The organism is Legionella sp. 227 (genome assembly GCF_043161935.1).
Lineage (GTDB): Bacteria > Pseudomonadota > Gammaproteobacteria > Legionellales > Legionellaceae > Legionella > Legionella sheltonii.
In genome coordinates this window covers 2,907,399-2,965,069 of record NZ_CP171154.1, presented here as the reverse complement: position 1 = coordinate 2,965,069, position 57,671 = coordinate 2,907,399, and the positions used below count along the sequence as shown (strand labels likewise).

The window sequence follows — 57,671 nt, the reverse complement described above, 5'->3', positions numbered from 1 at the left end:
GGCATTACGTTGTAACTTACCACTCGTCGTCTTGAGGGTTGCGCGAGCAGGTAATAAAACAATGGAATAAGGGGTTATGGCAAAAGTTTGAGTGATTACTTTTTTTACCGCCAAACAAATGTCTTCGTATTCTTTTTTAGGGATACCGGATTTTATCTCAACCAAAATAATTAATTTTTCTTCCTTGTCTTTAGAAATAGAAAATGCAGTACAACAACCCGGTTTAATCGAGCCATGCGCCGAACTTGCTTTGAACTCGATATCATGAGGATAGAAATTTTTACCGTGGATCACAATAAGTTGTTTCATTCGTCCGGTAACATATAACTCACCTTGATGAAGAAAACCTAAATCCCCCGTTCTAAGAAAGGTTCTCTGATCTTCAGTTTGATAAAAAATGGTTTTATTTAATTCCTCATGATGCCAATACCCCGAAGAAACACTAGGACCAGCAACCAATATCTCACCTACTTCATTTTCATCGCCAAATTGACTCGTACTCAGATTAAGAATTTTTACGTCTAAGCTAGGGGTCCCATGGCTAAGTAAAATTTTACTGTCTGTGTCCCTTTTTTTAGTGAGGGTTACTTTGTTTAAACTTAAATCTGACTGGGAAACAATTAACTTGTGCAGATGTCCTTGGGGTTGTTGCACAGAGACCATTACGGTCGATTCTGCTAAGCCATAGGAAGGTGAAAAACTGCTTTTTTTAAATCCACAGGATTTAAAAGCCTGATAAAAACGTTCAAGAGTCTCATAATGGATTGGCTCTGCTCCGTTCACAGCCACCCGCCAACAACTTAGGTCTAAAGCTTTCTTTTGACGATCAGTAATTTTTCTTAGGCAGTACTCATAGGCAAAATTAGGTCCTCCACTCACATCAGCACGAAATGTATTGATCTCTTGCAACCAAGAATAAGGATTTTTAAGAAATTTCAGAGGCGACATCAACAGACAAGGGACACCATAAATAATTGGTAAAATAATATGCCCAATCAAGCCCATATCATGATAAGGAGGTAACCAAGACACACCTCGACTATCCTGATGAACGCCATAGCCTTTAATGATTAATTGTATATTATGTAATAAATTCTGATGGGTATTTATCACCCCTTTCGGCGAACCTGTGGACCCAGAAGTATACTGTAAAAAAACAATGGAATCTGGATCCGTTGTATTGAACTCCATCCGACCGAATGAGTTCATGTGATAAGAGGAGCAATTAATCAGCTTAAGTTTTTCTACATCCCAATTTAATTGCTCGGACTGTCTTCCTAAAATATAAATTAATAATTTTTTAATCGGCAAAAATTGCATGACTTTTTTAAGAATCTTCAAATTATATAGTTTTTTATAAAGCTCTTGCGTGGTTAGCAGAATACTCGGCTGTGCATCAACGATAATACCTTGTAATTTTTCGATTAATCCTTGATTCAATGGTGGATAGCTCGGAACGCTAATTACCCCAGCATAAGCACAGGCGAAAAATGCGATAACAAACTCCAAACCGGGTGGATAAATCAACAAAGCGCGATCCCCCTTTTGGGTATTGTTCATAATTAGCCGAGCCAAGGATCGAGACTCAGATTGCAACTTACTATAACTTAACTCCTCTTTAACCCCATCTTCATTGAGGTAATATAAAGCAACTGAGTTTGGTGTTCTTTGGGCATGCAAATCTAAAGCGTCAGTTAGAAGCTTTAATTGACTTAACTCTAATTCTGATAACGACATAGGGCAACCCGAAAATAGAAATATTATTTGACATATTTTTAATAATTTTAGACTATTTTTAACCATATTGTGGTGATGGCTAGTATTTAATTCATTATCCATTAACTGCATCGTCTGCTGTTTGAGTGGGATTGCTTAAATAATTGGAACAACAGGCAAACGCGAATCATTTAAAACCTGCTTTTGCGTGGCCTTAAACTTTTATGCAAATCTTTCGGACATATTGTCCAGTAGAGTATTTCATTATATAGAAGTGTTCTATAATGCTCTGCGCTGAAATAGAACCGATTCAATACTTAGCGTTGAGCTGGTGATTCTTGTCATGAAATTGTTTTATCTAGGGAGTAACCATGAAGCACAAACTTATAATAGTCCCTGGCTGGGGGGGCACAGAGAAATTGTGGGAATATCAATGCCAACATCTTGCCGATATTGCTGATAGCTCGGTTAAATATTTTTTTGATATAGAAACAATAGAAAAAATGGCAGAACAATTACTTGCTGAGGCACCAGAGCAATTTATTATTTGCGGGCACTCTTTAGGGGGATGGGTAGCACAACTCGTCGCCATAAAAGCTCCTCATAGAGTATCCCATCTGGTTATCATGGGAAGTTGGACAGGTGATTTGGATCATGGAAAACGCCAATATTTTGAACGTTGGCAACATGAAATTGAAAACAACAATCTTGAAAATTTACTCCATGAGGTGAATTCAACCAGTGTTCACCCTTCTCGCAGCAATGATAAAATTTTGATGAATACTCTTTTCGAAGGACAAGCAAAATTTCCCAAGCAAGGTTTCTTGAATCAAACTAGAGCAATGCTCAATAGCCAATCAACTACTGCACAGCTGCATCAAATTGTTTGTCCAACATTAATTATGTACGGCAGACAAGATAGTGCATTTACCTTAGAGTCACAACAATCAATGACAGAGGCGATTCCTTCGGCAAAATTAGCAATTATTGAAGATTGTGGTCATATGCTCCATGTTGAGCAGCCTGAAGTAGTAACTTCATTGTTGAAGTTTTGGCTAGAGGACCAAGTCAAGTAATGTTGGGTAAATTTTGTGAGATTGAGTCATGATCCATATCATTTTCTTTGTTTCATAAATAACACTCTGGAAAATGATGTATCAGCCATTAATTTTCTAAATTCTACATAGAGTTTGACAGACTATAAACAGACTTATCCACAGAAAATGTGAATAACTCACAAAGGAATATGGTCCTTCAAAAAAGAAATAAACGAGATGGAGTATGGTTTGAGGATAGACCTTGAGTAGCGATTGTGTTGTAGGTGAGAGTAGATATCCACACACGGATGTTTGAAAAGAATATAGACGTAGTTATCTTAACAAATAAAAAATAAAAAAACAGTCTTGACTCGAACAATTTTTAACTTTTATTTTGATTGGCCTGCTTCGACAGTTTGTACACGATTAAAAATCCAATAAAAATCGGCTTATATATAAATTATTCAAAAGAATACTCGAAAAGAACCAGCAAAATGGTGTAAAATTGAGCAATTATTAATATGTACGTAGGATATTTCTTTGAAATCAGTTGATATTGAAAAAAGCTTACAGGCCCTGGACACCCGCGTATCTACAGTTGAAAAAATTATTGGCACTGTATCGCCAATCTCGCCAGTAAAGCAATCTAAGTTAATTAAAAATAAAAAAAGTGTAGACCGCTCAAAATCAACGCCGAAACCGATGTCAGGGAATTGGCTGGGATTAGTCGCCTCAGTATGTTTTATTTTAGCTGCTTGTTTCATAGTTAAATTATCCATTGAATCAGGATGGCTAACTCATGAAAAGCAGCTTGGCGTAGCTACTCTGTTTGGAATGGCATTATTTACAGGAGGTATTGTTATTTCCACTGCAGATAGAATATACGCATGTTTTTTACCAGCTGCAGGCGCCACCGTACTTTATTTTACTGGTTTTGCTGCATATCAGTATTATCTATTTATTTCATTTCAAACAGTTATTGCCATCACCACTATCGTCTCTGGAATTTCAATTTTGTTTTATCTACGGTTTAGGCATGATATTTATGCCATTATAGCTGCCTTAGGTGCTTATATTGTTCCCATTGTTTCAGGCGTTGAAAATAATACTTTGTTTTCTTTGTATTATTTCACAATTTGTTCGTTAAACTTCGCAACTCTTGCTATTTGGGTGGAGTCACGCACATTAACGATGATTTCAGCGTATTTAGCAATATCAATCACTGCGGTGATTGGGCTAAAACTGCATCAAGATGTATTAATTGCGGCAGTACTTGCTATTAATTTTTTTATCTACTCAATAGGCACCCTCTTTTATACTCAATTGACCAAGAAACAACTTACTGAGACAGAATCTTGGAGTCTTTTCCCTGTATTACTTATTTTCTATGCAATGGAATATTATTATCTCAGCCGTATTGATCAAACTATAGCCTCTTGCGGCTCTCTAGCTGCAGCAGCCCTTTTAATTGGACTTTATTATTCAGCTAAAAGATGGCTTCCTGAACGTCGCTTCAATAGCCGTAACGTATTATTGACCTTTGTAACACTTGTTTGTTTCCATTCGATTTACCTTGGACTTTTACCATTAAATCTCAAACCTTGGCTTTTCCCTTTGATTGTTTTTGGATATGCCTTTGGGCATACAAAAATAAGCTCGATAAAATGGAGCATTCCTCATTTAATTCCTTTCGTAGCACTTTCTGCAATTCTGGGTATTGAATATTTAAATATATTAGGCCATTTGCTTAGTAGTAGAGGATTATCCTGGTCGGTTGTAGCATGGGCTTCTTTTGTTAGTATTTGGTTCCTATTGATACGAAATCGTAAGGAGTTAGGTCACAAAGAAGAATATTGTTATGTTTTACTGGCAGCGGCACATCTTTTTGCAATTATGAGCCTCTACCAGCTTACCACTGACTATGGAACCTTAGCGGTATCTGCCTCTTGGCTTGCATACGTACTTATCATCTTACAGGTTTCAACATTGAGAAACGATGTCCTCATTGCAAAATCGGTACTCATCGTTTTGTTTTTTGCTGCAGGTAAGGCCCTACTTTATGATGCATCATCAACACCAACAATTATTCGAACACTATCACTAATTCTCACTGGTGTGGTGTTATATGCTTCAGGTTTGGTTATTAGGAAAAAAACGAATTGGCAAAGTAGATTCGCTAAGAATTGCGCTCCTGAACATACTGAAACGGATTAATTATCAAAGAATTATAAAATTCAATGAGAATTAAGCGGTAATTTATGAGTAACGAGTCAAACAAAGTTACTGCGTGTGTGAGTATGTTCAGCTCAAAAATGGAAGAAATTTGCGCATTTTGTATGTTAATAATATAATCATATTGATGCGTTTTGCATCTAAATATAAGATAAGGAGTTCTAAATGAAGATCAAATCGTCAACAGCTGCATTAATTGCTATCAGTATGATTGCAGCCTTTGGAACAGCCCAAGCAGGATGTTATAAACATCAGCCCGGATGGCACATGGTATCAAAAAAATGCAACATCCAACCTGCTGAAACCTGGCAACAATATGAGAGTGGGGTCTACACTCAACCCCTTGGAAAAAGCTTATTCTCAATGGGTAGATAGTATTATTATTAATTAATGGGTTTTGACTCAGTTAAAACCCATTTTTAGAATAATATTTCCTACAGATACCTTCTCCCCGAGGAGAGAAGGTACGTTTCTAGTTCTAGCCTCGAAATTGCGTGAATAATTTCAAAGTTTTTTCTTTGGATAGCTGTCCAACAGAGCTTAAGTGTGTCAGAGCGTGTCCTCGCGTATCATAAAATAGCATGGTGGGTATACCATAAATATGGAACGCTTGACGAATCATTGCGACTGCCTCTGTTTTTTCACTAATATCAACGCGAAGATTTACTGAATCTTGCATGGCATCGATGACTTCGGGTTGATTAAAAACATACTTATCCATAGCCTGGCAATCACTGCACCACCCCGCAAAAAACTCTATAAAAACGCGCTGATTTTTTGCCTTGGCTTCAGCTAACTTTGCATTAACTTCCTCAAGCGTATGTACCATAACAAATGGAGCATGCATTACTGGCTTCTGGATGGAAGTGGGGGTAAACGCCTGATAAGCCAAAGCCCCTGCTCCCATCATGGATAATAAAGCCAATCCTTGCAACAGTCGTCCACCTAAATGATGCTCTTGACGAAAAGCACCAAAAATCCATGAACTCACAAGCAGGAGGGTAACCCAAAGTAAATTAATCCAAAACGATGGCGCAACACGACTCAATAGCCATACAGCCATAGCAAACATCATTATGGCAAATATTTGTTTGATGCGAACCATCCATGGGCCAGAGCCAGGTAATAAACGACCGTACCCTGCCCCTACAATCAATAAAGGCATTCCCATTCCCAAAGCCAAAACAAAGAGTAATAAACCACCTTGAGCAACATGATGGCTCTGCGAAATATAGGTGAGGATGCCAATTAAGGGGGCGGTGACACACGGAGATACAACCAATGTCGATAATGCTCCCATCAACGTAGCAGAGATAATTCCGTGTTGGCGTGATTTGTTTGACGCAACCTGATTAAAAATTGGAATGCGCAATTCAAAAACACCCAACAGCCATAAGCCCATGAGAGTAAATAAAATACTAAAACTTCCAATAATCATCGGCTGCTGCATTAAAGTTTGAACGGTAGAGCCAAACCACGCGGCCAACATTCCCGCTATGGCATAAGTTATCGCCATCCCCATAACATAGCCCAAAGATAATTTAAAAGCATGCCTTCCTGTACTTGCACCTTGGCCTGTAATGATACTGGATAGAATCGGCACCATAGGCAGAACACAAGGTGTAAATGCCAGCAGGACACCAAGGAAAAAGAATGCCGTCAGATAAAAAAGCGGACTGTGATTTTGAATGAAAAACAGCGCATCTGCAGGATTGGCACTGCCGATTCCTGATGCAAAAACTGAAAAGGAACTACATGCCATAAATAATGACAAAATAAATTTTCTCATTTTTGATTCCTCAATAATTGATTTTTTGAATTTAAAAATTAAAAAGCAACCAAAATGGGAGGGCGATAAATTTCGTCTAATGGTGAGTTATATTTAGAACAAATAAGAAGAAAGCTTAATAGACCAACGAGGCTGCGAATTATCCACGATGAAGCCAAATGAAATTCATCCTTAAGCCAATAAGTAGAAGAAAAACAACTACTGCTCATCGATTGCTGCAGGGAACAAGGCGTTACTGAAAAAGAAAAAGCTATAGGCGCCTGTATTTTTTGTTTCGGACAGGTTGGCATTTTGAGTGGTGCAAGAAAGACAGCACTCATTAGCAGCAATAGGATTAGCGGGCGGCATTTGTTTCTCATTAGGCCACCATAGCATAATGAATATAAAAAAATCAATGTCCCCTTCTTCAAAAGAAGGGTGGATAAAAGTAGTAAATATGAGCCATTAGTATATTAGCGCAGCGTACTATTGGAATTCATTTGTTTGATTAGGTGATAGAGAAGTAAAATCCGTCAAAAGCTAATTAATGAATAGTTTAGGAATTCGATTGCATTTATCTTTATAAAGGACTGAACCTTGGATTTTTATTCCATATTAGGATGTGTTCTAAGGGAGATATGTTTACACCGGTTCTTGCGATCAATATTGATGTTACATATTAAGTTTTTGAGATTGCTTCTCATCAAGAAATTCTAAAAAATCGCTCACATTCTCTTCGTTCTGAGGATCAAGGGTCGCAAGTCTTTGATAAAACTCCTCTACCTTAGAATCTCTGCCACGGAGTTCATGAAATGCTTTCATAACTCCAGAATCTGACTTCTTACTCTGGGCTAACTCGATTAGTTTTGTTAACGTTTCATTTGCACTTACAGAGCCACTTTCAAAGCCCGTTATTATGCCGTTCATTTGTTGTAAGCCATCAACATCAGGATAATTTTTTTGAAATTCTCTTATTTTTGTAAAAATGTCTTCATTGATTTTATAGTCCAAATCCTTCCTAAATTTTTCAACTTGCTCTATATCATCAGGATCAAGGGCTGCAAGTTTTTGATAAAAGGTCTCTACCTTAGGATCTCTGCCACGGAATTCATGAAATCCTTTCATAACTCCAGAATCTGACTTCTTCCACTGAGCTACCTCGATTAGTTTTGCTAACGTTTTATTTGCATCTTCCGAGTTCCACGCCATGCCTGTAATTATGACATTCATTTGTTGTAAGCCATCTACCTTAGGATATTTGTTACAAAATCTTGCTATTTCAATACACGGGTTTTCACACAAGTCTTTTTTAATTTTATCTTGCTTTAGAGCATTTAAACATTCTTTATGTTGAGTGACTGGACAATTTTTATCCAAAGAAGTACCGTCGCCCTTTTTCTGAGGTACTACTTTATCGGATTTCGAAGTAAATTGTTGAGCATTTTTTGCAACTAATGCTTTATCTATTTGTGCACTTACGTCTTCAAGATCTTTTCCACCCATAAAATATGCATCGATATTAACTTTACCTTGAACTCCTCCAAATTCTCGCCTTCGAGTTTGTTCCTACCAGATAAATGGTTCCACATTAATTCCATAATTTCTAATAGAACATTTAAAGTTATATATACCGCTTTCTTCTCTATCTGATCTAAGATATTTATCTTCAGTTATCTCTTGCTGATGCGTGCAAGAAACTTGAAACGCGTCAGCATGCCAAATGATTTGCTCCTCTTTCATCAATTCATTTAATTTTGCGGCAATTTTTGTATTTTCCTCTTTCACCATCTTGATATATTCGTTATCTGTCCTGGTAGCTGCTCCATATAAAATATTAAGCCTATTAGGATCATTAATGGTCTCAGTTTTACTGGTAACTCCATTGCTATTAGCAGTCCATTCTGGTCCTAAATGCTGAGCAATTTTTTGATGAAATTGTTCTCTACGCGATATTTCACTATTGATTTTTTCTTGGCTCATACAATGCTCTTAGACAATACAGCTTCTGTTTTAAATATAGTTCATATTTTTATCAGCAGAATGGAAAATTATTTGAGGGCAGTTATTTTTATCTTCGCACTACCTTAGTCTTATAGCCGTATTAGCGCAGCGTAATATGAGAAACTAAAATGAAGGGGGTAGAGCCTTATCATCAAAAGATGATACAAATAAATATAATATTTTTGGTTATTGAAAATTTGATTTTTATCCCCGTATTACGCTGCGTTAATACGGGCTACGATTATTGGCTTATATAGAACAAACGGCTTGTAATTCCTCTGAGCCTAAATTGATAAGATTGATTTGGGTACCCGATTCCGCACTCACCGAAACACTGCTGTGATTCTTTACCCTAACTAATGTCCCCTGTCCTGTGGACAATTTTTTCCCATTGATCGTACCACTATTTTTGATCACGTTAATTTTAATTTTACTGTTATTTGGATGGCTACATTGAACAACACAAGTCGCATTGAGTGTCCAAAGCGTATTATTAGCAAGTAGCTTCGTTTCATTGGGACTCAATTTAAATGTTTTTTGCGACGCATTGGATTGTGAACAAAACAATCCTATGATAATGAAAAGAGAGAGGGTCATAATTTTATTCACATTGCATCCTTAATGACGTTAACGCTCGAGTTGATTAACTACTGAATATTGAGTTCATATTTTATACAAACAACCTTAAGGTTTTATTAAGACCTACTAAGTTGCCATGTTACAAAATATTCCTCACTATAGAATTTTGCATTAGATATGAGTCCTGATCTACCTTGATAAACTTATCGCCGCATCATCTTGCTTATCACCACTTAATCTCATTTCCCCCTGTGATTCTTTAGATGAAGGAGTCGCTAATGGAAATGTGAGGTGGTAGGTAAGCGTATCGATTAATTTAGCTTTTAAATCCATAGGTAATACCTTAGCAGGTATTGAATGAATTCCCTTACTTAATCCATCGATTTGTTCTCTTAATACTGAAATACTGGGTTCTTTATCTGCATTTAGGATCCCCAACACCTTCTGTACCATTTCATTTAATTCCCTGGGAATGGGAATAGATTTATCCCCTACTTTCAAAATAATTGCATTGGTATAATCTCCAAAAAGCCCATATTTCTTTGTGAGTTTCCATTTTTTATAGTCTATTAATTGTTCAAGCGCCTCGGAACATTGACTTTTCATGCTTTTAACCTGTGTATCATAAGAGACAAAGAGTTCCTTTAATGCCCCACGTCTTTGTCCCTCTTGCATTAATGTACAACCGAGTCTCTTGATGAACGGATTTGCATTATGAGCCAGTAAAAATTGGCAGCGAGCTCTATTTTCCTGGTGAATTGCAACCCACAGAGGATATTGTGCTGTTCCGTTAATGGTATCAATTTCGGCTCCTACAAATTGAGGAAATTTTTGTAAGATTGCTCCTGCCACCTCATAGTTATTCTCATGGAGTGATTTGATAAATGTCTTTTTACACCATTCTTCATTCACTCTTTTTATTAAAAATAACTCCTTAAATAAGGCGTTATTTGCTCTTTGATAACATAAATCAAGATCATCTGTACGTTCGAGGAAGCCAGAATCTCCTTTTAATTTATTGATGCATTTTTGATAAATATCGTGCTTATTATGCAGTAATGCTAATGTATACGCTTGATGTAACGCTGCGGGCTTCAAACCATCCAAACTTAAAGCGCTTATGAGTTGATTATAAGCCGCTTCATCTTGTTTAAAGTAGATGAAGGGATCAGTATGGCTGGGAGGACTTTTGAGTAAAAGATCACTTTTATCAATAATACGGCCAGCAATGGCTTTACACAGATCGCTATTTTTATGATGTAAAGCAAGCAAAAAGTATTCGACTAACTGTTCTTGATCTAACTTTTTGATATCTACTTTTTTTGCAACAAGCTCAAATAGTTCTGGCTTTTGAGACAATACATTCCAAGGACTCAAAGAAACGATAGAACTTGCTTTAAAGAGTACATTAGGGTCGAGAGCCGCAACTTGAAGTACCGACTTTATTAGGTCTGTATGATTCTGTTTCAAGGCAAGCAAATAAATATTATGCAGCGTGTCTTGAGTTTGTTCCGCATAATTGATGCCCTCTAGTACCTGCATTAAAGGAAGCCCTCGCTCACCATCCACTGTGTCTACTTCACAAAGCGAAACGAATCGATTGTTTTTAGTGTTGCTCTCCTGTTTGAGCATGTCGGCAAAAGTCATATGTTCGCGACACTGATTGATTATCCGTTGGTGGTTATTCTTTAATGCTAAAATATAGGCTTCGTACCATTGTCCCTCCTTGATGAGTAAAGGATAAATTTTTTCACTTAACGCACCTCCCCCTTGATACAAGCGATGAATAGGACGCTCGCCGTTTTTATCCTGTGCAAGAAGTAAGGCAGGATTACGAGACGCAATCGCAACAAAAAGTTCGGGTTGATGAAGAGAAAGATAATGCAAGCCATTCCGACCTAAATCATCGGTTAATGATAAATTCGCATTTCGTGCGAGTAACATGCGAATCACTTCGACACTATTGTTTTGCGCTGCGATATTTAATAATGGGACAGAGATTTTATGCAACGTACCGGAATAGATTAATTCGGTGGGATTCGTTAAATCAGGCTGCTCTTTGTGATATTTATTATAGTATTCTAAAAGAAAATTAAACGTATAGCCTTGGTCTAAACGAGTCGCGTCCGCAAGGGCATAGTTAAATGCAGCTTTTCCCAAGCGGTGGCCTTTTTCAAGAAGACAATCGATTATTTGTTTATCGCCACTGGAGAATGCATGAATCAGTACTTTTTGATCAACGTACTCTTTTTTATAGTAACGTAGTACATATTCATGCTGTCCTGAGGAGACAGCCGTTTTAAATGCCTGCCCTTTGCTCGCTTCAAGTTTGACCGCTCCCAGAGTTCTCTCGAGATATGCCACTAATTCTCTATCCCCGTTTTGTACCGCATAAGCTAGTGCATCTAGCTTTGTGGCTTTATCTTGCTGCTCAAGAGTATCTTTTCTTTTTTCATAAATTGAAGTGATTGTTTCTGTTTTAGAAGGATAGATAGTTGGTACTACCTCAGGATTTGGGTCATGTAATCGAGAATACACATGCATGCGAATGCCATGATAAGTGCCCTGAAATTTTGCTTCATCAAAGTGCAAAGCACCATGAATTACTTCGTCAAACATTTTATTTATTGCTGACGAAAGTGCTGCTGCATTCGCGTCAGGAGTTTCTTTTTGAGGTATTTCAATGCTCCATAGTTCCCCATAAGCAGGGTCGATCACTTCAATTCGGTTTCCAACTCGGGTGATTGATATGGAGTGTTTGTGGCAACTCAAAGTAAATCCTACGCCCTGTTGTTGGCTTGGGTCGATTTTTAAATAAGTTGCAAGCGTTGCTTTGAGTTCTTCAACGGTGATAATGCCTGCAAATTGTTGATGATAAGTTAAAGGGAAAGGTTCTCCTTTTCGTTTAAATAAAGCCTCTAAAACGCCTTCCATTCGATCTTGTACTGTGCCTGTTTCAACTGCTAACAAGCGATGCAGCCACAGAGTATTTTGAATAAACGTGTCATAAGCCTGATGAAGTTCAGGACTAATATATTCTGCAAGTGGATCCGAATCATAAATAAGTTTTAAGAGCTTTTCATATTCCTGATATTTTCCAGTTAGGGTGCAATACAAACGCCAAACACTTAACCCCAAACAAACGCCTTCGTTGGATATTTCTTTATTAAAACTGGCCGTATCACCTCTAAAACGGCTTTGCCATTTACTCGCTTTTTCTATTAAAACCTCTTGTGGCAAGGGGGACATGTTTATTAATCAACATAAAATGAGCTTATTGTTAATTTATAGCACATACCAAGGTTTATTTTCTAAATTGAAAGGCATCGAAAGCAGGAGCTATGCAGGTGGAAAAATGCTGGAATTTTTACATTATTTCAGAAATAAGTTTTTAAATTTTCACTATTTCCCTTACATTAATCCATGCTTTTCTCATCAACGGCAATTATTTTGCATTCGCTTAGGCTAAATTGGCTACATATCTTTAAGGCTTTTTGTTCCGCTATCTCTTTGGTGGGCTGACCTGATCGCCAGCCGTAAGACCTGCTTTCCGAAACAGCAAACGCTTTATGAGGTGGAGCAATTTTATAGGTTAAAAAAGCTTTTTTTGCACTATTTGATAATAAATTTGGTGTTTTTAAAGAAGAAACCGGTACTACAAGTGGTGTATTAACTAGGATTAATTGATTACGTTTTAAAAAGTGATCTACCATAGGTGCCCATTGTGGAATTCCAGCTTTTGAAAATAAAAAGTGCCCTTCCTTGCCAAATGAATTTGCTTGAATAAAGACCGCATTTCCACCAGCCCCAGTAAATGCAGTAAATAGCTTTTTCGCCAGCAGCGGATTAAAAAAATGATCGTTTTTCGCATAGATCCATAATGTAGGAACTTTTGATGTTTTGCCAAATTGGACAAATGTTGAAATAAGGGCATTCTCATTGCATACCTTATTATCAGATGATGAACCACGTCCACCTGCAAAATTGATGACTGCTTTTAATCCTGGTGGAGGATTCACTGCGCTGAGTGCAATGGAAGCAAAACCTCCAGCTGAAACGCCTACAGCAATGAATTTGCTGGTATCAAATTGTTTTAGTGTGCCTAAATAATCTACCGATGCATGCAAGTCTTCTACTGCTGATTGGGCTGCTTTCATATAATTAGGATTTTTACATGAACCTAAACCTTCAGCCCACCCGCCTCCCGAGCTACCATAACCCCTTCGTAAAACCACGGCAACAGAATAACCACGACGTGCAAACTCGTAAGCTATGGGTAAATAAGAGAGTGCCGTCATATTAGGGCGATCCTGCGGATTTCGGGGTGAGCCATGGCTAATAAGGGCTAATGGATGTTTGAGCTTATCATCTGAAAAGACCAGCAAGGCTTCAAGTTTTACTGGGCCATTCGCAGTATTCATTGGAAGATAGGTTTCTTTCCAAATCAATTTTGAATAAGCCAAATTTGGCATGAATAGGGTCGCAACCAAAATTATAAAAAAACCCCGATTATTCATATACTCTCCTTGTAAACCATGATGTATGGGTTTGATTTTATCATCGAATTAGCCGCTAATTCTTTCAATGCCTAAGCTTTATGTATTCCAATAGCTAATAAAAACCAACCAAAAATAAAGAACAGACCACCAATCGGAGTGACAAGGCCAACGGCTCTTACTGTCAACAAACTCATTACATATAAGCTTCCTGAAAAGAAAAAAATGCCTGCGAGAAATAGCCATCCTGAAATTTGTATCAATCGGTTAGTAAATTGCATAAGAAGCATCCCATCAAATAATAAAGCCAAACTATGTATCATCTGATAGAAAACTCCTGTTTTAAAAACATCCATCTGCACATCACTAAGCTGTGTCTTCAAACCATGTGCAGCAAATGCGCCGAGAATGGTAGCAATCATTGCTAATAAAGCTCCGAATGTAATAAAACGTTTCGAAGTAAGCACTGTAGAATTAATTTTCATCCGCCCTTCTCATTAAATACATTAACTAATCAGGACACTAGCATAACATCTTAATGCATCAGTATATGTATTTTTAAGTGAAGAAAGAATGAAATGGTCGAATAGAGGTTAAAGATAAAAGCCCGTATTAGACGGGCTATTCTTTTTAAGCTTGTTGGCCTTGACTCACAGCGACAGACGTAACCATTTCAGCATCTGCTGTGGTAAATTGAGTTTCCTTACATAATCTGACGTATTCTTTGTGGGTAATTAATAAATAAAATAGAGCAGATATCAGAAGGATATAATAAGGATTTTGGTAAAAATAAATTAACCACAAATAGGTCAGAAAAGGTGTTGTTAATACAAGTAAGGTGCTTGCCTTCATACGCCGTGTAACCTGAATTCCGCCATAAATTACCATTAAAATTAAAATCGATAAATTCATCTTTAGAAAATCATTTGCTGGCAAAGTACTCATCATGACGCCAAGAATGCAAAAAACGATTAAGCCAAATATCCTGGTGTTGGGTTTGATAGCTCCCATGCTAATCGGTGCAGCCATATACCCAATTAAATGATAACCAGTAACAATCACCATGAGTGAGGCCCAACTATCTGAGTTCCAGAGAAAAATTGCAGTTAAGGTAAAATTAATGAGCAAGGAACGACGGCACAGATTGTATTTAGGGTGTAATTTAGTAATCGAACGGCTAGGCATTTGTCCCTCTTTAGCCATGGCATAAAACATCCGGGATGCACCACCTAGATAAGAGTATCCAGTGCCTGATGGACTCACAATACTATCAGCAATGAGGAGCATCGCTAAAAAGTGCACGCCCATCAACATGGCTAAATTAATTAAAGGTGAATGAAAATTCAGACTACTCCAACCTCCGGCTAACATGTCATGAGGAACTGCCCCCATAAAGGATAATTGAAGCAACATATAAACAAACATAACGATGACAATTGAGAGAACGATTGATAAAGGAATGTTCCTCTTGGGGTTCTCCATCTCACTTGCAAAAGCTACGGCCAATTGGAATCCGTTGTACGAATAGATGAGTCCAGCTGAAATAATTGCAGTAATTGCTGAACCAATGCCATATTGTGTGTTGGTATCTAAGCTAAAGTTGCTCGTGTCAAAACGCATGATCAAAAAGATCATAATTGTAAAAATCGGGCTGAGAATTTTTACTACCGTAATTGTATTATTAATCTTGGTTAATAATTTAATACCAAAGTAATTAATGAATAAATAAATAACTAAGATCCCGAGCGCAAATAATTTGCCATAAATCGTCAGGCTATTTGCCACCATCAAGGTATCGCTTTTAATAGTGGCAGCCAAATATTGTGTGGTTGCCTGAGCTTCTGTACCAATCGTTACCATGAGTCCAAACCAGTTGGCAAATGCAAAAGGCATACCAAAAATACTATTATGTGATAAGGCACTCGACCGTGCTGTTGCACCACGGACCGGGAAAATTGAGGCAACTTGTGCCAGGCATAGTCCCACTGCCATCACCAATAATGCCGCTAAAATCCATGCAAGAAATGAATAATTCCCCGCAATCTTAGCGTTTAATTGAGCGCTAAAAAGCCATCCTGATCCAACCATGGCCGTAGCAGAAAGCGCTGTTGCACTAAACAATGAAATTTTGGCATGTTTACAACTTGAACTCATAATAAATTACCTTAGATGCTACATCAGAATAAGTGCAGATAAAATATCTATTTTGCATATTTTTAGGTCAGCGTCAATAGATCTAATACAAAATGTATCGAAAAAGATGGTGGGAAAAATTGAACTCCTAAACAACTTATTGTTTTTATTAGATATAGAAAATAGCCTTCTAAAGCAGTTCTGAAATCGAAAATCTTTCCATGAGTTAGCCTAGTAAAGAGTACTGTTCTACAATTTAATTTATAGATATCTTAGGACGATAAGAATTAATTCTTTTTTTTTTGGAAATACGATTGGTCGAACTAATCAATTAGGAAGAAAGGATGAGAACAACACGATTAGAAGCATTTAGTGATGGTATGCTGGCGATCTTTATCACTATTATGGTATTAGAAATTAAAATCCCACATGGTGATAATTTTACTAGCCTTCGACCGCTCATTCCAATTTTCTCCAGTTACATACTGAGTTTTATTTATATTGGTATTTACTGGAATAACCACCACCATTTATTTACCGCTGCCAAAAGTATTTCAGGAAAAGTTCTTTGGGCAAACTTGAATCTTTTATTTTGGATTTCCTTATTTCCTTTTGCCACAGGATGGATGGGAGAAAACCATTTTACCGCCACACCAACATCGTTTTATGGCATTGTCCTGTTAATGGCTGCTATTTCTTACTCCATCCTGGTTCATACCCTGATCTCGCATGAAGGTAAGGAATCACTGGTGGCTCGAGCAATTGGGAATGACTTAAAAGGAAATATTTCCATCGTACTCTATGTACTTGCAATTCCTCTTGCTTATGTATATGCGTGGATTGCCCAAATGCTTTATGTAATCGTTGCAATGCTTTGGTTCATTCCAGACAGACGAATTGAAAATAAACTAAAATAACTTGCTGCCTTACACTCTCAAGCTCCCTTGAGATCCCTCACCACCTACGTGCCTCGGCTTGTCCGAGGCATCCAGGATTCAATCAACTGATGTAAAAACAAAAAAAGAGTTGAATTATAGAGCATTCCCTGACCTAGTTAAGCTCATTATAAATAAATAAACTATTTAATTAAGTGAATCGTTTTGATTGCATATTTAACACTATCAAGATAAGCACGCATCAATAGAGTCTTATCAACCGAAGCAGACTCTAATTGTTTAAAATGGGCAATTTCATAATCCATTACAATTCTTAAAATATTCCCTAACTCACCCTCGAAATAAAGGATTGCATTATTGAGTTGGGTGCTGAGTTGGATCTTTGCTAATAAAGACTCCATGGGTTCATGAAGAATTGCATCCAAAGTGGATAAAATACCAACAGTATAGGCTAAATGCGAATCTGATTTGCATTGAATGTTAGCAAGATTTTCACACATTTTAGCTCGGATTAAAGTGCGCTCAAGTAAATCCAGTTCCACATCATTAATACTTGATAGCATCAAAAGTCCCATCCAGTTTCGGATACAAACAATTCCCAGTAGTTTAATTGCATCTAATATGGATTCAATCTTTTTTCCATGATACAAAGCAACGGAATTGACTAACCGTAAAATACGATAACTGAGTTTTGGAATTTGCAAGATAAGGTTTTCAATATGTTCAATAGCCACTGCAGGATCGTTCAATTCTCCAAATAATCTTATTAAATGTGCTCTATTTTCAGTAATGGCTTGCCCTCTTAATGGATCAGGTTTACTCAGGAAAAAACCTTGAAAATAATCAAATCCGAGTTCCATACAATCATTAAATTGATTTCTATTCTCTATTTTTTCAGCAAGAAGTCTACCCTTGAAATTTTGCAAAAGGCTGAGTTGTTTTCGGATTTGATGTTTATTTTGATGCAATACCTCGATTTTAATAATATCTGCAACTTGAATTAGCGGGACAATTTGTTCTGTATAAATAAAGTCATCCAAAGCAATTTTATACCCTGCCTTGCTCAAATCAATCAGACTACGGATTAAATGATCATCGATTTGGATGTTTTCAATTACTTCAATAATAATTCGATTTTTAGGGAGCAGTTTAGGAACTTGATTGACTAAATGATTATAAGTGAAATTTATAAATGCAAGTTTATTACCAATCACATCTTCCATATTTAAATTAGTAAATAATTGGGTAATCACTGAGGAGGTAGCTCCATCCCCTGCCTTCAGGTCCAGATTGTCTACATGAGCAACGGTGGAGTGACCATCTCTGTAAAGTAATTCATATGCTTTGACTAGCCGATCCCTATCATAGATACTTTGACGTGCTAGAAGAGTGTTCATTAATGCATCGTTCAATTTAATTCTATTATTATTGGTTAGTATAATTAAATAATAGATTATTATTTGAACCTATTCTCAAATTATTATTCAAATTTTTATGGTGTCATAGCAAATATTTATCATAAAAGTCCGATTTTAGAACTATTTACATCATATCTGCCCATCTTCTTCTTAAAAAGATTATTATTGGTTATACTCCCCGCCATTAAAAGCCCAAGGATAATTATGAGTATTTTCAATCCCTTTAAAAATCTTATTGAAACGAAACAATACCCCCATGCCAGAGCCTACAGAACAACATTTTGGGGAAAGATGGCGGATACCTTTATCGTGTTTTCCGGGCATTTATTCCCTAATTATAAAGATAAAGATCAAGATCCTTTTAAAAAAAGGCATTTTGGGATTTTCGATTATTTAACCTTAGGCATTCACTTCGGCATTTCTTCTTTACTCATCCGCTCTCTCAAGGGCGCCGAAAAACCGGTGTTGATCCCTGTAGGCATATTCACGCTTCTATTTAACTTACCTCGCCTTCTCTTCGCTGCAGCGATGACGCTCATCTGTTCGCCTTTTGTAGCAATAGCGTGGGCTACCACAAAAGAAAAAGGGAACAAGATAAAAAAAGACATTCTAACCTACGAGGTTCAAAGGAATCAGTCGCGATTATATTTTGCCCCTTCTGCGCTCCCCTCTGATCTTGAACATTATAAAGACTGCTTTTTTTTCATTGAAGGGACTAACCACCTGTATTACATTGATTTTTCAAGTAAACCTCATGAAATAAAGATTAATGACATAGAGGGTTTCCGCCAAGAGATGGGGGTAAATCGACATAGAACAGCCATAAGAATCGGTATAGGATACTCTTCTTTATTTGTTAACCGCGATGATTTAAAAAAGTATTTTGCTGCAGAAAAATCTCCTTTGGATAGTTATCGCTCCCTAGGCGATCTTTTAAAAGCTAGAAATATAGATTTGGAAGATATAGAAAAATCAAGTATTGAGCGAGATCAGGATGATATAAAAATATCCTTTACTGATGAAGAAAAGCGACCGATGGCAAAGTTTTCCTTATCAACAAAAAAATCAACAGACTTATTATTATTTAATAACCTAAGACGTTTAAATATCGGCGGTATTGAAGAACTTGTAGAAGAAAAAGAAGAGTTCTCACAGTTTGTTTCCCCATAATGTTAAGAGTTTTACCGTATTATTGCTGCACCAGTATAAGCACTTAAAAAGTTCCTGGGTGCAGCGCCTATCCGCGAGTCTAAGCGAGCTTTACCTTGCCCAGACGCGATCCTTGCGGGCTGGGGGAACTTTTTAGCGCTGTCTCAAAAGCCGTGTTAGCCTTCATTTAAGGCTTTGAGAAGCATAAATGCCTCCTCAGCCTGAACAGTTTAAAATGATTTTTCGAAAGCTACATTTCTCAATTGTTTCATTCACTTCTATAATTGAAAGAAATAGGTGGAACAGGGAGGTCTTTTATGAAATTTTTTCAAGGATTACTTCTATTCTCGATACTCATTTATCAAAATATTTATGCGGAAACGGCGTTATCCCAGCCTAGTGGACAATCCCCTCAATGCGGACAAGCTTATGAGAGCGCCGGGCAGATCAAGACCATAAATAACGTTTTTAGTAGTTTATCCAGCGCATGTCATGATGCTGGTGGTATGAAGTTAACCCATCAGATATTATTATCCGAAGATTCGAATAAACCTACAGGTGTTTTGTTTACTTGCACAGGAAGCGATCCCAATTTTGTTGTTCTTTCTTGCCTCTTCCCAGCAAATTTTGAAGATTTATAGATCAAATCGCTTAAACTATTAAGTAACACACATCAATAATTGGCGAACTAGTTTCACGAATTATATAAGGGGTTTCAAATCGACAGATGGACTACATTATGATAAAATTATATACAATTTTTCATTGATCTTAGGAAGCTGTATTCCTTATGCCTTCACTAACGTTAACCAGCATTTATATTTATTGCGTATTTTTTTTAATAAGTGCGGCTGTTGAATCCCTGTCTTTTAATGCACTCAATCGAGAAGAACAAGAAATTGTATTTAATCGAAAAAAACTCCCTTTTATGACTGACTTTACCAGCATCATTAAAGTCTTTTTCTTTTCATTCGTTATCCTCTATATCACTCCATGGCAAATGCGCTATAAAACATACTTATACCATAACACTCAAGAACTGGTCTTTCTTTACCATGTTTTAATGGTCTTCTTTGTGGTAGCATTTATACCTATAATCAAATACTTACAAGATGATATTAGAAATGCAGGCTTACCTGGATGGTATCTCAAGAATGTATTAGTGGGCGATTATGTTCATCTGTGGGGGATCTTAATTGCGTGTTATATCTCCATTCCTAATTTTTAGTCTGGCAATTTTTAACCCTGGTATTCCTCTTTGGGAACAAAGAATTCACATGAAAATCTGTTGTAGCCTGAGTGAAGCAAAACAATAATTTCGGATGACAAATTATGCACCAGAACCTTGGCTTTTGCCGTGTTTCACTCAGGCTAAGATTTTTAAATTTAAATTAAAATGTTCCATCCAAAGTTTTATTTTTATCTTTTAAATACGCTGCATCCAAAGCAGGTGAATCGAATTTCTCCTGAAGCAAAGCGATAATTTCGCTCGGATTCAGTTTGTTTGAACTCAATTCTGTTCGACTCGAATCGCCATACATGATGAACACATCTGGATGTAATGATTTGAATTCCTCAGAATCGACAAACTCATTATAAGCTGGAGCTGAATTGGTCCAAAAATAGGAGCCAGTTTTTCCAATTGCCCCCATGAAGGATTGACCAAAGGTAAAAATTACCACTTCTTTGCCAGTAGAATAAGTATTCTTGGATTTTCCAATTTCAACGTGTTCTAAATTAATTTTCTTTCTCATAAGAAAACTCCCGCCTTATAGTTCAAAAAATGGCATTATATAGTTTTGAGTTTAAAAAGATAGAAATTAAGGGTGAATTATTATATCAGCTTGTATTTGTTCTGTTTGGAGTTCCTCTACTAATCACTTAGACTTTGTAATTAAACCTGGGTTTCGCAGTTGCGACTCCCAGGTTACTTCGATTTGAAAAGCAAATTGGAGATTCCGTTTCATCACACTACAAGCGGAACAATTTTATAGGGAACCAGTTCACAATATTTATTCCAATCAGCTCCATACTTGGCTGAACAGCGTTTATCATCACGGAACGCCCTATCAACTAATAAAACCGTTAAAAAGCAAAGATAGAAGTAGGGTGCAAAATGAGTAAACAACGCAGGCACTGACCAAAAAAATGTACCAGCAAGTTCTGGAATATAATGGAAATGTCTGGCTATCCCCCACCATCCGGAGGCAAGTAATATCGTTTGTTTTTTATCGCCTTCGGTAGTCTCATAATGAGCTAATACAGTGACCGGTTTTTTACCCCATACCCTACAATCACCTTGAGTAGCCCTAGCAATAAGTCTTTGTTGGTCAGCAAGATAATTAATAATAATACTTGCCAAACCTAAACCTAAAATAAGAGTTGCCCATACATAGGATAAATGAATGGGATGAAGCACAAGATACATACTTGGTGACGTATAGACACAAGGTACCCATACCATACACCCCCAACAAATATAAAAACCCGCACGATCGTGCATGATATCTAAGGATCGTAAATAACCCTTTTCCCACATGTAAAATTTACTGAGATAGACAAATTGCAATACAACGGAAATAAGCATGGAGTTAGATAAATCCCCTAATTCGGCTTGTTTTGCACAATAGGAAATAAGAAATAAGCCCCAACTCATCATACCAAAACGGCAGGTAATAAATTTTTTAATGCTCCATCCTAAAACTTGAGGATAAAGCTCAGTTCCCCAATAGTAGTCAAACAAAACATTATTGGTTATGCCTGAGTCGGTTGATGAGGGATAAAAACGGCCCTTGAGATATAGAAAAACACAGAAAATAAGGCTAAACAAATTAAGCGCGCCAAATAAAGCCCCAAGGTTGTCATAAAGAATGGAAGCCGAAAATAAATTGAGTCCGAAAGAGGCAATACAAAAAGTCATCATAGTGACGATAAATGCCAAAACACCGTTATCTTTATAAACAGGCACGTTTCCTTTTGGAGTAATGGGCCCATTAAAGGTCTTTCCTGGCAATATCCGCATTAAAGCCAGCTCAAAAACAGTAAAAACCAAAATAATTTTCCATGCTAGTGCCGAGCCCCAGAAATAGGGTCCCCAAATAGTCATAACTGTTTGAATGAATCCGTTTTGGATCAGTAAACCCCAAAGAGCTGATAAAGACCCTTGAAGCTGAGTGTTGGTATACCACATCAACATGACGAAAACGGGGCATGTAAGAATAAGAAATATGGGGCCTAGGGTATTCCTAATGTTGAAATTCATAATGCTTCCTTACATTTAAAAAAGGCTAAGGAGGATCATAATACATGAAATTTTGGCATTTAGTATCTTTTAGATGGGTACGAAGAAAATCAATTAGGGAAAGGTTGATTCGAATTTACACAATAAAAAGAGAAGCTTACCTATTTGCTTTAATGGGTAATTTAATATTTAATTTAAGTATTACCCATTGAAAAAAATAAAAACCATGTCCCAATATCGCATAGAACGGATGACGCGTGATGAAGTCTCAGTCGCTGTAGAATGGGCACGAAAAGAAGGTTGGAATCCAGGCTTAAATGATGCAGAGTGTTTTTATCAAACAGATCCGCAGGGTTTCTTCGCTGGAAAATTAAATGGTCAAATTATTGCAGTGGGCTCTGCTGTAATTTATGACGAACATTTTGCTTTTTGTGGTTTTTATATAGTCGATAAAAAATACCGTTCTCAAGGTTATGGGATGGAGTTAACTCGCGCACGTTTAGCTTATATTGGAGACAGGAATGCGGGGATTGATGGTGTGCTCGACATGGTCGAAAATTATTCACGAATAGGCTATCAATTTGCCCATAATAATGCCCGTTATGCATTAGAGCGCTCAAAGTTAACCCCTAAAACCGATTCACATCTAGTTGATCTAAAAAGCGTATCGTGGGATCAGATAATCCAATATGACCGCCACTATTTTCCTGCCCCCAGAGCAAAATTCCTGTCCGCTTGGATTAAACAAAATACGGCATTAGCGATTGGTTACATTAAAGAAGATCAATTAAAAGGTTATGGTGTCATTAGAAAATGTTTTGAGGGTTACAAAATAGGTCCATTGTTTGCTGAAAGCCCTTTTATCGCCGATAAACTGTTTGAACAATTGGTTGAATATGCTCATGGTGAGACTGTCTATCTGGATATTCCAGAAAATAATCCCTTAGCGGTTGATTTAGTCAATAAATATGGGATGAGTAAAGTATTTGCTACTGCAAGAATGTATTTAAAAGGAGTACCAAAACAGTCTATCGTGGGTATTTATGGGATCACCACATTTGAATTAGGATAAACATGAGGGATTTAGTGGGCTATGGGCCTAAAGACAAAAATTTCTCCTGGCCAAATAAAGCAAAGATTGCCATCAATTTTGTTATTAACTACGAAGAGGGAGCTGAGTTAAGCCCTATCAATGGCGATGCGCACGCTGAAACGAGTGGTGCAGATTTTCCATTTGCTCCCAAAGCCAAAGGACAAAGAAACTTCAGTGTAGAATCCTTTTATGAATACGGTAGTCGAGTAGGAATATGGCGTCTTCTACGCTTATTCGATCACTATAAAATACCACTTACTTTTTTTGTTTCGGGGCAAGCATTGATATTGAATCCTTTATTTGCTGATTATCTTGCCAATCGAGATCATGAGGTAGCGGGACATGGATGGCGCTGGATAAATTACACCAATATTCCTAGACGAGTTGAAAAGAGACACATACTTTTATGTGTTGAAACGTTAGAAAAACTTACTGGACATAAACCCAAAGGCTGGTATACAGGTCGGCGCAGTGAAAATACTCGGGAATTATTGCTTGAGCTTGGCGGTTTTACTTATGACTCGGACAGTTATGCTGACGAATTGCCTTATTATATTAATAAGCATCTTATAATCCCCTACTCTCTAGATTGCAATGATTTTCGATTCAGTACAACGCCTGGCTTTTCATGCGCCAAAGAATTTTATGACTCTTTAATGAATACATTTCATTATCTTTATCAGGAAAAACGTCTTGCCATCATGACCATAGGCTTACATCCACGCCTGAGCGGAAAACCCGATCGTTGCCTTATCTTAAAACAATTTTTAGATCATTTAACCCAGTATCAGGATATTTGGATAACACGACGAATCGATATAGCCCACTTTTGGCTGCAAACCTCGACTCACGAATAGAAGTAGCAACTGTCTAGAAAATACTTTCAAGACAGTTGCTACACTAATTAATTGACCTAAATAAAATTGAAAACGGATAAACCTTGTATCATCACAAAACTTTGTTGTGCGACTTCCAAATTATATAACTCCTGTTTAAATTCAGAGGCGGCAACTATAGGATCGACTTCTTGTAATCGCTTCAATGTAATTTTACTTTGTTCAATTAAATCAGTATTGGCTACATCCGCATGTTCTAACTGATTTAAACGAGCACCTAAATTGGCTCGAGCATCCAAGATGGTGCTTAATGCACTATCAAATTGCGCCAGTAGTTGATTATTCACAGTTGTTGCTGCTGCCTTTTGCGCCGCGGTTGAATAAGGTTGATTCAAGTTATTAATCATATCCTGTATTGTGGCGAAAACAGATTCATTTTGAGAGGGAGTAATCAAAAAAGCGTCTCCAGGTGCAGGTGTACCTGAAACAACCATTTCCATGCCGTTAAAACTTACCGTCATTCCCTCCTGATATAAAGGTGCATCATCAGGTAGTCCTGATGGAGGAATGACATTACCACTTGCTGCACCGCTAACCATAACGACAAGATTACCTTGTGAGTTCAATGCAAAACTCATAGTATAATTGTCAGGCACATAAGCTGAGGGAGTAGACACAGAACCTGCGTTTACTGATGCAGTCCCTGTATTAAGAGTTCCTGTTTGTTTAATAGTAAAACTTCCATTCCCATTAGGTATGCGCATAAAAAGACCATCTCCAGGATCATTGATGGCCATTTGAAAACTCCCCCCAACGAGCTGGAAACGCTGTGTACTATCACCATTATAAACATATTGTCCTGAGGCATTCAGTGAAAAAGGTAATGTAGAGGTTTGGCCTCCACTGAACATATAATCATCATTAATATCTTTTGTATTGGCATAATCGACCAGTTCATTCAAGATAATAGTCGCCTCAATTGCTAATGCTTTGCGATCCTCTTCAGATAAAGTCGCATTACCTGCTTGAACCTGAATATCACGCAATCGTTGTAAACTCGTCGTGCAATCATTTAAGACCGATTCTTCCATACTAAGTGCACTATCAGCACTTTCACGGTTTTTTTGCAGAAGTTCTGTAAAACTGATGCGCTGGTTCATAAGCTCAATTTGTGCAAAGGCAATGGGATCATCAGATGAATAACGCACTTTTAAAAAATTTTCATCGAGCTGTTCCTGAAGTTTAGCTACCTGTGCTTGCTTGAGTAATAAACTATCAATACTATTCCGATAAATTTGATTTGTTGAAATACGCATTTATCACCTCATTATTTGAAAGAGTAAGTCCATCATTTGATTGGCGATTTCCATTAACTTTGCCGCAGCTTCATATGCTTGCTTGAACTGTAATAAGTTTTCTGCTTCCTCATCAAGATTTACTCCACTGATACTATCCTGATCATCCACAGATTGTTTATATAAAACCTGAAACGCATCAGAACGATTTTTAGCCTCATTGGTTTGGCTTCCTGTCTCAGAGAGCAAATCAGAATAAACATCAAAAATTGTTTCAGTGCCGTTAGAAAAAATATCTTGTTGTTGAATTCCCGCAAGAAGTAATCCATTGCGGTTATCACCATACCCTCCCTGATTGTACTGTGCAGTAAACTGATCTCCTGCATTCGGTGCCCCGGATAAAGTAATGGAATAAGATGGATTGGTAGCATTTGGAATCTGAATCACATTATCTGTGTTGGGAACAAAAGGGAGCGGCCCCGTTGTAATACCATCGGTAACATTGATCAGATTGAATTGAGTGGGGGAGATAAAATCAATAGTATATTGTTTCGTGACTCCAGTAGTATTTAAAATAGGCCCTAACGCAATTTGTCCTTGTCCAGTATTACTGAGGGATGCACTGGTTTGCACGGGGGATGCGAGGGCTAACTGACGAGGATCATTCATTAGCAAAGCAAATTTGTCCGCTGCGCCACGTGTCGGCATAATTGTAAAAGAATCATTATTTGCTAAATTGCCGATGTTATCTACTGCGATGGTCATACCATCAACTACAATTTGCCCCGCGGGTGGAGCTGGTGGGTTGCTCGTCCAATTTAAGGTCACTGCGGAGCCGTCAGAATCACGAATGAGCGTTACCTGATTCAACCCAGCATTAGTGACAACTAATTGATAATCAGTTATTTTAGTTTGCGTAATGTCAGAAATGTTCACTGACAATACTCCAGAGCCTGTATTTGTCGCTGCTGCAACTGCGCGATCCAGTTGCATCGCCAGGGTATTGTAATCAGTAAAAATATTCTGCCCTAGTTGGTTATTTAAATCCATGCCTAAACTATTCTGAGCATTGAACGTCTGCGCCAAACCAATTGCCATTTGTCCTATGGTTTGACTGGCTTTAGATAAAATATTTCGTTCATAACTCAATAGGCCACCCAAAGTACCACTGGACAATTGATTTGTTATTTCTGTTTGTCCCGCACCATTATCCAATAAAACATGAGTCCCCTGCGCTGTTATTGGATCAAAACTAACTGATAAAGCTCTTTGTGTTGTTCCGATCACTAACATTTGACCACTACCAATCCCTACATCCACCATCCCATTATCCTGTTCTACTACAGTTAAATCAGAATACTGAGATAATTCTTTGAGTAATTCATCGCGTTGGTCCAGTAAATCAGGAGAGTTCGGTGAATTCGTTATTTGCTCATTTACTGCTGCAAGACTAGAAGTTAATTGATTAATTTTATTTGTTATTTCTTTAATCTGCGCCGTTGAGTTTGCCTGATATTGATCCAGATTTTGTTGCAAAAATAAAAATTGACTTGCTAATAATTGAGTTTGACTCATCACCACATTGCGTGAGGCTACGTTGTCTGGTGCATTATTTAATTGACCTAATGAATCAAAAAAGGACTGCAAGGATACAGAAAGACTGCTGCCATCTTGAGAAAGTAATTTATTAATTTCCAAGGCTTGTTGGTAAAAAGTATCATATTGGGATTTAACACTTAACGTACTTCTCACTTGAGCGTTCGCAAATTGATCCACGTTACGATATACATTGTTAACCGCCACGCCTGATCCAATAAAAGATCCTGCAAAACTTCTAGATGGGTTTGGAGCAAATTGAATGCTTTGTCTTGAATATCCTCGTGTTTTGCAATTTGCAATGTTATTTCCAGTAACACTCAATGCGTTTTGAAAAGCATTCATTCCTGAATAAGCAATACTTAGTATTGACATAATTATTTGCTCCCTGACCTATTCTTCAAACATCCTGCAAAAGTATCATATTTTCTAATTACACCATTTTTATTTAGCACAATACATCACAGCAAAAACCACTTTAAACTTGTTCTGCTAACTCGCAACGTTGTATTGCCTGATTTAATTCATCTCCATGATAAATGGATAAAATTTTTGTACTGTAATTAGGATCGGTAGCATATCCCGCCTTATGCAGCTCATTAATAAACAGTTCAGGGTTTGCAGCACTGGCTAAAGCATTTTGATATCGATCATTTCCTTTAATTAAAGATATATAGTCATTAAAGCTTTGTTCAACCGAGGGATATTTTCTAAATGATGCATTGATTTTAATTGGTGTGTCTGCAATATACTCGGTTGTTTTCACATTGACTGAATCAAACTCTTTGCTGTTACCCGATTTGATATTGAATAAATTGTTACTGCTGGTGCCATCAACATCCTTTGTAACAAATTTCCCCCACCCTGTTTCTAATGCGGCTTGAGCCATTAAGATTTTAGGATCCAAACCAATAATTGATGCGGCTTGTTTGGCTTTAGGCCAGATGGATTTGACAAACTCATCAATGGTGCTCGTTGATTTATCCTGCTCTTGTTTTACAGGCTTGGGGGATATTGAGTCAGAATTAACCGTTTCTGTTGTCCTTTTTTCTGTTGGTTCTGCATTAGGCAAATTATGCTCCATTTGTTTTGCAAGCATCTCGGCTAAACCAACACCTTTAGAATTGGCAATAGTACTTGCATATTGAGCATCCAACATATCCTGAAAGGTTTCCCTATCCTTGCCTCTAAATGGGCTCGATTCTTCAAGAAAATGCTGTCCCATACGCATGCTTTTCAACATGGATTGCAAGAATATACCTTCAAATTGTTTCGCTGCCTCAGGTAAGGCCTCTTTTGCATTATTTTGTGCTTGAACTTTTAGTTCATTTAATGCACTAAAATCACTGGTTGCAATTCCTTGTACCGTCATTTTAATCCTCTATCTTTATGGATCCTGTTCACCAATCCAATCCAAGCTATATCACGATTAAAGTAGCATTTAAAGCACCTGCTTGTTGTAGTGCTTCAAGTATCGCGATGACATCAGCAGGTGTTGCTCCTACAGCATTAATACCTCGAACAATATCCTTTAATGTAACACCCCGTGGTAAAACAAATGCATGATTGTTTCTTTGTTCAATGGAAACTTGTGACTGTTGGGTTGAAACGGTACGTCCACGTGCAAAAGCATTAGGTTGGCTTATCACTGGGGTTTCAGTCACGCTCACCACTAAATTACCATGGGAGACCGCCGCTGATTTGACAATGACATTAGAAGAAATAACCACCGTTCCTGTACGCGCATTAATAATAATTTTTGCTATTGCCTCAGCGGGTTTAAATTCAATATTTTCTAACACTGAAACATAGTCTACGCGTTGAGACATTTTTTTGGGGGCAGTTACAACCACCGATGTCGCATCTAAAGCTCTAGCAGTTCCTGGCCCCATCATTTCATTAATGGCATCGCACATGCGTTTTGCTGTTGTAAAATCAGGCATGTGTAAATTGAATGTTAATTCTTTTGTAAAATAAAAGGGATTAGGTATATCGACCTCAATGGTCGCACCATTAGGAATTCGTGCCCCACTGGGAACATTTACGGTAACACTTGTACCATCGCTTCCAGCTGCACTTACCCCGGATACAATCACATTTCCTTGGGCCACTGCATAAACTCGCCCATCGGCTCCTTTCATTGGGGTCATCAATAAGGTGCCACCTAATAAGCTTTTTGAATCACCAATAGATGACACATTAACATCCATAGCTTGTCCCTTTTTCATAAAAGAAGACAAACTCGCAGTCACCATGACTGCGGCCATATTTTTTGAATTAAGCTTAGTTCCCGGTTGGATGTTTACACCTAATTGAGTAAGCAGGTTTGCAAAAGTATCTTCAGTATATCGTGTTCCGTTTTTATCTCCGGTACCATTTAAACCGACCACCAAACCATAACCAACTAATTGGTTGGTGCGTACACCAGCCAATGTAGCAATGTCTTTTATTCGTTCACTATAAGCCTGATTTGCAATCAAGTTTATCGCCAACATCCATGTAATTATCAGCCATCGCCGCATTACAATTTTCCTTGTTCATTGATAACGGTTAAAAGCACCAATAATGAGTCGCGCTGCTTTACCCCGGATTTATCTCTTGACCATTCCCGCTTAGGCAGGAATGGAATGATTTTTTCTACACAGCTTTTTTATCTCAGATTAAGTTGGGAACAATGGGCCCCACATAAATCGCGCCAGCCAGCCCTGTGCATTTGTATTATTCACTTGGCCTGTGCCACCATATGCAATACGCGCATTTGCTAAACGATCCGAGGTGATGGAGTTATCCGCTCTGATATCCTGAGGTCGAATAATCCCTGATAATCGAACATACTCTTCCCCTTGATCGATTTTAACCCACTTTTCACCCTGTACGACCATATTACCATTTGCCAAAACTTGAGATACTGTAACTGAAATACTTCCCGCCAATTTATTATTCTGTACAGCTTGTGCAGAACCATTGAATTGTCGTTGATTGTTCAAGTCAAAATCCATGCTGTAACCACTACCAAAAGAAATAGGCCGCCCTAAAAACAGTTTGTTCTTGACGACGTTGGTATCTGTTTTCATCTGCTGCAATGTAGCGTTTTTTGATGCGTTAGTACTTTCAACCAAAAATACTGTAATTATATCCCCTGCGTGTCGCGCTCTTGGTGTTTCAAAAAGAGGTAAGGCCGTTTCCGCACTATAAATTGCACCTGACTCTTTCCTTAATTCCTTGGGGTCAGGTGTCGTAGGATATGTAGGCGCAAACTCAGGATCCTTCCCACGCTGAGGGGGATTTAAAAGTTCACACCCACTCAAAAGAATCGCAATGGAGCCTGCAACAAGCAAATTAAATAATTTCATCAATGAAATCTTCTTAAACGGTTTGATTTAAGTATTGCAGCATGTTATCCACAGTCTGGATACCCTTTGCCGTAATCTCATAGCTTCTTTGTGCTTGAATCATATTGACCAGCTCTTCCACCACATTCACATTCGATGCTTCTAGAGAACCTTGTAACAAGGTACCTACACCTGAATTTCCTGGATTATTCAATGTTGCAGCACCGCTTGAAGCTGTCTCTGTAAACAGGTTTTGTCCTATAGGTTGAAGTCCTGCTGGGTTAGTAAAATTCGCTAATTGAATGGTTCCAAGGACTGTTGGAGTATTACTACCAACAACTGTAGCACTCACCACCCCTTCGGTACTAATCGTTACACCTAAAGTCTGTGCAGGAATATTTATTGCAGGTTGCAATGGATAGCCATTCATATCAACGAGCTGTCCTGTGCTATCGACTGTGAAAGTACCATCACGAGTATATGCTTGAGTACCGTCAGGCATCAAAATCGTAAAAAAACCTTGACCTTGTATCATAAGGTCATATGGATTACGTGTATTTTGCGCACTTCCTTGTTCAAATATTTTTTCCGTAGCAGCTAAATGAACACCTGAACCTGCATTAATCCCTGTTGGAATTAAAGAGTTCTCGGAAGATTGAGCACCCGCCTGGCTTGTATTTTGATAAAGTAAATCCTGGAATATTGCTCTATCTTTTTTAAAGCCAGTTGTATTGACGTTTGCCAAGTTATTAGCAATCGTAGAAATATTTTTTTCTTGGGCTTCCAAGCCTGATTTACTTACCCATAATGCTGGTTCCATGGAGATCCCTCCGCAATTATTCTTACTTGTATACTAAAATGGCGTTATTCGTGCAATACTTGTGCCAATTTTAAAAAATTGTCTTCTACCGTAGACATTACTTTCATGTGAGCATCGTACTCACGCCCAGAGGTAATCATTTCTACCATCTGATCAATCGCATTAACATTCGATCCTTCAATAGCACCACTTCGTACCTGGACACTTGCATCAGCAGCAGCGGGAGTTCCACCGTTTTTTAATTGGTAAAGTCCCTCTGAACTTTTAACAATATTATTTTTATCCAGAGTAACGAGCTTAATTCTATCTAATACCGCGGCGCTATTGGGATCGCCACCGAGTGGCACAATGGTAATCGTACCATCAGCACCAATGTTTATTTCCTGAGCTGGGGGAATTGAAATAGGTCCGCCATTACCCAAAACAGGATGCCCAGAGGCTGTTGTTAATAACCCATTGACATCTAAGCGTAAATTTCCAGCCTTTGTATACCCTTCTTTGCCCTGTCCATTACTCACTGCAAACCAACCATTACCTTCAATTGCAATATCAAGGTTTCGTCCAGTTGTCGTAATACCGCCAGGGCTCAGATCAAGTGCATTCTGCTTTTGTATCGCAAAGGCTGCGCCGCTGTCCGATCCCCCCATATTTGCATACATGGTTTGAGCTTGATACATATCCGCTTTAAATCCAGGAGTGTTTACATTCGCCAAATTATTGGCGATTATTTCCTGACGCTTAAAACCAATTCGTCCGCCACCTGCAGCATTATATAAGATAGGATCCATGAGTTACCTCCTAACGCATATTAATAATTGTTTGTGTAATCGCATCCCCTGCACGAATGGACTGTGCATTCGCTTGGAAATCACGTTGTGCACTAATTAAATCTACTAATTCACTGGTCAAATCCACATTAGATTGCTCCAACATACCCGATTTAATGGCACCTAATCCACCTGTTGTGCCGACTCCAATCAAAGGCTGACCTGAAGCCGAAGTTTGAGCCCAACAAACATTTCCTACGTTTTGTAAGCCTGTAGGATCAGCAAAATTAGCTAATTGAATTTGCCCCATAGCCAAAGACTGGCCATTGGTATAAATTCCTAGAATTAGTCCGCTATCATCTATATTCAAACTCGCCAAACTTCCAGTTGTATAACCATTTGATGAGGTAGATTGAACAGCAAATGGACTACCAAACTGCGTACTGTTTGTTAAATCAATATTTAAATTTAAAGGATTTGCTCCATTATTTAGGTTAAATGACAATGGAATAAGATTATTAGCTATCGGGGCGCCGCCAGGACTAGCAACTCCCACAAAAGTTCCATCAGTATTAAAGTTCATCTCAAACAGGTTCGCGGTGTTATCAGTACCTGTGATAGGAGGAACATCTTGATTGTCGATTTGGAATGCTACATACCATTGATTTTCTGTGCCTGGAGGAGTTGCAGCATTAGGTTGTCCTGATGTCGCAGCAGAGTCAGCTTTGATAAAATACATACTCAATACGTGAGAGTTTCCTAAGCTGTCGTAAATAGTCAAGGAAGTAGGATTATTATACGAGCTACTAAGAGGTGTTGCACCACCAGTCCAGTCAACTGCTGGAGCTGTACTTTGTGAGTTCAAATTAACCCCAGTGGTTACTTTAGTGCTTGCCTGAGGACTTATATTTGCTGTATCTATCTGTAATTTCCCTGATGTTCCAGTAATATTTCCTTTTCCATCCGAAAGTAGTCCAGTAAGATATTGTCCATTGGCATTGGTAATATAATTTTGGTTGTTCAAACTAAACTGACCTGCACGTGTATAGACTGCCCCGCCCCCTGGATTATCCAAAATAAAAAATCCAGAACCGTTCACTGCCAAATCCAGACTGTTCGTACTATTGGTCAAATTTCCTGATGCAAACTGTTGTTGAACCGAGGTCAACATTACCCCACCACCGATGGATGTACTGCCTGCACCAAAGCTACCGTAACCACCAAATGAGTAAATATCACCAAAATCTGCGCGCGATCCTTTAAATCCCACGGTAGAAGAGTTTGCGATATTATTGCCTATAACGTCCAAATTACTTGTTGCTGCCTGAAGTCCACTTAGCGCTGCGTCAAAAATCATTTTAGCCTCCTGCTTTAAACTGATATTTGTCTTACCTGATCCAATGATATTGGTCCAACTCCTGCAACATTTAATTTTAAGCCTTCACCACTTTGACCAAGGCTTACACTATCAACATTTGCAGAGGTCATTGTTTTTAAAGATACCTCTTTTCCTCCATAAACTGCATGGACATCAACCTTATATTTACCTTCTTTCACGCGATTATTGTCCCCGCCAGTGCCATCCCAACTGAATTGAAAAAATCCAGGTGTAGGTTGACCTAAGGGAATTGTCTTTATAAGCTCTCCGGTTTCTGAATAAATAGAAGCACTCAAATTACTGAGTCCTGGTGGGATATCCACTGCTGCCTTTGAATCACCCTCTGCACCCAATTGAAGAGTATTACTATTGACCAAAACCTTGCGACCCACCAAAGCTGAAGCTTGTAAAGCCTGATTTGATTGGAGCGAAGTAGCCATCTGCTGTAATGACTCCTGCATTTTAGTAACCCCATCATTGGTACTAAACTGAGCCAACTGGGATAAAAACTCACCGTTTACTTGAGGTTGCATGGGATCCTGATTTTGAATTTGAGCCACCATCAAGCGTAGAAAATCCTGTTGCCCCAGACTTTTCTTTGCTGAAGAATCAATTTGATTATACGGTAGATTCGATGTGTTCGTCCCATTAACCGAATTTGTTGTCATTCCTTTCTCTCCCTTTATTCACCCAGCTTTAAGGTACGCTGCATAAGCTGTTTTGTTGTATTAAGCAATTCAACATCCATTTGATATGACCTTGAAGCTGAAATTACGTTTGCCATTTCCTCAACATAATTTACATTCGGTGTATACACAAAACCTTGTTTATCCGCTAGGGGATTATCAGGCGCATAACGTTTTATAGGATCCATAGTACTCTCATAAGTACCTTTAAGCTGAACGCCTCCCGATATTTGCTCTCCCATCCATTGATTCGCATGTTCCTGAACTGCCTTGAAAATAGGATATTTTGCTTTATATACTTCACTAGCATTACCTGACTCTACGTTAGCATTACTCATGTTCTCAGCGCTAGTCGTCAAACGCGCTGTCTCAGCAGTTAACGCGGAACCTGCAATATTAAAAATCGCGCTTAATGACATTATTATTCTCCTTTCAACGCCAGCATCATGGATTTAATTTTATTATCAAGAAAACTCAAGCTAGCCTGATAGTTAAGCGAGTTATGTGCAAATTCTGTGGTTTCTAAATCTTTATCTACCGTATTTCCATCTAATGACATTTGCGAAGTAACTCGATATTTTAAATTCGCTGAAAAATCGGCATTCGCATTAATATGGTCTGGGGAGGTAACCTGCATTTTTTGTGCTCCACCAGCCATACTGGCAGCTAAATACTCATTGAAATCGATATCTTGAGCTTTATAATTGGGCGTATTGGCATTAGCCAAATTGTTTGCCAACTGCGAAGCTCTATGCTCGCGTGCTGCTAAGGCTTTAGCGTGTATTCCGAAATAGGTATCAAGATCTAACGCCATAGTTCCCCCTCTTAAAGTAAGTACAACTAGAAAAGCAAACATTGTGCCAATTTCAAATAAGTGAGAAAATAAACAGGTTATAACCCTGGCGAGCTCAACCATGTCAAAAGACAACACCCTTCCTGAACATGCGATACAACAAGTAAAAACCTATCTGCTACAATTACAAAATACAATTTGTTCCAGACTTGAAAATTTAGATGGCCAAGCTCAATTTATTGAAGATGCTTGGGAGCGTCCTGCTGGAGGTGGTGGAATTACACGTGTTTTGACTCAAGGTTCTGTCTTTGCAAAAGCAGGTGTCAATTTTTCCCACGTCTCTGGAGAAAAACTTCCTGCGTCAGCCAGCGCACACCGTCCCGAATTAGCAGGAAGAAACTTTAATGCACTTGGTGTCTCCTTAGTCATTCACCCTGATAATCCTTATGTGCCTACTTCACATGCGAATGTTCGTTTTTTTCTTGCAGAAAAAGAAGGGGCTGATCCCGTTTGGTGGTTTGGTGGTGGATTTGATTTAACACCTTATTATGGATTTGAAGAAGATTGCATGCATTGGCATCAAACTGCATTACGTGCCTGTCAACCTTTTGGCCAATCGATTTATCCTAAATTCAAACAATGGTGTGATGATTATTTTTTCATCAAACATCGAAATGAAGCGCGTGGTATTGGTGGTTTATTTTTTGACGATTATAATGAAATAAGTTTTGATCATAGTTTTTCCCTGATGCAAAGTATAGGCAATCACTACATTGAAGCTTACGCCCCCATAGTGGAACGTCGCAAATCCCATCCCTTTGGTGAAAGAGAAAAAGCATTTCAAAATTATCGAAGAGGACGCTATGTAGAATTCAATTTAGTCTATGACCGCGGTACTTTATTTGGATTACAGTCAAACGGCAGAACCGAATCCATTTTAATGTCTTTGCCACCCGAGGTCACGTGGGAATACAACTGGCAGCCTGTTGCACAGAGTGCGGAAGCAAAACTTTATACCGATTTTCTGCCAGCACGTGATTGGTTAGCAGAGACACAAAGAGTGTAATTGGATTACGATGGGCTAATCGGGCTACAATGCTGAATTGAATTATGTTGGGCCAAGGCCCAATATACATTTTATTTATTCACCTTGCTTGTTTGTGTCATTCATTATTTCCTATCACATTTAGGGCAAAGCCACCCTTTTTAAATAAATCCGAGCAAGAGCTGCAGCTATGGCGTTGAATAGACTTAAAATTAAAAAAATTTGTGGAATTGCCGCGCTAAAATGCAAGAGACCAATGACCATAAATGTCCCCACAACCATAAATAACGAGTTATAAATATTATTGGTAGCAATAATTCGTGCTCTAGAATGGGGTGGACTCATAACCTGTAAATAAGTATACAGCGGAACAAGAAATAAACCTGAGCTAAAGGCTAACATAAATAAGTCAACAGCAATGCGCCAATGATTAAAGTGTGTGAAGAAGGTATCCAGAGTAAGTAAAGTATTTTGTTCAGTTGCATTAGGTGAGGCCCAATACAGATCCATTGAAAAACAAGTAAAGGCAAACATAGCCCATGGAACCATATTAAGATTAATCCGGCCTTGAAAAATAAAATTAACCGTTAGGGAACCGAATGCAATGCCTACTGAAAACAATGCCAGAAACAGCGCAAAAACAGTATTATTTGCTCCTAAAACATAATTCGTGTAGTCAGGTAGTTTTGTAAGGATTACTGTCCCCAACAACCAAAACCAAGATAAAATTAAAATACATAATAAAATACCAAAATGCGCTGTAGCCTGCTTCAACATTTGATAAGTGGCACGCCAAATCTGAATATCAACCTTAATCGATTCGGATGTCGAAGGAGCCCTGGGTATCAGCATACTTGAAGTTAACCCAGCAAGAGCAACAATCACCGTTAAAAAAACTGCCATGTAAGGTCTAGGATTATTTGCGCCAATGGATAAGGTTCCCATGGTAGTTCCAACCAGTATAGCAATAAAGGTACTCGCATCAATTAGACCTGTTGCACCTAATAAATCATTTTTGGGTAAATGCTCGGGTAAAATGGCATATTTTATGGGTCCAAAAAATGTTGAGTGAATGCCTAAACCAGTCAGGGTTATCATCATCAAAAAAATATTGCCAAAATATAGAGAGAAGCTACCAACAATCATTAAAAATAATTCTAATAGTTTAATGACCCTGGTCACTAAAGTTTTATCGTATTTATCTGCTAATTGTCCTGCAGTGGCTGAAAAAAGAAAAAAAGGCGTTATAAATAAAGCACCTGCTATTGCTTGATAAAATTCAGATTGAGCTTGGTCATGGGTTAAGTGGTAGCTAATCAACGTGAGCATCGCTAATTTGAATGCATTATCGTTAAAAGCGCCAAAAAACTGGGTGAGAAAAAAAGGCAAGAAAATACGCTTTTTCAAGAGGTAAAAAACACCAAAGCCCATCAACATAACTCCAAAGTTTAAACGATAACCGTTCATTAATATTCATCATTAGGGATGCATACTACACTGAACGGTTATTTAATTCTGCATCTATGTTATCAATAAACAATTTGCAAGTCTGAACGACTCGTTTTTAATGCTGAGGGAAGAAGATGGTTATGCTTTAATATTAAGTCTTCAAGATGACTATGAGCTTCTGCCTCACGTACGAGCTGAGACAGACCTGTCTCTGAGATTTTATTATCTGATAAATCTACATATTTTAAATTATTATTAGATTTTAATGATTGTGCAATAAGCTTAGCACCCGCATCACCAATTTTATTACTTCTGACGTTCAAATGAGTCAGCGATCGTGATTCAGTTATCATAGCGGAAATTTCTTCAGCACATCGTTCATTGATGTTGTTATAGGATATATCCAAAATTTTCAATGAAGGATGCCTCAATACAAAATAACGCAATGCTTTCATTCCATCCAAACCAAAATCATTACAGCTTAGTACCAACTCATTCAATTCAGTATTTGCATCGATTGCATTGAGTAAGCGCTGCACACCAATATCTCGCAACCAATTTAAGGATAAATCCAAAAAAATCAGTTTTTTAGTGTTTAAAAAAGAGAAAAAATCACTAGAAATTTTATCGCCTATCCAATTGTCTGTGAATTTGATTTTATTGAGTTCCTGATTGGGCAAAGATTCAAATAAATAAGCAATGCGATCAGTATCAATATGATTCGCTTCAAATGAAATCTCATTAACTTTTGAGGATAATTTCAAAATATCATGTAATGCAAAATAATCATTATCATTCAAGCAAGAGTGATCCACACTAATTCTTTTGATTGATTTACATTGTTTTGAACCTTTTGACTGCAGATACTTCATAAGGTGAGGAATCGCTAAATGATGTTGTAAATGAGCAAGTTCTATTGCTTCTAACGTTCCGCCATCATGTTTCAGTCTAATTGTCATATTACTTCCTCTGTAAATTGAACCATGATTAAGTGTAGATGATTTTTTTCATTTGGATATCATGAATTGGAGAATTTATCATTCACTTCTATTCCCGTCATCCCGACTGCCTCGAGGGATCTCTCAATCGTCACATAGCGCTACAGTATGGAGATCCCCGGTATGCTCGGGACGACAAAAAATAAACAAAAGACGCCCTTTCCGGGCGAATGAGGGTATTCCTTTAAGACAATCAAATTTGCGCGGCCAAGCGTGTCAACACATTTCCGGGGCCCACTTCTATAAAAACTGTTTCGCCTTGATTTTTTAAATAGCGAATTGTTTCAGTCCAGCGTACAGGATGAGTAATTTGCTTCACCAGATTATCTTTCACCATATTGTCGCTATAAAGTTCCGATGAGACATTAGCAATCACTTGTGATTGAAGTGGCGAAAACTGAAAAGAAGCAATAAATTTTGCAAACTCATCAGCTGCTGATTGCATATAACGTGAATGGAAAGCGCCACTAACTTTTAGGGGTACGCACATCAACGCTTCACTGGCAAGTAGGTCGTTCGCTTTGGCAATATCGACTGCAGGTCCTGAAAGGACAATTTGTTTCGGCGAGTTAAAATTAGCAAAATCCACAGAATCCAATCCATTAACTCTCAGTAAAAACCTTATTCGATCTTCAGTTAAATTAATTACAGCAAGCATTCCTCCACCACTAGCCTGAGCCATCAACTCACCTCGTTTTTGCACCAGTTTTAACCCAGTAACAAAATCAAAAGCACCCGCAGCAAATAATGCAGCATATTCTCCTAGGCTATGTCCAATGAGATATTCTGGCATTGGTTCTTCCGCTGCTCTGGCTAAAAAAGAGAGTGCTTCAATAACATATAATGCAGGTTGAGTGTATTCGGTATGACTTAATTGCTGCTTTGGATCTTCTAAACATAATTCTTTAATGGAATATCCTAGAACCTCATCAGCTTGTTTTATTTGTTCAGGGAAATATGAAAATAATTCAATTCCCATTCCTTTTGCCTGGGAACCTTGCCCAGGAAACATATAAATAGTCATAGCTCTCCTTTTCTCACATGAACATTCCAAATACAACTCATAATAATTAGAACTATATATAAAGTCATTAAATAAATTGCTCTACACCGTCAACCCGAGCGTAACGCAGGGATGACTTGGAAACAGAATAAAATCAATGAGATTAATGATAAAAATGACTAATCCCTCTTATTAGTTATCCTAAATAAATAATGTTTCGCCAAAGAATTGACAGGGTCAATTTTAGGGTGAAGAAAATCCCCCTGTTCATCTCGAATCATTCCAAGCTTTTCCATAACGCGTTGGGAACGTAAATTATCTGGTACAGTAAAGGCAACAATTTCTTTTAAATTTAAAACATTAAAAGCGTAATTCAAAACAGCTTTGGCTCCTTCAGTTGCATAACCCCTACCCCAAAAAGAAAATGCCAAACGCCATCCGATTTCTACACAAGGTGTAAAATGTGCTTCCCAAACTGGACTGTTTAAACCAATAAACCCCATGAATTGGTGTGTACTTTTTTCTTCTACAGCCCATAAAGTATAATGAGCTTCAGCCAGTTGAGTATTCATTCGTTCTATAAACGATGTCACCATATCCATAGTCCATAGATTGGGCATGAACTCCATCACTTTAGGATCTTGATTCATAGAAAAAAATGGAGCGATATCCTCATCGCTCCACGCTCTTAATAATAGCCTGGGTGTCTCAATAGTTTTCATGGCAAATAAATTGTACCTTGTAAATAAAGATGACTCGTTCCATAAAGAAAAACACGCCCTTCTCTAACCTCGCATTGCAGTTTGCCCTGACGATTACCTCCTTGCATCGCTTCGATATGTGATTTACCCAGTTGCTCACACCAATATGGTGCAATAACGCAATGTGCAGAACCCGTCACAGGATCTTCTGGAACATTGCAACCAGGATAAAAACAGCGTGAATAAACATCAGTATTATTACCTGGGGCAGTTAAAATTAAACCTCTATAATCCAAACGGGCTACGGCATCCAAATCAGGATCAGCATCTCTCACGTCGCTTTCATTTTCATAAACAAACATTAAATCAAACTGACTTTTAAGGACTTTCTGAGGCTTTTTTAAATTTAACAGTTGCAGCGGAGGAGAAAATTCAATTGGATGATAGGGTAGTTCTGGAAAATCCATCATTAATCCATCACCATGTTTGCGTACAATTAGCCTCCCACTCTTGCAATTAAATTTTATTTCTTCACCCTTAAATCCTAATTGATTAAAAATGACATGCGCCGTAGCAAGCGTAGCATGGCCACATAATGCAACTTCTTCATTGGGCGTGAACCATCTTATATAAAATCCATCTTCTTCAGGAACAAAAAAAGCAGTTTCTGATAAATTATTTTCTGTAGCAATTTTTTGCATTTCATTTTCTGTGAGCCAATTATCTAAAGGACAAACTGCTGCTGGATTACCTTCAAAAAGAGTAGATGCAAATGCATCCACTTGATACATAGGTAAATTTTTCATACATACCTCTATAACGATGATTCAAAAACAAGAAAGGTATATATGAAGATCTTTGTAGGAAATTCAAGAGTATTGATAGAGTTTCTTTTAGATTATTTTTTAGAGTGAATTTTTAGACAATAACAACTCATGATTAGTTTACTACATCCTTAGATTATACGTTCAGGCTCAGTAAAAGACTTCGCCAGAACAATAATTCTTAGACTGCAGCTATAACCAAAATTTAATTGCATGAAAAGCAAACCCAGGTCGCAGGAAACCTTTAGCCTAGGTTAAACTTAACACGCAGCGATAGCTGAGAATATTTGATTCGTTACTTTACTTATTCAGTAATAATGGTAACGTCTTGTGCCTTCAACCCTTTGGGTCCTTTATCAAGCACAAAGGAAACTGGATCATTTTCATGAAGAGTTTTAAATCCAACACCTTGGATATCTTTATAATGAACAAAAATGTCATCGCCATTTTCATTAATAATAAATCCAAATCCTTTTTTCTCATTGAACCATTTTACATGGCCCGTTTCTCTTTGCGACATTAGCTATCCCCTTTGTCTTAAGCTTTACTATCCAACTATTACAGATGTTTATTTTCAGTGTAAAAAATATTCATGATTAAAACACTGAGTTATAATAAACATTTACTCATGTAGGAAATAATTCACTACATATAGATTAGCATAGCAGTTTTTTATTGATTGTTAAGGATTTTTTAAAAAAAATCGCGATCTTTAAATTTTTTTTCTCTACTGGAACTACATAATGAATCAGATGAAATCAGCTTTTATAAAATTAGCACTTGATTGCCAAGTATTAAAATTTGGGGAATTTACTTTAAAGTCAGGTCGGATCAGTCCTTACTTTTTTAATGCAGGATTATTTTATCAAGGGAACGCTTTACGGCAATTGGGACAATTTTATGCAAAGACGCTAACCGAGCAAAAGGCTCGATTTGACCATTTATTTGGACCTGCCTATAAAGGGTTACCTCTTGCTACTGCTACAGCGATAGCCTTAGCAGAATTAGGCAAAGAAACTACCGTTACTTTTAACCGTAAAGAGGTAAAAGATCATGGTGAAGGAGGTCAATTAATTGGTGCTCCATTAACTGGAAGAACGATTATTGTTGATGATGTCATTACTGCTGGTACTGCGTTTAGAGAGTCTCAAATTTTAATTAAAGAAAATGGAGGGCAATTAACTGGAGTTATCATAGCACTCGATCGCTGCGAACGAGGAGTATCTGAAAACTCAGCATTGGCTGAAATTAAAGCTCAAGGTATTGACGTTTATTCCATAATCACCTTGTTTGATTTAATCGACTACTTAAAAAGTGTCAATCAAAACGAGCAGGTTAAAAAGCTTGAGGATTATCAAGCGCTTTATGGTGTTAGCCTATAAAATTTTGCGCATCTACCAAAATATGACACCTCTTTGCGATAACCTGAGTGGCGCACAGCAAGATTGATTTGCCCTTCTCCTCAATAGGTAAGAAGGTGTCCTAGGCGGATATGGGTATTCATTCTGATTACCCGCCCCCGGGGCGCTCAAATGTAGGGTCAAGACCCAACCAACATCTGTTAGTCTATAAATTTTGTTCACCAACATTACATTTATTTGGGTAGCCTGGATTCAGTGCAGCCCCCCGTCATCGCTTGGGGGTGATGATGGCCAAAACCCGTCTCCGTTGCGCTGCTTCCAGGCTACGGCTATGTTTCGTTCCTCAAACATATAATTCTTGTCATCATTTTTTATTGACAGTATTAAAAATAGGCATTATTATCGAGTTAATGTTCTACTACATTAATACATTAACATGAAAACACATACTACGATAAATCATTCTGCTCTCCCTGATTTAATGCATGCCCTCAGCTTGCTCGAGAATAAAGAAGAAGCGTTACAGTTTTTTACTGACCTCTGCACCCCAGCAGAATTGGAAGCAATGGCCGATCGTTGGCAGGTCGTTCCTTTATTGCGACAAGGTATCCCCTATCGCACCATTCATGAACAAACGGGGGTCAGTGTAACCACAATAACCCGTGTGGCGCGCTGTTTAAGTTTTGGTACAGGCGGTTATGAATTAATCGCGAAGAGATTGGAGTCATCGTGAAAAATCGTTTACGTTTAGCCTTGCAGAAAAAGGGGCGGTTATCTGAAGAATCTTTAAGTCTTTTACAGAGATGTGGTTTAAAATTTCGTATCAAACCGAATAGCTTGCTCACCCATGTTGATAATTTTCCTATTGATTTACTTTTTGTACGTGATGATGACATACCCACCTTAGTATTCGATGGCCTATGTGATGGCGGCATCGTGGGTGAAAATGTCTTATTTGAAGCAGCTCTTGCGAATCCAACCAAATCATACAAAATTTCAGCCGCATTAGGCACATGTACTTGCCGTTTATCTATAGCTGTCCCTGAATCCACTGATTATCAAGGTCCTGGGAGTTTAGATGGTAAGCGAATTGCTACCAGTTATCCAAATTTGCTGAACCAATATTTACGGAATAAAAAGATATGTGCAGAAAGCCTTGTATTATCAGGCTCTATTGAAGTTGCTCCACGCATGGGTATGGCCGATGCGATTTGTGACCTGGTTTCAAGCGGTCAAACATTGGAAGATAACAAGCTCTATGAAGTTGATACCGTGCTTTCCAGCCAAGCGGTATTGATCCAAAGTGATGAGAAGTCTTCCTACATATTTCAAGACTTGTTTGACATGCTCTCGCGAAGAATTCAATCCGTACAACAAGCACAGGAAAGAAAATACATTGTTTTTCATGCCCCAAAATCAGCCCTCGAAGCAATTGCAGAAAAACTACCTGGAGCTGAGTCTCCCACCATTCTGCCTTTACCCGGAAATATGAATAAAGTGGCCGTTCATGTTGTTTCTAGTGAACGTGTATTTTGGAACACTTTAGAAACCATTCAAACCCTCGGTGCCAGTTCTATATTGGTGTTACCTATAGAAAAAATGTTGGAGTAATATGATGTTATCAATTAAAAATTGGCAATCCCTCTCGCAGACTGAAAAAAAACACTATCTTACTCGTCCCTTACAAGCCTCTTCCGCAAAAGACAAAGTGCAAGAGATTATTAAACAGGTGCGAACCTTTGGAGATGATGCATTATTTGCATTCACAGAACAGTTTGATGGCGCTCGATTGGAAAGCCTGCAAATTCCCAAACAGAAAATTGAGAATTCGTGCATCAGTAAGAAATCACTGACTGCCATCACTGAAGCCATAAAGACAATTACTCTCTATCACCAAGCTCTTTTACCAGAAAACAAAAAAATTTGTACTGCTAATGGTGTGACAATTTACACCACCTATAGACCGATTCAGCGTGTTGGTCTGTATATACCTGGTGGTAATAATACGCCGTTAGTTTCTTCATTATTAATGCAAGCTGTACCTGCACTCGTAGCAGGATGTCCTATAAAAATATTATGCACCCCACCCGATGCATCAGGTTCAATTAATGAACATCTTCTTGTAGCAGCACGTTTATGTGGCATAGATACTATTTATACCCTTGGGGGGGCACAAGCCATCGCAGCTATGGCTTATGGCACAGAAACAGTTACAAAAGCAGACAAAATTTTTGGGCCAGGTAATCGTTATGTTACAGAGGCCAAAACACTAGTTGCCGCAGATCCATATGGTGCCGCTATAGATATGCCCGCCGGACCATCCGAAGTCATGATTAGTGCTGACAATCAAGCAAATCCAGCATTTATTGCTGCTGATTTGCTTGCGCAAGCAGAGCATGGTATCGATTCCCAAGTCATTTTGGTTTGTGACACGCTTCAATGTGCAGAACAAGTGAACCAACAACTGCAAGTTCAATTCAGTGCTTTGTCAAGAACGCAAATAATTAAGCAATCCATGACGAACAGCATGATTATTGTCTGCGCAGAAAAAGCAGAACAATTAAACATTATTAACTCCTATGCTCCAGAGCATTTGATTCTCAATCGAAAAGATGCCGAATCTTGGATAGAGGAAATCAATTCGGTAGGAACTATATTTCTAGGTCCCTGGGCTGCCGAAACACTTGGTGATTACGTGACCGGATCAAACCACGTTCTACCAACCTATGGTTTTGCCAGAAATCATAATGGCCTAAGTACCCTCGATTTTTTAACTTGTTTTAACGTGCAATCGATTAGCACTGAGGGAATTAGAGAGTTAGGGTCCTCGGCAATTGCACTAGCACAGATTGAAGGTTTGGATGCCCATGCCAAAGCGGTGGAAATTAGACTTGCTTCGTTGGAGAAATAAATGTCCGTACTTAACTTAATACGCTCTGAATTGTTGAACAAAGAACCCTATGTTCTTGGCGATGCTCCAATAAAATATCGATTACACGCAAACGAGCTTCCTTGGTCTGCATTAAGTACGGATATCGACTTAAATTTTTATCCAGAAAAAGGGTTACAAGACCAGCTGCAAGAGCAATTAGCAAAACGCTATCAAGTTAATGTAAATCAAATGGTACTTACTCGAGGCTCAGATGATGGCATTGACTTAATCAGTCGTTTATTTTTAAGTGCAGGCCAAGACGCCTGCATGCAATTTCCACCTACCTTTTCCATGTATTCCTTTTATGCATCATTACAAGATGCCCAGCTGATCGAGTGTCCGTTAGACCCTCTGTGTCAGTTTAAAATCTCGCTAGAAGACATTGGCAAGAGTTGGCAAAAAAATTGTAAAATTATCTTTTTATGTAATCCAAATAATCCAACTGCTCATCGAGTCGATCTGGATTTTATCGCACAGCTTTGTGCTGAGTACAAAAATCGCTCCGTCATCGTGGTTGATGAGGCATATATCGAATTTGCTGAGGCACAAAGTGCCACTCGTTTAATTCCTGAATATGATAACTTAATTGTTTTGCGTACCTTGTCGAAAGCCTATGGCCTTGCCAACCTTCGTTTGGGCATTATATTGGCTCAAGAACAGCTAATCCAAACCTTTAATAAAATTATGCCTCCCTTTCCACTTTCAAGTGTTGTGATTGATTTAGCCCTACGCGCATTGGAACATTCTGATTGGTTTTTAGAAGCAATTAATAGAATTAGAAATTCGCGAACAAAATTAATCGAGAAATTACAATTTTGCCCAGTGATTGAGAAAGTGTATCCAACAGAAACGAATTTTATTCTTATTAAAACAAAACATACAACCCAATTAGTCTCTTGGCTTATCAAAGAAGGCATGGTGATCAAAAGTTTTTCACCTCAATCATCTTTGCACGATCATTTACGAATCACTGTAGGTGATGAGCCACAAAATCAGCTGTTGCTGAATGCTCTATCTTCTTTTCAAAATAATGGCTTAGGATATTAAAATGCAAAAAATCTTATTTATTGATCGTGATGGTACCTTAATCGAAGAACCTTTTGATTTTCAAGTAGACTCATTGGATAAAATTAAGCTCACTCCCTATGTTATTCCCGCATTACTGCGACTACAAAATGAAGGTTTCCGCTTGGTGATAGTGAGCAATCAAAATGGTCTAGGTACCCCTGCTTTTCCTGAAGATGATTTTATGATTTGTCACGAATTTACTCTGGATCTTTTCTCTTCGCAGGGCATATTTTTTGATGAAATTTTTATTTGTCCCCACATGCCCGAAGACAACTGTTTCTGCCGGAAACCTAAAACAGGATTGGTGGATCAATTTTTTAAAGAAAAAACAATTGATCATTCCTGTTCATGGGTTATTGGTGACAGAGAAACTGATCGACAATTGGCTGACAATCTAGGTATCAAATTTTTGCCAGTGTCTAAAGAGCATGGGTGGGATCAAATTACACAAACAATTCTTAATCACAAACGAAGCGCAGTGATTCGAAGAAAGACAAAAGAAACAGAGATAAAATTGAACCTAACATTGGATGTCGATCAAAGTAGTCCAATCAATACACCATTGCCTTTTTTTAACCACATGCTGGAGCAGGTAGCCAAACATGGTGGATTTAATCTTGAATTGTATGCCAATGGCGACATCGAAGTGGATGATCACCATTTAATCGAAGATACAGCAATTGCTTTAGGTGAAGGACTAAAAAAAGCGCTTGGTGATAAATGGGGCATTAACCGTTATGGCTTTACTTTACCGATGGATGAAGCTTTAGCCACTATAGCTATAGATTTAAGTGGTAGAAGTTTTTGCGACTTTAAAGGCCAATTTACTCGGGAATTTGTTGGCGGTATGGCAACTGAAATGGTTCCTCATTTCTTTAATTCCTTAGCTGCTGCCCTCGGTGCAACCATTCATGTCGAAGTTAAAGGTCAAAATCATCACCACATGATCGAAGCGTGCTTCAAGTCTTTAGGAAGAGCACTAGGTCAAGCATGTGTGCAAACAAATAACGCCCTTCCCTCAACCAAGGGGCTATTATGATCGCTGTTATTGATGTCAGTGGAACCAATCTAACCTCTTTAGGTAATGCATTAAAGAGATTGGGATTTAATTATCAGTTAACCCACGATCCAAAGGAAATACGTAGTGCAAGCCATGTGATTTTACCAGGAGTAGGTACTGCAGCTTTTGGCATGAGGGCCCTGCGCCAGTATGACTTGATTGATGTGGTGACCTCACTGGAACAACCGCTACTTGGCATTTGTCTGGGTATGCAATTATTGTTCGAACACAGTGAAGAAAACGATATGCGCTGTCTAGGGATGCTTTCAGGAAAAGTACGTCGTTTGCAACATCAGGATGGGTATCCCGTGCCTCACATGGGCTGGAATCAGTTGCAATGGTGCACTGAGTCCTTTTTAAATCAAGGACTAAAAGAACAGGATTATGTATATTTCGTTCATAGCTACGCCCTTGGTGAGAGTGAGTATGCTTTGGCATATTGTGACTACGGTCAACCATTCACGGCAATAATTCAAAAAAATAATATTTGGGGTATGCAATTTCATCCAGAAAAATCTGCAGAAGCTGGCATGACTTTACTCAATAATTTTTGTAACCATTAGACTTTTTTTGAATACTCGCTACAGAGGAGAACTGCGAGAAGACACGGGGTACTGAACCGGAGTGTACAATAAGTACATGAGGATTCGAGCATTGTATCGACCAAGCAATTCACCTCTGTAGTAGAGTTTCCGAGGAAGTCATCAAAATACGGAGGCTTTATGATCCTTATCCCTGCAATTGACATCCAAGCGGGTCGATGTGTGCGTTTACGGCAAGGACAATTTGATCAAGTCACTCAGTTCGATGCCCTGCCTATAGAACGTGCCACCTATTTCGCTCAATTAGGGGCCAAACGTTTGCATGTAGTTGATTTGGATGGTGCACAAACCGGAACGATGCAACAACTCGCTTTAATCCGTGCCATGCAAAACACAGGAATCCCCGTACAGGCAGGTGGTGGAATACGCTCTTTAGAACAAGCCGTATTATGCTTTTCATCGGGAATTTCTAATCTAGTTATAGGCAGTATTGCCATAAGCAATCCTGAACTGACCGTGCAAATTATTAACGTAATAAATCCCCGACACATTATACTAGCCTTAGATGTGCACATGCATGATGGAATTCCTATACCTGCTATTCATGGTTGGCAAACTACCACCGCCCATAATCTATGGGATGTTGTTTCTTTTTACCAACGATTAGGGATTAAACAAATACTCTGTACTGATATCGCTTGTGATGGAATGATGCAAGGACCCAATTTTGAACTTTATAAAGAAGCCATCGTACGTTTTCCACAAATTGAATGGCAAGCTTCAGGAGGTATCAGGAATGCTGAGGATATCGAACAATTAGATGTATTAGGAGTGAGTGCTGCGATTCTTGGACTGACACTTTACCAAGGCGGCTTTGACCTAGCCGCCACATTATCTCGAGCGTAGCAAGGGATGACGGTAAGAAGGCTCGGGGCCCGTTGCGCTAAACTCATGCTGCTTTATTTATGATTTATGTAGGTGAAATTATGTTAACCAAACGAATTATTCCATGCCTAGATGTCCGTGATAATCAAGTGGTCAAAGGAATTAAATTTCGCGATCATCGCATTGTTGGGAATATCCTTGAGCTTGCAGCTGAGTATTCTGCAGCCGGTGCAGATGAGCTTGTATTTTATGATATTACTGCAAGCTCTGAGCAACGCTCGGTTTGTCCCGATTGGGTGAACCAAGTAGCTGGAACAATTAATATTCCATTCACCGTAGCTGGTGGAATTCGTTCTCTTAATCAGGCAAAATCCGTATTAAATTCTGGGGCCGATAAAATATCCATTAACAGCCCGGCATTGGAAAAGCCTGACTTAATTAATGAATTAAGTCGAAATTTTGGAAGCCAATGCGTTGTCATAGGAATTGATAGTCAATGGATAAATGATGATTATTATGTCTATCAATATACAGGTGATGAAAAAAAAACCCTTAACTCCAAACGAAAAACCAAAGAATGGATTAAGGAAGTACAAGATCGAGGAGCAGGAGAAATTGTATTAAATTGTATGCAATCAGATGGGGTACGCAAGGGCTATGATTTATACCAATTAAAAATGATGCGCCCCTTGTGTCAGGTACCATTAATTGCATCAGGAGGAGCCGGGGCGCTGAATGATTTTACTCAAGTATTTCTCGAATCTCGAGTAGATGGTGCTTTAGCTGCCAGCATTTTTCATGACAAAATTTTGACAATAAACGAAATAAAATTAGCACTAATAAAACAAAATATTGAGGTACGATTATGATTCACATGGAAATTAATTCTTTAGATTGGAAAAAAATGAATGGTTTATTACCAGCGATTATCCAAAATGCAGAAAACGGTACTGTGCTAATGTTAGGTTATATGAACCAAGAGGCTCTAATCGCTACACTCACCACCGGCCAATTAAATCTGTACAGTCGAAGTCGAAAACGCTTATGGCGTAAAGGAGAAAGTTCCGGTAATAGCATGTCCATACAACATATCAGTGTTGATTGTGACAGTGACAGCCTCTTAATTCAGGTTTTACCCAAAGGACCAGCTTGTCATTTAGGTTATACAAGTTGTTTTCAACCGACACATAATACCAATTTGGGATTTATAGATGAGTTAATTGAACTGATTAATGAGCGTGCTGACTCCGAGAATGAAAACAGTTATACCGCACAATTATTAGATTCCGGACTCTCTCGATGCGCCCAAAAAGTAGGTGAAGAAGCAGTAGAAACCGTGATTGCGGCTGTAAATAACAATCGGGAAGAACTGGTTAATGAATGTGCTGACTTAATTTTTCATTTATTTGTTTTATTAAAAGCATGTGAATTAAGTTTTTATGATGTATTGCAGTGTTTGCGTGACAGAGACCGAAGGGTTCATACTTAGCATTAATAGCCTATCTCGTCATCCCGTACATAGTAAGGGATGACGACACAATTCACGGGTTACGGCTAAGCTATAATCCAAACTACAATTTCGATCAAACTACGGCCAACAAGACCGCTGTCAGATAATTCCCTTCTGGAAATGAAGTTAAAGTGGGATGACAACTTGCTGGACCATAAACACCTAAAATACGGGCTTGTTTCCCAACCGCTCCAGCTTGGGCACCGACCAAAGAACAAAATTCCTGAGATGAAAGTGCTGAAGAACAATTACATGTCATTAATAATGAACCTGCTTTCATATATTTAAATACTTCACGGTGCAAAAATCGGTAATAATTTTTAGCCCGTTCCACATGTTGTTTTGATGGAACCAGTTTAGGGGGATCGAGAATAACGAGATCATAATCTCCTGCTTTTGTTAAATAGTCACGTGCATCTGCCTCAATAAACTCAATCTGAGTCACACCATTTAACGCAGCATTTTTCTTCGCTTGCGCGATTGCCTGAGCAGAACTATCCACAGCGGTGACTTTTGACGCTCCAGAGCGAGCAGCATGTAAGGCAAAACCGCCACTGTAACAGTAAAGATCTAATACGCTCTTTCCTTTTGCTAATTGAGCAATACGCTGATGATTCTCTCTTTGATCAAGAAACAAGCCAGTTTTTTGTGCTTGAGCAAATTCAACCTCATAAACAACCCCAGCCTCAAGAACTTTTGTATCATAATGGTTCTCTTGCACAGTAATTTGTTTCCATCCATCTTGTCCTAATGGCTTACTTTGTGGCATCCAAACAATCTGATCTGATGGAAATAAATTTTGCAAAGCGTGCATGATTACTTCCCGATTGAGTTCTACCCAATACGCAGAGCTCGCAACGACACAAATCTGATTAAAACGATCAATCGTTAATCCGGAAAGACCATCTGCTTCACTATTAAACAAACGATAAGCAGTGGTTTCTTCATTAGGCAGATTTAAACATTCTCTGACCTGTTTTGCCTGCATTAGACGATGTGCAATCAAGGAATGTAAATTGCTTTTATCTATGGATTCATTTGCAAGGGCTAATACTCTAACTCTGTAGAGAGAATGCTCATTATAAACACCGACACCCATAAGCTCGTCATCTGCATTGTAAATATCAACCAAATGTCCTGTTACTAATTTTCCATGAGTTTTAGCAATGGCCTTGGGGAATATCCATGGATGACCACGTAAGACTGTATTTTGTTTTGCCTTAAGCAAAATAACTTTTGCATTCATTTTTCTATTTCCCAAAGAACAAAAATCGGCTAATCTACACAAAGAACGATAGACCTGCAATAGTTCATAAATTTTAGGGGTCTGTTTATAATTCGCTAGATTGAGTCTAACTGGCGTTATTTGAGAGCACCGTAGCCTGCTCCTACGCCATCCCGAGCGCCGCGAGGGATCTCCTATCGTAATATAGTGCTACATCGTGGAGATCCCTCGCTGTGCCGGGAAAACGAGGGGGGTACTAAAATTGTAAGCAGCCTCCTGTAAGCTTAAAAGCAGTATCCGCTCAACTTAACTAAAAATAAGAATTAGGGACAGTGATGCCACAAACTATAAAAAAACGTTTTATCCCCCTTTTTACGACCTATGTTCTAATCATTAACACATTTTGGTAATCGATATGGAAAATACGCAAAAATTCTCTTATGGACTCACTCTAGGAGCATTAGGAGTTGTGTTTGGTGACATAGGTACCAGTCCATTATATGCCTTAAAAGTCACGCTGGATAATCTCCCTATTACTCAATCCAATATTATGGGAGTACTTTCACTTATTTTTTGGTGTTTGATTATTATCATTTCATTCAAATACTTAATTATGATTTTTCGAGCAGATAATGATGGAGAAGGAGGAATTCTTGCCCTTTTAGCACTAATGAAGCATAAAAGCACTCGATATGTCCCCTTATTTTATATTATTGCAATTTTTGGTGCAGGATTACTCTTAGGTGATGGCATGCTGACGCCAGCCATATCTGTAGTCAGTGCCGTAGAAGGTCTTAGTACGCTCTCAGACTCATTTACACCCTATATCTTGCCCATTGCCGGAGTAATTCTGATCTTACTTTTCTTGTTGCAAGCAAGAGGAACAGGAAGTATAGGAAATCTATTTGGTCCATTTATACTGCTCTGGTTTATAACCATCGCTGTGCTCGGAATAATACAAATAGTAAAAGCACCAATAGTGCTGACAGCAATCAATCCCTACCATGCTTTTGCATTGATACACGATACAGGATTTAAAGGATATTTATTATTAGGGGGAATTTTTTTAGTAGTTACAGGCGGAGAAGCACTTTATGCCGATATCGGGCACTTTGGAAAAAATCCAATTCGTGCCAGTTGGTTTGCAGTTGTTCTTCCCTGCTTAATCTTAAATTACTTTGGCCAAGGAGCCAACTTACTCTTACATCCGCAGGCGATTGGCAATCCTTTTTATATGATTGCACCCCAATGGTTTTATATTCCATTAATCATTCTTGCGACTATTGCAACAGTAATTGCTTCACAAGCAGTTATTTCAGCTACATTTTCTTTAACAAAACAAGCCGTTTTGCTCGGTCTATGCCCTCGTATACCCATAGTACAAACATCTAAAGAATTCTCTGGACAAATTTATGTCCCTCAAATTAATTTTATTCTGTTTGTTGGAACAATCACTTTTTGTGTTGCCTTTAAAACATCAGATAATTTAGCTCATGCATATGGAATTGCCGTAAATGCATACATGCTGTTGATTGATGCAATGGTTGCTTACGCTGCATTATCGATTTGGAAATGGTCAAAATTTAAAGTCACACTGATATTCGGATTATTTCTCACCATAGACTTTGCATTTCTCGGCTCCAATTTACATAAGTTTTTGACCGGAGGCTGGGTCCCGGTCACCTTTGCTTTACTGATAGCAACCATTATGTACACCTGGAAATTTGGCTTGGAATATTTGCGTGAAAATTATTATATGAATAAAGATGATATTTCCAAGATTATTCGGCAATTGGAATACAAGAGCTTGAATCAGCTTACTGATTTGACCGCCATTTTTATTACGGATGTTTATGATAAAAGTGGAGGAAGCTTCCTTCACTTCCTCAAGTTAAGCCGCGCAGTTCCAGAACGAGTTCTTATTGTTAACTATATTGTGGACAACATCCCTTATGTCCATTACAGCCAACGTTATGAAATTACATGCTTGCATGAGAAGATCTTTAATCTCACCTTACATTATGGATTCATGGAAACGATTTCAATACCCAGGGCCCTAGAACGAGCTTCTAACAAGAATCTGTTCCCATTCAAGCTCAATGTTGATCGCGCTACTTATATGGTGGAAATTCCAAATATTACTGCATCAAAATCAAAAAAATCATTAACCTTCTATTGGCAAGAAAAATTATTCGCTTTTTTAATACGTAATTATTCAGCCAATTTAAATATCGACTTTTATAAACTACCATACAACAGAACAATGGCCATCGGTACCTATTATATTATGTAATCTCAGGAGTTTTTTATGTGGTTTAACAATGCACTAATTTATCAATATGAATTGGACGAAGCGTGTGATTTAGCAGCGTCCTTGGCTGAAAACATTCTAAAGCCTTGCCCCCCTCACGCTCGCTTTGTGTACGGATGGCTTCCGGCTTTTGCAGATGAGATGGTTCAAGAAGTTGCTGGAAGTTCACTGATTTGCATGGGCAAAGAAGAGCGATTGCTCCCACGTGGCGTGATCAATAAAATGTTGGCTGAGAAAGTGCAAATGCTCGAAACGCAACAAGGTCGTCCAGTAAAACGCGCTGAAAAAGCACAAATGGCTGAAGACATCGAGTTTGAATTATTGCCTAAATCGTTTTGCATTCAGAAAAAAATGTTTGCCATCCTTGACAGTGTCAGCAAAAGAATCATAGTTAATGCTTCCAGTAATAACCAGGCCGCACAACTTACCTCGCTTTTACGTAAATCAGTAGCGGGTATCTCGATTGAACCAATTACCCACACAGAGAATCTTGCAGTGCGTTTTGCGGAATGGATTCACTCCCCTAGCACTCTACCTAGCGATTTTCAATTAGCGTCTGACTGCATACTCTTTTCTCTAGATGATGAGAAAAAAAGGGTACATTGCAAGGGTTATGAGCTACCAGCAGAAGAAGTCTTAACATTATTATCGCAAGGTATGGGAACTGCTGAAATTTCGTTAATTTGGAAAGAACGAATTCAATTGACTCTAACTCATGACTTTAGCTTTAAAAAGCTCAAGTGCCTTGATTTTCTTCTCGATGATTTTAATGAAGTGAAACAACTTGATGAAGACTATCAACAACGCGATGCCGCCCTTGCTTTATTATCCGGTGAGCTACGTGAACTGACTCATGATCTTTTAGCCGCACTTGCAGTAAAAGAAAAAGAACCTGAATTAGAAGTGATCGCATAGGAATGTCTATAAGGGAGCATTTGATAACGCTCCCTTTTTGAAGCGACTCTTATTAAGATACTTTAAGCTTGAGTTATTTCAGTAGCAATAAATAAAAACATCTCAAAACCTTAAACGCCATTATACCGCGGCAGTAAAAAAAGCCCGGATAACGCAATTATCCGAGCTATAAAGCCTCCAAGCCTCTGATTTAGAGATTAAACAATTCTGTCCATTTTAGTTGTGTGATAAGTTGACTTGTAAACAGTAAACGCTTCGTCGGCAGCCTTTTTGAAGCCTAAAGCCATATTCGCATGATACATAACTACTAAAGCTTGTTTTACGCTCGGGGCTTGAGGATAATTTTTAACGACATAGCTTGCTCTATTTATTGCTGCGACATACATCTTACGTTTAAAATAAAATGTTGCAACATTTAACTCATGCTGTGCAAACATATTTCGTAAATAAATCATGCGCTGCAAAGCATTTGCTTTATATTTACTGTCAGGGAATTTTTGAATCAAAATACCGAAATCCGAATAAGCTTGGGTTTGTGTTCCAGGATCTCTCCATGACTCATCCAGAGGCAGGAATTTTGCAAAAACCCCACGAGTTTGTTGAAAATTAGCCATTCCACGCATGTAATAAGCGTAATCTACATTTTTGGCACGTGGGTAAAGATGAATAAATCGCTCTGCAGTAGCTGCAGCTGAAGGATAATCTTCATTTTTATAATAAGCATAAATCAGTTCCATTTGTGAGTGCTCTGTATAATCACTAAATGGATACATTGTTTCTATCGCTTCAAGATGTTTTATTGCTGTCGCATATTCTTTTTTACGTAAGTCCTTCTGGGCCTCCGTATAAAGTTGCTCTGCTGTCATCCCTTTATATGGATTATTATCTTCATCATCTTTTCCCCACCATGTCTTGCATGCAGATAAAGATACAATAAGACCTATTAGGAACAACATTTGAATTCGTTTCATAAACTACACCTAACCTATTTATAAATATATATCTGTTGCATCCACAACAGTCACAAAATTTTGGAACATTATACCTAGGACTATATAATTTGCGAACATTCTTACACTTTTTTTGAAGCGTAATCACACGAAATCCGACCTTATAAAAAAAGAGCTCAATAATCGCTAAGAATTTTAAAAAAATATTTGCAAATCCAAAGTCGTTAGGATAGTATTCTCGCCTGGAGAGATGGCAGAGCGGTCGAATGCGGCGGTCTTGAAAACCGTTGAAGGGCAACCTTCCCAGGGTTCGAATCCCTGTCTCTCCGCCAAGTACAACACCTTAATTAATCATTTCTATAAATATCTTAAATTTCCCTGCTAACAGTCTATTAAAAAAACATTTTTCAACATGAGTTGACCATTTAAAAATCCATCGACCTCTATTTACATGGCGATTCATTTCAAAAAATACAATTGATGAGTGGATTAATTAATTTGAGATCCAGAATACTTGGATGCAGTCTTAATACCCGTCGTATAACATCGTCTAAACTAGACTAAATCTCTTGCTATTGAAATTATTTAGGTCGTTGGTATAGTAGCACTATCTAACGTTAATGGAGATCTGCATGCTAAGGAATACAATAAAAGGTTTTGGCAGTATTACAAAGCTGCTGCATTGGTTAATCTTTATTCTTATTACTGCTCAATTTTATTTAGTTTGGTCTCTTAGTGACAACTCACCACTTATGCCCCGCTATATGATGCTTCATAAATCAATAGGAGTAACTATTTTAATACTCGGAATCTTATTTATTATTTGGCATATTCTAAATATCAAACCATTACCGCCAGAAAATCAACCTCGTTGGCAATATATAACTTCTAAAATAGTTCACCATAGTCTTTTTATTCTTATAATACTTATACCCATCGTAGGCTACCTGTTAACGTGCTCTGATGGTAAACCCATCAACTTTTTTGGTTGGTTCACTATACCCTGCCTTATTCAAGCGAATGAGCAACTGGGTAATGTGATGTTCTCAACCCATGAAATACTGGCCTTTATAATTCTGGCTCTTGTCGGTCTTCATTTTCTTGCGGCCCTTTACCACCATTTCGTTCACAAAGATGAGGTATTAAAGCGCATGCTTCCTTTTGCATCGAAGAATAAATTATAGAAATTCTTAAATCAGAATTTGACTGAGTAAAAATATCTTACTCAGTCAAAAGCACCTAATTCAGTTACATAAATTGTGGATTAAAAGCGGGGGCAGATGGGCTATATCCCGGAAATTGGGGTATTCCCGCATCATAGGAAGAAGAAGGTTGCTGGACTGGTTGATATACAGTTGGAACATAATTCACAATAGGAAGACGACAATCAAAATGTAGCCCACCAATGTCCACTTCACTCAGCTCCCCTTTGCGTAATTTTCTTAATTGAGTGAGCAACTGCTGCGTTTCATTATCACGACTGAAAAAAGAAGGTATAGCCTTTTCTTTACCGACTAAATTTTCCATTTCGGCACGTAGTGCAATCATAGCGCATTTTACGGCCATGGGATCCAGGTGTTTTTTATCGCGTAAAAATTCTTCCTCTGAAGCCGTTAATCTAAATCGATCG

The 57,671-nt window shown here is 38.2% G+C and carries 56 protein-coding genes and 1 tRNA gene (2 of these 57 cut by a window edge); 24 read left to right on the top strand and 33 right to left on the bottom strand.

Annotated features, from left to right (window positions below; translation table 11 throughout):
• A protein-coding gene (locus tag ACF8MK_RS12870) for an alpha/beta fold hydrolase (protein WP_392536996.1) crosses the window boundary here: on the bottom strand, positions 1 to 1,737 show its 5' portion. 1,248 nt of this gene lie to the left of the window's left edge; 1,737 of the gene's 2,985 nt are visible here — the first part of the coding sequence; its start codon is at positions 1,735 to 1,737; the stop codon falls past the left edge of the window.
• 350 nt (positions 1,738 to 2,087) lie between these two features.
• Between ACF8MK_RS12870 and ACF8MK_RS12865 the strand changes: the two genes are divergently transcribed.
• The 3 genes from ACF8MK_RS12865 (at position 2,088) to ACF8MK_RS12855 (ending at position 5,360) form a co-directional block, all read left to right on the top strand.
• Positions 2,088 to 2,792, top strand: a complete 705-nt coding sequence (locus ACF8MK_RS12865) for an alpha/beta fold hydrolase (RefSeq protein WP_392536995.1) — start codon at positions 2,088 to 2,090, stop codon at positions 2,790 to 2,792.
• A 501-nt stretch (positions 2,793 to 3,293) separates the two neighbouring features.
• Entirely contained in the window at positions 3,294 to 4,967 is a 1,674-nt protein-coding gene (locus tag ACF8MK_RS12860) for a DUF2339 domain-containing protein (protein WP_392536994.1), read from the top strand.
• Between the two features lie 183 nt (positions 4,968 to 5,150).
• On the top strand, positions 5,151 to 5,360 hold the full coding sequence (locus ACF8MK_RS12855; protein WP_392536993.1) for a hypothetical protein: 210 nt from the start codon (positions 5,151 to 5,153) through the stop codon (positions 5,358 to 5,360).
• 103 nt (positions 5,361 to 5,463) lie between these two features.
• Here the strand turns inward: ACF8MK_RS12855 and ACF8MK_RS12850 are convergent, their stop codons facing one another.
• The 9 genes from ACF8MK_RS12850 to ACF8MK_RS12810 form a co-directional block, all read right to left on the bottom strand.
• A complete protein-coding gene (locus ACF8MK_RS12850; RefSeq protein WP_392536992.1) occupies positions 5,464 to 6,774 on the bottom strand; it encodes a protein-disulfide reductase DsbD family protein in 1,311 nt (436 codons plus the stop codon).
• Between the two features lie 38 nt (positions 6,775 to 6,812).
• A complete protein-coding gene (locus tag ACF8MK_RS12845) occupies positions 6,813 to 7,133 on the bottom strand; it encodes a hypothetical protein (protein WP_392536991.1) in 321 nt (106 codons plus the stop codon).
• 292 nt (positions 7,134 to 7,425) lie between these two features.
• Positions 7,426 to 8,256: a hypothetical protein gene (locus tag ACF8MK_RS12840; protein WP_392536990.1), complete on the bottom strand. Its 831-nt coding sequence runs from the start codon at positions 8,254 to 8,256 to the stop codon at positions 7,426 to 7,428.
• A gap of 63 nt (positions 8,257 to 8,319) precedes the next feature.
• A complete protein-coding gene (locus ACF8MK_RS12835; RefSeq protein WP_392536989.1) occupies positions 8,320 to 8,733 on the bottom strand; it encodes a hypothetical protein in 414 nt (137 codons plus the stop codon).
• A gap of 270 nt (positions 8,734 to 9,003) precedes the next feature.
• Positions 9,004 to 9,363: a hypothetical protein gene (locus ACF8MK_RS12830; protein ID WP_392536988.1), complete on the bottom strand. Its 360-nt coding sequence runs from the start codon at positions 9,361 to 9,363 to the stop codon at positions 9,004 to 9,006.
• Between the two features lie 159 nt (positions 9,364 to 9,522).
• Positions 9,523 to 12,582: a hypothetical protein gene (locus ACF8MK_RS12825; protein ID WP_392536987.1), complete on the bottom strand. Its 3,060-nt coding sequence runs from the start codon at positions 12,580 to 12,582 to the stop codon at positions 9,523 to 9,525.
• Between the two features lie 167 nt (positions 12,583 to 12,749).
• A complete protein-coding gene (locus ACF8MK_RS12820; protein ID WP_392536986.1) occupies positions 12,750 to 13,850 on the bottom strand; it encodes a serine aminopeptidase domain-containing protein in 1,101 nt (366 codons plus the stop codon).
• Positions 13,851 to 13,921: 71 nt separating this feature from the next.
• Positions 13,922 to 14,314 (bottom strand): DUF423 domain-containing protein, encoded by a 393-nt coding sequence (locus tag ACF8MK_RS12815; protein WP_392536985.1) that lies wholly within the window; start codon positions 14,312 to 14,314, stop codon positions 13,922 to 13,924.
• A gap of 145 nt (positions 14,315 to 14,459) precedes the next feature.
• A complete protein-coding gene (locus ACF8MK_RS12810; protein WP_392536984.1) occupies positions 14,460 to 15,983 on the bottom strand; it encodes an APC family permease in 1,524 nt (507 codons plus the stop codon).
• Between the two features lie 323 nt (positions 15,984 to 16,306).
• Between ACF8MK_RS12810 and ACF8MK_RS12805 the strand changes: the two genes are divergently transcribed.
• Positions 16,307 to 16,879, top strand: a complete 573-nt coding sequence (locus ACF8MK_RS12805; RefSeq protein ID WP_392536983.1) for a TMEM175 family protein — start codon at positions 16,307 to 16,309, stop codon at positions 16,877 to 16,879.
• Between the two features lie 161 nt (positions 16,880 to 17,040).
• Here ACF8MK_RS12805 and ACF8MK_RS12800 read toward each other — a convergent pair whose 3' ends face one another.
• Positions 17,041 to 18,255 (bottom strand): EAL and HDOD domain-containing protein, encoded by a 1,215-nt coding sequence (locus ACF8MK_RS12800; protein WP_392536982.1) that lies wholly within the window; start codon positions 18,253 to 18,255, stop codon positions 17,041 to 17,043.
• A gap of 63 nt (positions 18,256 to 18,318) precedes the next feature.
• Between ACF8MK_RS12800 and ACF8MK_RS12795 the strand changes: the two genes are divergently transcribed.
• The 3 genes from ACF8MK_RS12795 to ACF8MK_RS12785 all read left to right on the top strand — a co-directional run bounded on the left by ACF8MK_RS12795 (position 18,319) and on the right by ACF8MK_RS12785 (position 20,653).
• Complete coding sequence (locus tag ACF8MK_RS12795) at positions 18,319 to 19,446, top strand: hypothetical protein (protein ID WP_392536981.1); 1,128 nt, start codon at positions 18,319 to 18,321, stop codon at positions 19,444 to 19,446.
• 296 nt (positions 19,447 to 19,742) lie between these two features.
• Positions 19,743 to 20,066, top strand: a complete 324-nt coding sequence (locus ACF8MK_RS12790) for a hypothetical protein (RefSeq protein WP_392536980.1) — start codon at positions 19,743 to 19,745, stop codon at positions 20,064 to 20,066.
• 149 nt (positions 20,067 to 20,215) lie between these two features.
• A complete protein-coding gene (locus ACF8MK_RS12785) occupies positions 20,216 to 20,653 on the top strand; it encodes a hypothetical protein (protein ID WP_392536979.1) in 438 nt (145 codons plus the stop codon).
• A 163-nt stretch (positions 20,654 to 20,816) separates the two neighbouring features.
• Here ACF8MK_RS12785 and ACF8MK_RS12780 read toward each other — a convergent pair whose 3' ends face one another.
• Positions 20,817 to 21,179 carry a hypothetical protein gene (locus ACF8MK_RS12780; RefSeq protein ID WP_392536978.1) on the bottom strand — a complete coding sequence of 121 codons (363 nt, stop codon included), beginning with the start codon at positions 21,177 to 21,179 and terminating at the stop codon, positions 20,817 to 20,819.
• 212 nt (positions 21,180 to 21,391) lie between these two features.
• Positions 21,392 to 22,687: a 7-dehydrocholesterol reductase gene (locus tag ACF8MK_RS12775; RefSeq protein WP_392536977.1), complete on the bottom strand. Its 1,296-nt coding sequence runs from the start codon at positions 22,685 to 22,687 to the stop codon at positions 21,392 to 21,394.
• A 205-nt stretch (positions 22,688 to 22,892) separates the two neighbouring features.
• Here ACF8MK_RS12775 and ACF8MK_RS12770 point away from each other — a divergent pair, with 205 nt between their 5' ends.
• Entirely contained in the window at positions 22,893 to 23,738 is an 846-nt protein-coding gene (locus ACF8MK_RS12770) for a GNAT family N-acetyltransferase (protein ID WP_392538963.1), read from the top strand.
• 2 nt (positions 23,739 to 23,740) lie between these two features.
• Positions 23,741 to 24,616, top strand: coding sequence for a polysaccharide deacetylase family protein (locus ACF8MK_RS12765; RefSeq protein ID WP_392536976.1), 876 nt, complete (start codon positions 23,741 to 23,743; stop codon positions 24,614 to 24,616).
• A gap of 56 nt (positions 24,617 to 24,672) precedes the next feature.
• Here the strand turns inward: ACF8MK_RS12765 and flgL are convergent, their stop codons facing one another.
• From flgL to flgB, 11 genes are all read right to left on the bottom strand, one after another.
• Positions 24,673 to 25,911, bottom strand: coding sequence for a flagellar hook-associated protein FlgL (flgL, locus tag ACF8MK_RS12760; RefSeq protein WP_392536975.1), 1,239 nt, complete (start codon positions 25,909 to 25,911; stop codon positions 24,673 to 24,675).
• A gap of 3 nt (positions 25,912 to 25,914) precedes the next feature.
• A complete protein-coding gene (gene flgK, locus ACF8MK_RS12755; protein ID WP_392536974.1) occupies positions 25,915 to 27,861 on the bottom strand; it encodes a flagellar hook-associated protein FlgK in 1,947 nt (648 codons plus the stop codon).
• 103 nt (positions 27,862 to 27,964) lie between these two features.
• Positions 27,965 to 28,858, bottom strand: a complete 894-nt coding sequence (locus ACF8MK_RS12750) for a glucosaminidase domain-containing protein (RefSeq protein WP_392536973.1) — start codon at positions 28,856 to 28,858, stop codon at positions 27,965 to 27,967.
• A gap of 46 nt (positions 28,859 to 28,904) precedes the next feature.
• Positions 28,905 to 30,008 carry a flagellar basal body P-ring protein FlgI gene (locus ACF8MK_RS12745; protein WP_392536972.1) on the bottom strand — a complete coding sequence of 368 codons (1,104 nt, stop codon included), beginning with the start codon at positions 30,006 to 30,008 and terminating at the stop codon, positions 28,905 to 28,907.
• A 138-nt stretch (positions 30,009 to 30,146) separates the two neighbouring features.
• Positions 30,147 to 30,839, bottom strand: a complete 693-nt coding sequence (locus ACF8MK_RS12740; RefSeq protein WP_392536971.1) for a flagellar basal body L-ring protein FlgH — start codon at positions 30,837 to 30,839, stop codon at positions 30,147 to 30,149.
• Positions 30,840 to 30,852: 13 nt separating this feature from the next.
• Positions 30,853 to 31,638, bottom strand: coding sequence for a flagellar basal-body rod protein FlgG (gene flgG / locus ACF8MK_RS12735; RefSeq protein WP_028380294.1), 786 nt, complete (start codon positions 31,636 to 31,638; stop codon positions 30,853 to 30,855).
• 44 nt (positions 31,639 to 31,682) lie between these two features.
• Entirely contained in the window at positions 31,683 to 32,426 is a 744-nt protein-coding gene (gene flgF / locus ACF8MK_RS12730) for a flagellar basal-body rod protein FlgF (RefSeq protein WP_265704436.1), read from the bottom strand.
• A 10-nt stretch (positions 32,427 to 32,436) separates the two neighbouring features.
• Positions 32,437 to 33,762, bottom strand: coding sequence for a flagellar hook protein FlgE (gene flgE, locus ACF8MK_RS12725; protein WP_392536970.1), 1,326 nt, complete (start codon positions 33,760 to 33,762; stop codon positions 32,437 to 32,439).
• Between the two features lie 14 nt (positions 33,763 to 33,776).
• Positions 33,777 to 34,451 carry a flagellar hook assembly protein FlgD gene (locus ACF8MK_RS12720; protein ID WP_392536969.1) on the bottom strand — a complete coding sequence of 225 codons (675 nt, stop codon included), beginning with the start codon at positions 34,449 to 34,451 and terminating at the stop codon, positions 33,777 to 33,779.
• Positions 34,452 to 34,465: 14 nt separating this feature from the next.
• Positions 34,466 to 34,888 (bottom strand): flagellar basal body rod protein FlgC, encoded by a 423-nt coding sequence (flgC, locus tag ACF8MK_RS12715; RefSeq protein WP_392536968.1) that lies wholly within the window; start codon positions 34,886 to 34,888, stop codon positions 34,466 to 34,468.
• Positions 34,889 to 34,890: 2 nt separating this feature from the next.
• On the bottom strand, positions 34,891 to 35,283 hold the full coding sequence (flgB, locus tag ACF8MK_RS12710; protein WP_392536967.1) for a flagellar basal body rod protein FlgB: 393 nt from the start codon (positions 35,281 to 35,283) through the stop codon (positions 34,891 to 34,893).
• Between the two features lie 100 nt (positions 35,284 to 35,383).
• Here flgB and hemF point away from each other — a divergent pair, with 100 nt between their 5' ends.
• On the top strand, positions 35,384 to 36,328 hold the full coding sequence (gene hemF / locus ACF8MK_RS12705) for an oxygen-dependent coproporphyrinogen oxidase (RefSeq protein WP_392536966.1): 945 nt from the start codon (positions 35,384 to 35,386) through the stop codon (positions 36,326 to 36,328).
• Between the two features lie 120 nt (positions 36,329 to 36,448).
• Here hemF and ACF8MK_RS12700 read toward each other — a convergent pair whose 3' ends face one another.
• The 6 genes from ACF8MK_RS12700 to ACF8MK_RS12675 form a co-directional block, all read right to left on the bottom strand.
• Positions 36,449 to 37,738 carry an MFS transporter gene (locus tag ACF8MK_RS12700; RefSeq protein WP_392538962.1) on the bottom strand — a complete coding sequence of 430 codons (1,290 nt, stop codon included), beginning with the start codon at positions 37,736 to 37,738 and terminating at the stop codon, positions 36,449 to 36,451.
• A 98-nt stretch (positions 37,739 to 37,836) separates the two neighbouring features.
• The gene (locus ACF8MK_RS12695; protein ID WP_392536965.1) at positions 37,837 to 38,715 is read right to left on the bottom strand and encodes a hypothetical protein; all 879 of its coding nucleotides are present in this window, start codon (positions 38,713 to 38,715) and stop codon (positions 37,837 to 37,839) included.
• A 232-nt stretch (positions 38,716 to 38,947) separates the two neighbouring features.
• On the bottom strand, positions 38,948 to 39,778 hold the full coding sequence (gene fabD / locus ACF8MK_RS12690; protein ID WP_392536964.1) for an ACP S-malonyltransferase: 831 nt from the start codon (positions 39,776 to 39,778) through the stop codon (positions 38,948 to 38,950).
• Between the two features lie 158 nt (positions 39,779 to 39,936).
• Positions 39,937 to 40,479 (bottom strand): GNAT family N-acetyltransferase, encoded by a 543-nt coding sequence (locus ACF8MK_RS12685; RefSeq protein WP_392536963.1) that lies wholly within the window; start codon positions 40,477 to 40,479, stop codon positions 39,937 to 39,939.
• Complete coding sequence (locus tag ACF8MK_RS12680; protein WP_392536962.1) at positions 40,476 to 41,264, bottom strand: PhzF family phenazine biosynthesis protein; 789 nt, start codon at positions 41,262 to 41,264, stop codon at positions 40,476 to 40,478. The genes ACF8MK_RS12685 and ACF8MK_RS12680 overlap by 4 nt, the downstream gene beginning before the upstream one ends.
• Before the next feature lie 322 nt (positions 41,265 to 41,586).
• Complete coding sequence (locus ACF8MK_RS12675; RefSeq protein WP_003631957.1) at positions 41,587 to 41,802, bottom strand: cold-shock protein; 216 nt, start codon at positions 41,800 to 41,802, stop codon at positions 41,587 to 41,589.
• Between the two features lie 223 nt (positions 41,803 to 42,025).
• On the opposite strand from ACF8MK_RS12675, the gene pyrE reads away from it, so the two are divergent.
• From pyrE to hisIE, 10 genes are all read left to right on the top strand, one after another.
• Positions 42,026 to 42,664, top strand: coding sequence for an orotate phosphoribosyltransferase (gene pyrE / locus ACF8MK_RS12670; protein WP_392536961.1), 639 nt, complete (start codon positions 42,026 to 42,028; stop codon positions 42,662 to 42,664).
• A 415-nt stretch (positions 42,665 to 43,079) separates the two neighbouring features.
• Positions 43,080 to 43,376, top strand: a complete 297-nt coding sequence (locus ACF8MK_RS12665) for a YerC/YecD family TrpR-related protein (RefSeq protein WP_265704425.1) — start codon at positions 43,080 to 43,082, stop codon at positions 43,374 to 43,376.
• On the top strand, positions 43,373 to 44,254 hold the full coding sequence (hisG, locus tag ACF8MK_RS12660; protein WP_392536960.1) for an ATP phosphoribosyltransferase: 882 nt from the start codon (positions 43,373 to 43,375) through the stop codon (positions 44,252 to 44,254). The genes ACF8MK_RS12665 and hisG overlap by 4 nt, the downstream gene beginning before the upstream one ends.
• A 4-nt stretch (positions 44,255 to 44,258) precedes the next feature.
• Complete coding sequence (gene hisD, locus ACF8MK_RS12655; RefSeq protein WP_392538961.1) at positions 44,259 to 45,554, top strand: histidinol dehydrogenase; 1,296 nt, start codon at positions 44,259 to 44,261, stop codon at positions 45,552 to 45,554.
• A complete protein-coding gene (gene hisC / locus ACF8MK_RS12650) occupies positions 45,555 to 46,622 on the top strand; it encodes a histidinol-phosphate transaminase (protein WP_392536959.1) in 1,068 nt (355 codons plus the stop codon).
• A gap of 1 nt (position 46,623) precedes the next feature.
• The gene (gene hisB / locus ACF8MK_RS12645) at positions 46,624 to 47,682 is read left to right on the top strand and encodes a bifunctional histidinol-phosphatase/imidazoleglycerol-phosphate dehydratase HisB (protein WP_392536958.1); all 1,059 of its coding nucleotides are present in this window, start codon (positions 46,624 to 46,626) and stop codon (positions 47,680 to 47,682) included.
• Entirely contained in the window at positions 47,679 to 48,266 is a 588-nt protein-coding gene (gene hisH, locus ACF8MK_RS12640) for an imidazole glycerol phosphate synthase subunit HisH (protein WP_392536957.1), read from the top strand. Before hisB ends, hisH begins: the two co-directional genes overlap by 4 nt.
• A gap of 159 nt (positions 48,267 to 48,425) precedes the next feature.
• Positions 48,426 to 49,151, top strand: a complete 726-nt coding sequence (locus ACF8MK_RS12635) for a 1-(5-phosphoribosyl)-5-[(5-phosphoribosylamino)methylideneamino] imidazole-4-carboxamide isomerase (RefSeq protein ID WP_392536956.1) — start codon at positions 48,426 to 48,428, stop codon at positions 49,149 to 49,151.
• A gap of 80 nt (positions 49,152 to 49,231) precedes the next feature.
• Entirely contained in the window at positions 49,232 to 49,999 is a 768-nt protein-coding gene (gene hisF, locus ACF8MK_RS12630) for an imidazole glycerol phosphate synthase subunit HisF (RefSeq protein WP_392536955.1), read from the top strand.
• Positions 49,996 to 50,619 (top strand): bifunctional phosphoribosyl-AMP cyclohydrolase/phosphoribosyl-ATP diphosphatase HisIE, encoded by a 624-nt coding sequence (gene hisIE, locus ACF8MK_RS12625; protein ID WP_392536954.1) that lies wholly within the window; start codon positions 49,996 to 49,998, stop codon positions 50,617 to 50,619. The genes hisF and hisIE overlap by 4 nt, the downstream gene beginning before the upstream one ends.
• Positions 50,620 to 50,713: 94 nt before the next feature.
• Here the strand turns inward: hisIE and ACF8MK_RS12620 are convergent, their stop codons facing one another.
• Positions 50,714 to 51,886 (bottom strand): class I SAM-dependent rRNA methyltransferase, encoded by a 1,173-nt coding sequence (locus ACF8MK_RS12620; RefSeq protein WP_392536953.1) that lies wholly within the window; start codon positions 51,884 to 51,886, stop codon positions 50,714 to 50,716.
• A 394-nt stretch (positions 51,887 to 52,280) separates the two neighbouring features.
• On the opposite strand from ACF8MK_RS12620, the gene ACF8MK_RS12615 reads away from it, so the two are divergent.
• Positions 52,281 to 54,158, top strand: coding sequence for a potassium transporter Kup (locus ACF8MK_RS12615; protein WP_392536952.1), 1,878 nt, complete (start codon positions 52,281 to 52,283; stop codon positions 54,156 to 54,158).
• Positions 54,159 to 54,173: 15 nt separating this feature from the next.
• Positions 54,174 to 55,091, top strand: coding sequence for a recombination-associated protein RdgC (locus tag ACF8MK_RS12610; protein ID WP_392536951.1), 918 nt, complete (start codon positions 54,174 to 54,176; stop codon positions 55,089 to 55,091).
• Positions 55,092 to 55,288: 197 nt separating this feature from the next.
• On the opposite strand, the gene ACF8MK_RS12605 is transcribed toward ACF8MK_RS12610, so the two are convergent.
• Entirely contained in the window at positions 55,289 to 56,062 is a 774-nt protein-coding gene (locus tag ACF8MK_RS12605) for an outer membrane protein assembly factor BamD (protein ID WP_392536950.1), read from the bottom strand.
• 223 nt (positions 56,063 to 56,285) lie between these two features.
• On the opposite strand from ACF8MK_RS12605, the gene ACF8MK_RS12600 reads away from it, so the two are divergent.
• Positions 56,286 to 56,373, top strand: a tRNA-Ser gene (locus ACF8MK_RS12600).
• A gap of 300 nt (positions 56,374 to 56,673) precedes the next feature.
• Positions 56,674 to 57,225 (top strand): cytochrome b, encoded by a 552-nt coding sequence (locus ACF8MK_RS12595; RefSeq protein ID WP_392536949.1) that lies wholly within the window; start codon positions 56,674 to 56,676, stop codon positions 57,223 to 57,225.
• A 64-nt stretch (positions 57,226 to 57,289) separates the two neighbouring features.
• Here the strand turns inward: ACF8MK_RS12595 and ACF8MK_RS12590 are convergent, their stop codons facing one another.
• Positions 57,290 to 57,671: the 3' end of a hypothetical protein gene (locus ACF8MK_RS12590; protein ID WP_392536948.1), read on the bottom strand. 860 nt of this gene lie beyond the right edge of the window; only the last 382 of its 1,242 coding nucleotides appear in the window; its start codon lies off the right edge, out of view; the stop codon is at positions 57,290 to 57,292.

Excerpts from the sequence above, each read along its gene's own strand:
- ACF8MK_RS12865 (WP_392536995.1), top strand. The coding sequence starts at position 2,088 with ATGAAGCACAAACTTATAATAGTCCCTGGCTGGGGGGGCACAGAGAAA.
- ACF8MK_RS12855 (WP_392536993.1), top strand. The coding sequence starts at position 5,151 with ATGAAGATCAAATCGTCAACAGCTGCATTAATTGCTATCAGTATGATT.
- ACF8MK_RS12850 (WP_392536992.1), bottom strand. The coding sequence starts at position 6,774 with ATGAGAAAATTTATTTTGTCATTATTTATGGCATGTAGTTCCTTTTCA.
- ACF8MK_RS12845 (WP_392536991.1), bottom strand. The coding sequence starts at position 7,133 with ATGAGAAACAAATGCCGCCCGCTAATCCTATTGCTGCTAATGAGTGCT.
- ACF8MK_RS12840 (WP_392536990.1), bottom strand. The coding sequence starts at position 8,256 with ATGGGTGGAAAAGATCTTGAAGACGTAAGTGCACAAATAGATAAAGCA.
- ACF8MK_RS12835 (WP_392536989.1), bottom strand. The coding sequence starts at position 8,733 with ATGAGCCAAGAAAAAATCAATAGTGAAATATCGCGTAGAGAACAATTT.
- ACF8MK_RS12825 (WP_392536987.1), bottom strand. The coding sequence starts at position 12,582 with ATGTCCCCCTTGCCACAAGAGGTTTTAATAGAAAAAGCGAGTAAATGG.
- ACF8MK_RS12820 (WP_392536986.1), bottom strand. The coding sequence starts at position 13,850 with ATGAATAATCGGGGTTTTTTTATAATTTTGGTTGCGACCCTATTCATG.
- ACF8MK_RS12815 (WP_392536985.1), bottom strand. The coding sequence starts at position 14,314 with ATGAAAATTAATTCTACAGTGCTTACTTCGAAACGTTTTATTACATTC.
- ACF8MK_RS12810 (WP_392536984.1), bottom strand. The coding sequence starts at position 15,983 with ATGAGTTCAAGTTGTAAACATGCCAAAATTTCATTGTTTAGTGCAACA.
- ACF8MK_RS12805 (WP_392536983.1), top strand. The coding sequence starts at position 16,307 with ATGAGAACAACACGATTAGAAGCATTTAGTGATGGTATGCTGGCGATC.
- ACF8MK_RS12800 (WP_392536982.1), bottom strand. The coding sequence starts at position 18,255 with ATGAACACTCTTCTAGCACGTCAAAGTATCTATGATAGGGATCGGCTA.
- ACF8MK_RS12790 (WP_392536980.1), top strand. The coding sequence starts at position 19,743 with ATGAAATTTTTTCAAGGATTACTTCTATTCTCGATACTCATTTATCAA.
- ACF8MK_RS12785 (WP_392536979.1), top strand. The coding sequence starts at position 20,216 with ATGCCTTCACTAACGTTAACCAGCATTTATATTTATTGCGTATTTTTT.
- ACF8MK_RS12780 (WP_392536978.1), bottom strand. The coding sequence starts at position 21,179 with ATGAGAAAGAAAATTAATTTAGAACACGTTGAAATTGGAAAATCCAAG.
- ACF8MK_RS12775 (WP_392536977.1), bottom strand. The coding sequence starts at position 22,687 with ATGAATTTCAACATTAGGAATACCCTAGGCCCCATATTTCTTATTCTT.
- ACF8MK_RS12770 (WP_392538963.1), top strand. The coding sequence starts at position 22,893 with ATGTCCCAATATCGCATAGAACGGATGACGCGTGATGAAGTCTCAGTC.
- ACF8MK_RS12765 (WP_392536976.1), top strand. The coding sequence starts at position 23,741 with ATGAGGGATTTAGTGGGCTATGGGCCTAAAGACAAAAATTTCTCCTGG.
- flgL (WP_392536975.1), bottom strand. The coding sequence starts at position 25,911 with ATGCGTATTTCAACAAATCAAATTTATCGGAATAGTATTGATAGTTTA.
- flgK (WP_392536974.1), bottom strand. The coding sequence starts at position 27,861 with ATGTCAATACTAAGTATTGCTTATTCAGGAATGAATGCTTTTCAAAAC.
- ACF8MK_RS12750 (WP_392536973.1), bottom strand. The coding sequence starts at position 28,858 with ATGACGGTACAAGGAATTGCAACCAGTGATTTTAGTGCATTAAATGAA.
- ACF8MK_RS12745 (WP_392536972.1), bottom strand. The coding sequence starts at position 30,008 with ATGCGGCGATGGCTGATAATTACATGGATGTTGGCGATAAACTTGATT.
- ACF8MK_RS12740 (WP_392536971.1), bottom strand. The coding sequence starts at position 30,839 with ATGAAATTATTTAATTTGCTTGTTGCAGGCTCCATTGCGATTCTTTTG.
- flgG (WP_028380294.1), bottom strand. The coding sequence starts at position 31,638 with ATGGAACCAGCATTATGGGTAAGTAAATCAGGCTTGGAAGCCCAAGAA.
- flgF (WP_265704436.1), bottom strand. The coding sequence starts at position 32,426 with ATGGATCCTATCTTATATAATGCTGCAGGTGGCGGACGAATTGGTTTT.
- flgE (WP_392536970.1), bottom strand. The coding sequence starts at position 33,762 with ATGATTTTTGACGCAGCGCTAAGTGGACTTCAGGCAGCAACAAGTAAT.
- ACF8MK_RS12720 (WP_392536969.1), bottom strand. The coding sequence starts at position 34,451 with ATGACAACAAATTCGGTTAATGGGACGAACACATCGAATCTACCGTAT.
- flgC (WP_392536968.1), bottom strand. The coding sequence starts at position 34,888 with ATGTCATTAAGCGCGATTTTTAATATTGCAGGTTCCGCGTTAACTGCT.
- flgB (WP_392536967.1), bottom strand. The coding sequence starts at position 35,283 with ATGGCGTTAGATCTTGATACCTATTTCGGAATACACGCTAAAGCCTTA.
- hemF (WP_392536966.1), top strand. The coding sequence starts at position 35,384 with ATGTCAAAAGACAACACCCTTCCTGAACATGCGATACAACAAGTAAAA.
- ACF8MK_RS12700 (WP_392538962.1), bottom strand. The coding sequence starts at position 37,738 with ATGGGCTTTGGTGTTTTTTACCTCTTGAAAAAGCGTATTTTCTTGCCT.
- ACF8MK_RS12695 (WP_392536965.1), bottom strand. The coding sequence starts at position 38,715 with ATGACAATTAGACTGAAACATGATGGCGGAACGTTAGAAGCAATAGAA.
- fabD (WP_392536964.1), bottom strand. The coding sequence starts at position 39,778 with ATGACTATTTATATGTTTCCTGGGCAAGGTTCCCAGGCAAAAGGAATG.
- ACF8MK_RS12685 (WP_392536963.1), bottom strand. The coding sequence starts at position 40,479 with ATGAAAACTATTGAGACACCCAGGCTATTATTAAGAGCGTGGAGCGAT.
- ACF8MK_RS12680 (WP_392536962.1), bottom strand. The coding sequence starts at position 41,264 with ATGAAAAATTTACCTATGTATCAAGTGGATGCATTTGCATCTACTCTT.
- ACF8MK_RS12675 (WP_003631957.1), bottom strand. The coding sequence starts at position 41,802 with ATGTCGCAAAGAGAAACGGGCCATGTAAAATGGTTCAATGAGAAAAAA.
- pyrE (WP_392536961.1), top strand. The coding sequence starts at position 42,026 with ATGAATCAGATGAAATCAGCTTTTATAAAATTAGCACTTGATTGCCAA.
- ACF8MK_RS12665 (WP_265704425.1), top strand. The coding sequence starts at position 43,080 with ATGAAAACACATACTACGATAAATCATTCTGCTCTCCCTGATTTAATG.
- hisD (WP_392538961.1), top strand. The coding sequence starts at position 44,259 with ATGTTATCAATTAAAAATTGGCAATCCCTCTCGCAGACTGAAAAAAAA.
- hisC (WP_392536959.1), top strand. The coding sequence starts at position 45,555 with ATGTCCGTACTTAACTTAATACGCTCTGAATTGTTGAACAAAGAACCC.
- hisB (WP_392536958.1), top strand. The coding sequence starts at position 46,624 with ATGCAAAAAATCTTATTTATTGATCGTGATGGTACCTTAATCGAAGAA.
- hisH (WP_392536957.1), top strand. The coding sequence starts at position 47,679 with ATGATCGCTGTTATTGATGTCAGTGGAACCAATCTAACCTCTTTAGGT.
- ACF8MK_RS12635 (WP_392536956.1), top strand. The coding sequence starts at position 48,426 with ATGATCCTTATCCCTGCAATTGACATCCAAGCGGGTCGATGTGTGCGT.
- hisF (WP_392536955.1), top strand. The coding sequence starts at position 49,232 with ATGTTAACCAAACGAATTATTCCATGCCTAGATGTCCGTGATAATCAA.
- hisIE (WP_392536954.1), top strand. The coding sequence starts at position 49,996 with ATGATTCACATGGAAATTAATTCTTTAGATTGGAAAAAAATGAATGGT.
- ACF8MK_RS12620 (WP_392536953.1), bottom strand. The coding sequence starts at position 51,886 with ATGAATGCAAAAGTTATTTTGCTTAAGGCAAAACAAAATACAGTCTTA.
- ACF8MK_RS12615 (WP_392536952.1), top strand. The coding sequence starts at position 52,281 with ATGGAAAATACGCAAAAATTCTCTTATGGACTCACTCTAGGAGCATTA.
- ACF8MK_RS12610 (WP_392536951.1), top strand. The coding sequence starts at position 54,174 with ATGTGGTTTAACAATGCACTAATTTATCAATATGAATTGGACGAAGCG.
- ACF8MK_RS12605 (WP_392536950.1), bottom strand. The coding sequence starts at position 56,062 with ATGAAACGAATTCAAATGTTGTTCCTAATAGGTCTTATTGTATCTTTA.
- ACF8MK_RS12595 (WP_392536949.1), top strand. The coding sequence starts at position 56,674 with ATGCTAAGGAATACAATAAAAGGTTTTGGCAGTATTACAAAGCTGCTG.